Source organism: Vibrio sp. 10N.222.55.C7 (assembly GCF_041473335.1).
Classification (GTDB): Bacteria; Pseudomonadota; Gammaproteobacteria; order Enterobacterales; family Vibrionaceae; genus Vibrio; species Vibrio crassostreae_C.
On the sequence record NZ_JBFRSC010000053.1, the window covers coordinates 57,672 to 108,155 of the forward strand.

Here is a 50,484-nt window from a genome sequence, read left to right on the forward strand (position 1 = left end):
TATCACCCGAAAGGTGCGCCATGATACGCAATTCAATTTGAGAGTAATCGACCGCTAGAATCTTCCAACCATGTTGTGCAACGAATGCTTGGCGGATACGACGGCCTTCTTCATTACGAATTGGGATGTTCTGCAGGTTTGGATCTGTTGAAGACAATCGACCCGTTGCTGTCACCGCTTGGTGATAAGACGTATGAACACGACCCGTTTCAGCGTTGATCATCTTCGGTAGTTTATCTGTGTAGGTCGACTTTAGTTTCGCAAGGCCACGATACTCAATGATCAGCTTAGGTAGCGGGTAATCAAGAGCCAACTCTTGCAGCACTTCTTCGTTGGTTGAAGGTGCACCTGATGGCGTTTTCTTGATAACAGGCAGACCCATTTTCTCAAACAGGATCGCTTGCAGCTGTTTTGGCGAGTTCATGTTGAACTCTTGCTCTGCAATCTCGTAGGCTTTCTGTTCTAGCTCATCCAATCGAACCGCAATCTCTTGCGATTGAGCGCCCAGCAACATGTCATCGATGAATACGCCGGTACGTTCAATGCGAGACATTACAGGGATCAGTGGTACTTCGATTTCTTCATAGATGGCTTTTAGCTTTTCATCTTGCTCAATGTTTTCCATCAAACGGTTATGAAGACGTAGTGTCACGTCAGCATCTTCTGCTGCGTATGGAGACGCTTCTCCCAGCTCAATCTGGTTGAAAGTAAGCTGCTTCTTACCTTTACCTGCGATTTGCTCAAATGAGATGCAGCTGTGCTGAAGGAAACGCAGCGCTAGGCTATCCATATCATGCTTGCCGCCAACGCTATTAAAAACATAAGACGCTAGCATGGTGTCGTGCTTGATGCCTTTCATCTCGATACCGTAGCGCGCTAAAACGCTCATATCGTACTTCAGGTTTTGACCGACTTTAGCCTGTGCGTCATCTTCAAGAATCGGCTTAAGCTGTTCAAGTACCCAATCACGGTCGAGTTGTTGAGGTGCATCTAGGTAATCATGGGCAACCGGTACGTAAGCGGCAACGCCTTCTTCGGTTGCGAATGATAGACCAACAAGGTTAGCCACCATGTAGTCCAAGCTGTCTGTTTCAGTATCAAAGGCAAACACCTCTGACGCTTTCAGTTTCTCTAGCCACGCATTAAAAGAGGCTTCATCTAAGATGGTTTCGTAGTTGCTGCGATCAATCGTCACTGCAGAGGTGTTCATTTCTACGGTAGAAGTGGTTGATGCCGTGCTGCTACGCACAGCACCCGACTTTTCATCCGCCTCAACCACACCGCTGCCGCCTTCCAGTAGCTCGTTCAACCAAGATTTGAAGACCAGTTGACCGTATAGCTTAATCAGCTCATCCGTATTTGGTTGTGCTTTTACAAGCGACTCAGGTGTCTCTTCTAACTCGACGTCCAGTTTGATCGTTGCAAGCTCGTAAGACATCTCAGCGTTGTCTTTATTATCAATCAGCTTCTTAGCCATGGTTTTTGAACCACGGAAGCCAAGAGCGGCAATATCATCCAGGTTTTGATACAGCTTTTCGATGCTACCAATGCCTTGTAGTAGAGCAGTTGCTGTTTTGTCACCAACACCTGGAACGCCAGGAATGTTATCCACTTTATCGCCCATCAGTGCAAGGTAGTCGATAATCAGCTCAGGTGGGATGCCAAACTTCTCTATCACGCCTTCGCGATCCATAACCACGTTGGTCATGGTGTTGATCAAAGTAACGTTGTCATCAACCAGCTGCGCCATATCTTTATCGCCAGTACTGATCAAAACCGGCATGCCCGCTTTAGATGCTTGAGAAGCTAGCGTACCAATCACATCATCCGCTTCAACGCCTGGGATCGAGATAAGTGGTAGACCCATTGCGCGAATCACGTTGTGCAAAGGTTCGATCTGACAACGTAGATCATCCGGCATAGGTGGACGATTAGCCTTGTACTCTGGGTACATGTCATCACGGAACGTCTTTCCTTTTGCATCAAAAATAACCGCAATACGATCAGAAGCAAATTGACGCATCATGCTGCGCAGCATGTTAACTACACCGTAAACCGCGTTAGTCGGGATATCACCATTGCTCATGGTGCCAGGGTAAGCATGAAACGCGCGATATAGGTAAGAAGAGCCATCGATCAGAATCAATGGATTATCAGGAATACGAGCCATAATGTTTGTGTATCCAGTAAGTACAGAAATTATCTGTTAAGAATGCCACGTCTGTTGGTTGGATTCCACGTTGTCGATCTGTATCCGTTCACTCGGTTGTGTTCGTTATAATCGATTTGTTGTTATTTTTTGTTCTTAGACGCAAGCGTTCTGTGGATAACTCTGTTTATATTATTTATCCACCCTGTTGAGAACTACGGTGAACAACTCAAAAAACACCAATAAACAACTGAAAATAAAGAATAATTTTATAGATCGAACAGATGATCAACGATCTTTTCTCGATCTTGCGTTGTGGAAAAGAATGCTGATGGCGTTTTATTCATAAAAATACGTGCCACTAAATATGCATCTTGTTGAAATGGTAGGTATAAAAAAAAGCGACACCCGAAGATGTCGCCTAGCAAAAACCGGTAAAGCCATTCAAATTGAATACCACAGCTTTACCTAAAAGCTATAAATTACACTGGAAGCAATGTGAGCAATGTCGTGTCAAAAAGAACTTAGTACAAGTTCGCGAGAATTCTGTTGGGTAACCAAGTAGATACTTGAGTACTTAACATCCTTGTGAACATTTCCTCATTCCCTAAGACGAAGTTAATAATAATGATTCTCATTTAATAGTCAACAATTAAATGATAATAAATCTCATTTGATTTATAAACCGTTAACAGCAGTGCTTAAATTTGCTTCAAAAAATGGATTCTATGGTCATTAATGTCTTCTTTTTCTTCAAATCTTTCGATTAGGTAACCGTTTCTCAATAACAGGCGCAACATTGCAGGGAACTGGTTACGAGACTTAACCTTTAACTGTCTGTAGCCCTGCTCTTTCGCCCACTGTTCCTGAACGTCTAATTGCGCCTGTGCAACGCCTTTGTTCCTCGCGAGCGGTGACACGCCACCAAACCAGCTGTAAAAAGTATCTTGATCCAATTCATAGCCGATCTTAAAGCCAAGCAACACGCCAGCTTCTTCAGCCACTAAGATAAGGCTCTTTTTCCCTGCCAGCCGCTCTGACAGAGAAGCGACACTCTCTTTTTTAGCGAACTCAGAGATCTGCTCGACCACAGACACCACTTCTTCTAAAGAACCTTCACGTACGACAACTGACATCTTATTCATCCTTATAAACGAAAGGGCTGGCACAATGGCCAACCCTTTACTGATCACTTAAGTGAGATCTACACGGTTACTTTTCTTTTAAATGCTCAGCAGCTTGTGAGTTATCTTCAGCAAGCCACTCTGCGACATCTTTAGCGAAGTAAGTAAGAATGCCATCAGCGCCAGCACGCTTAAAGCACAACAGTGATTCCATGACGGTTTCGCGCTCTTTCAGCCAGCCGTTTTGAATCGCCGCTTTGTGCATCGCGTATTCACCAGATACTTGGTAAGCAAACGTAGGCGCTTGCAGTTCGTGCTTAACACGACGAACAATATCAAGGTAAGGCATGCCTGGTTTCACCATCACCATGTCCGCACCTTCATTAAGATCCATCGCGACTTCATGAATCGCTTCATCGCTGTTGGCTGGATCCATCTGGTAGTTCTTCTTGTTACCACCTTTCAGGTTCGAAGCACTGCCAACTGCATCACGGAATGGGCCGTAGTAGCACGATGCATATTTTGCAGAGTACGCCATAATCTGAGTATGAATATGGCCCGCTTCTTCTAACGCTTCACGGATCTTACCAATGCGACCATCCATCATATCCGATGGGGCAACTACGTCAGCACCCGCTTCAGCGTGTGATAATGCTTGCTTGATCAAGACTTCAGTCGTCTCGTCATTCATCACGTAACCATCTTCATCGATGATGCCGTCTTGGCCGTGAGTGGTGAACGGGTCTAGTGCTACGTCAGTAATAACGCCAATGTTTGGCACATGCTCTTTTAGTAAACGTACAGCGCGCTGCACCAAACCTTCTGAGTTATGAGCTTCAGCTGCGCATAAACTTTTAGCATCTTGGTTCACGACTGGAAATAGAGCAATCGCAGGAACACCCAGCTTTGACAGGTAATCTGCTTCCTCAAGCATGTAGTCGATCGACAAGCGTTCAACACCTGGCATTGACTCGACAGGCTCGCGGCGGTCTTTACCCATCAGGATAAACATTGGGTAGATTAGATCATCCACAGACAATTGATTTTCTGCCATTAGGCGACGGCTAAAGTCGTGCTTACGCATACGGCGCATACGGCGACCTGGGAATTGACCTTGAATTGAAACAGACACTAGATTCTCCTTGCCTAGTCTAAGCACCGAAATACTTAGATATGAAAAGTGCTAAATACAGGCAAAAGCATATCACTGATGGCTCAGGACGCTAGCAGTAAAATATGAAACCCACTCAAAAATAGGGATAAATGGCAAAAAATGACCTTCTCCTCACACTGCCGTATACTCATGACAACTCAGTAAAGACCGCTTTCAGGACAAAACAATGATCGACACCCATGCTCATATTTACGCTAGTGAATTCGATGAAGACCGCGAACAAGTTGTGCAGCGCGCACTGGCTCAAGGGATTGATACCATTCTATTGCCGAACATCGATTTAGAATCTATCGAACCAATGTTAGCAACGGAAGCGCAGTTTCCTGATGTGTGCCGTTCAATGATGGGCTTACACCCTTGTTATGTGGATGCGAATATCGAGCAAACCCTCAAAACCATTCGAGCTTGGTTTGATAAGCATGACTTTATCGCCGTGGGTGAGATTGGTATCGACTTGTACTGGGATAAAACCTTCAAGGCTGAACAAGAGATGGCGTTTGTGACTCAACTGCAGTGGGCAAAGGAGCTTGATCTACCTGTGGTGATCCACACTCGTGATTCCATTGAAGAGACACTTGCCCTACTTCGTAAAGAACAAGATGGCAGCTTACGCGGGGTATTCCACTGCTTTGGTAGCAGCTTAGAGGAAGCTCAAGCGATCAACGAGCTAGGCTTTCATTTAGGTTTAGGCGGCGTTTCGACCTTTAAGAACTCTGGGATGGACAAGGTGATCCCACATCTCGATATGGATTACGTCATTCTAGAGACAGATTGCCCATACTTGGCACCAACACCGAATCGCGGTAAACGCAATGAACCAGCCTACACAGAATTAGTAGCAAAACGCATCGCCGAATTACGCGGAATTACCCTTGAAGAAGTCGAAAACATAACCACCAAAAATGCTAAGGCATTGTTTAATTTATGACAAATCTATTAATAAGTAATTATTACGGATTTTTCCTGAATTTATTTGAGAAAGCTAAGTGACATGTATAGTATCAACCACCTGCATATAGAGGTAGTTGATTATGTGTGACCATTCACAACACTTACAACGTCAACATCGAACCCTATGGCATAAAATTTTGGGCATCAAAGAGCTCTATATATGTCAGAACTGTGGCTATCAGTTAAAGATTCGATAAACAGACATAATAAAAAAAGCGGCCCTAGGCCGCTTTTTTATTATGTGATTTTTACTGAAGCATTCCGAATCAAGATTCAGCTTCTTCCTCTTCATCCGCATCTGGCTTACGCGTATAAAAGCGTGCGAAAAACAGACCAATCTCAAACAGAATACACATTGGAATCGCCAACAGTGTTTGCGAGATCATATCTGGTGGTGTCAGCATCATACCGATGATGAAAGCACCCACCACAATGTAAGGACGCTTTTCAGACAGAGATTGAGGCGTTGTTGCCCCCGTCCAACACAACAAGATAATCGCAACAGGCACTTCAAAGGCAATACCAAAAGCAAAGAACAGCGCGAGTACAAAATCAAGATAGCTTGAGATGTCGGTTGCGAACTCTACTCCCCCTAATGATATGGCCGTAAAAAAGCCAAATACCAACGGGAATACAATAAAGTAAGCGAACGCCACACCACAGTAAAACAGCAATGAACTTGAAGCCAATAGCGGCATGATCAAGCGTTTTTCATGCTTGTATAAACCCGGAGCAACAAAAGCCCACACCTGATACAAAATAAACGGAACCGCGAGGAATATAGACGCGATCAAGGTTAATTTCAGCGGTGTGAAAAATGGCGATGCAACATCGGTTGCGATCATCGTCGCCCCTTCCGGTAGACGATCTACCAAAGGTGCTGATACGAATTCATAAATATCATTAGCAAAATAAATTAGCCCGACAAATATCACTAGCACCGCGACAATCGCACGTAGTAGGCGATTACGTAGTTCTAGAAGGTGGCTAATTAAAGGCTGTGTCTGCTCAGTCGAAGACATGTCAAACCTCTTAAACAGGAAGATCGAAAAGGAGCCGCGCGTGTATCTATCCAGTTGAATTGGTATCCACTTGAATAGTTATTTACTTGAATAGATATCTATTTAAACATCTAGCGAATCAAGTATCCGGCGACTCCTCCTTGCGAGACTATTCGGCTTTCTTATCTGACGGTGCTGAAGCTTCGCTGTTGACCTGAATGGTTTCAGATTCCACAGTTTCCATGACACTAGGTTTAGTCTCACTTGGCTTATCAGACTCAGGCTTAGCATACGGACGTTGAACCTCAGCAGCGGCCTGCTTGAGTTCATCGACTGACGCTTTAAGGTCTGGAGATAAATCTTCCATACCCATTTTTTCCGCCTTGCGTAGGTTTTCTTGCAGCTCTTGCACCTTAAGCTCATGAGAAAGTTCATCTTTCACACTGTTTGCCATGCTTTTCGCTTGTCCAACAAACTTGGAAATACTGCGAATCGCCACGGGCAAACGCTCAGGCCCTAAAACCACTAACCCAACGACAGATATTAATACCAGTTCCCAAAAACCGATATCAAACACGATTTACGCCTGCTCTTTGTCTTTCTTTGTTTCAGCAGTTGTTTCAGCGTGAGCTTCTGTCTTCTGCTGTTCAATATTCTTTGGTTCGAAGTCTGCATCTTTCTTATCTGCAGGCTTGTCTTCATCGCTCATCGCTTTTTTGAAGCCTTTAACCGCTGAACCTAAGTCACCACCCATACCGCGCAGTTTCTTTGTTCCGAATAGCAAAATTACAATTACAGCAATGATTAGAAGTTGCCAAATACTGATACCACCCATTGTCATTGTCCTCGGGTCTGTCTACACATAAAAATATTAAGAGAGTCTACTGTCTAACGACGGTAAGCTCGCCAACTAAGCAACCAAAATGTGACACCTGCGATGCCACAGCCCATAGATAGCTGCTCATAAGGGCTTGAAACTAATATTGCGGAGCATACGACTAAAGTGGCTCCAACGCCAAACAAAAACTTTCCAGTTGCTTGCTGACGCTTACTATCTCGGTAACCTTGATAAAGCTGATCCATTCTGTGGTTCATCGCTTTACCTTGGCGCAAGCTGTCATAAAGTAGCTCTGGCAGCTCTGGCAGTTTTTCTGCCCAGAATGGCGCACGCTCTTTTACTGCGTTGATCACAGCTTGCGGCCCCACCTGATTCATCATCCAGGTTTCAAGGAAAGGCTTCGCCGTTGCCCACAAATCAAGTTGCGGATACAGCTGACGGCCTAGGCCTTCGACATACAACAAGGTCTTCTGTAGAAGTACCAACTGAGGCTGAACCTCCATGTTGAAACGTCTTGCTGTATTAAATAAGTTTAGCAACACATGGCCAAATGAGATCTCGCCAAGTGGTTTTGCAAAGATTGGCTCACACACCATACGGATCGCGAACTCAAAATCATTGACGTTGGTGTCGTGTGGCACCCACCCCGAATCCACGTGCAGCTCGGCAACTTTACGGTAATCTCGATTGAAGAAAGCCAACAAGTTCTCTGCTAAATAGCGCTTATCTTCGCTGTTGAGCGTGCCGACAATGCCACAATCCAAACCAATCCACTGAGGGTTATCTGGATTCTCTGGGTTAACAAATACGTTGCCCGGGTGCATGTCTGCATGGAAAAAGCTATCTCGGAATACTTGGGTGAAGAATACCGTCACACCGCGTTCCGCGAGCAATTTCATGTTGGTGCCGTTGGCTTCTAGCGTCTCAATATCGGAGACTTGAATACCATAGATTCGCTCTGACACCATCAGGGTTTCGCTGCTTAGATCAGGGATAACCTCTGGAACATACAGCTCTTCACTGCCTTCAAAATTACGTCGCAGTTGAATGGCATTGGCCGCCTCACGGCGCAGGTCGAGTTCATCAAGTAACGTTTTCTCGTACTCGTGAACCACTTCAACCGGTTTCAAACGACGTGCTTCAGGAAGCGACTTAGCGACTATACGCGCCATTCGGTGCATCAGTTTTAGATCTGCGTCAATCACCGGGCGAATATCAGGTCGAATGACCTTCAGAACAATCTCGCGACCGCTCTCTTTAAGCTTTGCGGTATGCACCTGAGCGATAGAAGCAGAAGCCAGTGGCTCGATATCAAAGTCGGTAAACCAGTTGTCTAAACAGCCACCCAACGCCTTTTCCATATCTTGCTTCGCCAGTTGACCATCAAACGGCGCAACTTGGTCTTGCAACAACGCCAACTGATCGGCGATATGAGGAGGGAACAGATCACGACGTGTCGACATCATCTGTCCAAACTTGATCCACACTGGACCAAGTTCTTGCAGCGCAAGGCGCAAGCGATGACCCAACTCTTTATCTTGATGCTTGTTCTTAAGCCAAAACAGTGACTTTCGCGCCAACAAAGGAGCTTTAGTCAGTTGGTGTTCCGGCATCAACTCATCAAGGCCGTATTCCAACTGTACCTTGATAATATGATAAAGACGTTTCAGTTCTGCTGGGGTCATGCTTTCTCCAACAGAGCGTTCAACTTAGCTTCAAGACGAGCAGCGGAGCTTTTTACGTCATCAACTTGGTCGCAAAAATGCGCGACTTCTAACGGTGCTGGTGCGATCTTCCACTCTTCAGTCAGAACTTGAGCAACATGGTTTTGATGCTTAGTCGCCTGTTTTGCTACAAAGCCACCGACGTTTTTAACGCCTTGCACCAAGGTATGCGCAACCACATCACCCGTCACACGCGATAACCACTCTTCCAAATCAGGCTTGCAGTCTGTCATCAGTTGAGCAAATTTCTGAGCCAGTTGAATATCACCCTCTAAGATCAACTTATCTTGCTTGATCAGCTTGGTGATGTTCGATTGCTCACGCAATTCCGGTAATACCGATAGGTTCAAAGATAGGTAGCAATCAGGCTGCCCTTCATATTCCGACAACACATCAATTTGTTGGCTGAAAACGAAAGTGAGTGTTTTATTCAACTCTTTCAAATTAACTTGAATGATCTGCCCCTTTAAACGAGACAAACGACGAACCAAGGCTGGATCATCGTTCACGAAAGTATTTAAAGAGGTTTCAATAACTGCGGTGACCAATGGATCAAATGGCATGACTGTCCTTACCTTTGAAAACGGATAAGCCTTAACCTATCCGTTCTGTCTTTATTCTTATTGTTTAGCACGCCCTAAGAGCCTACTACCAAGTTCGACTAGAACTTGTAACCGCGGTGCAGCGCAACAATGCCGCCCGTTAGGTTGAAGTATTTAGTATTCTCGAAACCCGCGTCTTGCATCATGCCTTCCAAGGTTTCTTGGTTAGGGTGCATGCGGATTGATTCTGCAAGGTAACGATAGCTGTCTGCGTCGTTGGCAATCAGCTCACCCATTTTTGGCAACAGGTGGAAAGAGTAGGCATCGTAAACCTTTGATAGTGGCTCAAGCACTGGCTTAGAAAACTCAAGAACCAACAGACGGCCACCCGGCTTAAGTACGCGGTACATAGAACGCAGCGCTTGGTCTTTATCGGTTACGTTACGCAGACAGAAGCTGATCGTAATGCAATCGAAGTAGTTATCTGGGAATGGCAACTCTTCAGCGTTCGCTTGTACGTAGTGTACGTTGCCAACAATGCCGCTATCACGCAGCTTATCACGGCCAACATTCAGCATTGAGTTGTTGATATCAGCAAGAACCACGTGGCCTTTTTCACCAACGATACGCGAGAATTTCGCAGTAAGGTCGCCAGTACCACCACCAAGATCTAGGATATGCTGACCAGGGCGAACGCCACTGCAATCAATCGTGAATCGCTTCCACAAGCGGTGAACACCACCCGACATTAAGTCATTCATGATGTCGTATTTAGCGGCTACAGAGTGAAATACCTCTGCTACTTTCGCGACTTTTTCGTCTTTTGCGACTGTTTCGAAACCAAAGTGTGTGGTTTCTGACTCTACTGCTGAATTTGTCTGCACGCTTGTGTCCATAATGCTGTTATCTACCATGGTAAGTTCTCATCGACAGCGCTCTTTGTGTTTAGAGGCGCTGCGGCCGATTAGTTTACTTTATCCTCAGCAGGTTGTCTTTCTACTAAGGAGGCATTTTCTGAAAAAGCCTCATTTTGCGCCATTTCAGCCAAACCAATCGAGATCGGTTTCTTCACTTCAACACCCAATTGCTTGAAGCTTTCGGCCTGACGAATCACGTTGCCACGGCCTGTTACTAGCTTATTCATCGCACCTTGATAGCTTTGGTTGGCTCTATCTAACGAGCTACCAAGGCCTTCCATATCATCCACAAACAAGCGCAGTTTGTCGTAAAGCTTACTTGCACGCTCTGCGATAACCTGTGCGTTCTGGTTCTGTCTTTCATTACGCCACAGGTTATCAATGGTACGCAGTGCCACCAGCAAGGTCGTTGGGCTGACCAAGATGATATTTTGCTCCATCGCGTCTTTCACCAAGCTAGGGTCGGCTTGAATAGCGACTTGGAATGCTGGCTCAACCGGGATAAACATCAACACGTAATCCAAGCTTTGGATGCCTTTGAGCTGATGATAATCTTTCTGGCTCAAACCTTTGATGTGCGCTCTTAACGACACCAAGTGATCACGCAATGCAGCATCACGCTGCTGGTCGGTTTCGGCATTGAAGTAGCGTTCAAATGCCACCAACGCCATTTTGGAATCGACCACCACTTGCTTATCTTGTGGCAGATGCACAATCACATCCGGTTGATAACGCTTGCCCGCATCGTTTTGCAGGTTCACTTGCGTTTGGTATTCGTGGCCTTCGCGCAGTCCTGATTCAGCAAGCACGCGAGCCAGCACCACCTCGCCCCAGTTACCTTGTTGTTTGTTGTCACCCTTTAGCGCTTGAGTCAGGTTCACCGCTTCACGCGTCATACTCTCATTAAGACGCTGCAGGTTTTTAAGCTCATGCACCAAAGTATGACGCTCTTTGGCTTCTTGGCTGAAGCTGTCGTTCACTTGTTTCTTAAAGCCTTCCAACTGCTCTCTTAGTGGAGACAACAAACCTTCTAGGCTCTGCTTATTCTGCTGATCGACCTTGGCGGTTTTGGTTTCAAACAGTTGGTTCGCTAACAATTCAAACTGCTGCTTAAGTCGTGATTCAGCTTGCTCTAGCAACTGCAGCTTTTCGCTATTGGCGAGGTTTTCTTGGTCATGCCTTGCTTCTTGCTCGCGCAGCTCGGCTTCTAATTCAGACTTATGATCTTTAAGCACATTGATCTCATCAGCGTACTGCTGGCGCTCTTGCTTTACCGCCTCAAAGTAGCGCAGTTTTTCCATTGCAGCCATCACCTTACCGTGCGCCTGCTTGAGCTCGAATGCCGCTTTGTCTCGGTCATCATCTAACTCATCGAGCTCTTGTTGCGCCTCTGCGAGTGATGATTTGAGCTGAGCTTGCTGAGATTCATGCAACAAACGATCGGACTCTAGCTGCTGCTCGAGCAATCGCTGCTGAAAAGAGAGCTTCTGTTTAATCCACCAACCCACGACACCGCCGCTGACGAGCGCGCCAGAAATTGCAGCAATAAGCGTTGCCTGATGTTCGATAATCCATTGCATGATAATGATTTAGCCTAATTGGAAATAACTCATTAAATGGTATTTTGATACTGGATAAATGTCCAGTTTGCCGTATTAAAATTCGACAGATAGACTAGGCGCTCCGTATTCTGTCCCATCAAATTAGAATGAGTTGCCATGAACGAACGTCGTGCCTTGGGCTTTGGCCTTTCCGCAGTACTGCTGTGGTCAACGGTCGCTACTGCTTTTAAGCTGACCCTTGCTGAGTTTTCACCTATTCAAATGCTGACTATCGCTAGCATTGTGTCGTCGATTGCGCTGATCGCAGTCTGCGCCTTTCAAGGTAAGCTCTCTCAGCTGAGTACAACGTTCCTTTCAAACCCTTGGTATTACCTGCTGCTCGGCTTGGTTAACCCATTGGCTTATTACCTGATTCTATTCAAAGCCTACGACCTGCTGCCCGCTTCTCAAGCTCAAGCCATCAACTACAGCTGGGCTATCACGCTAACCTTAATGGCGGCGGTTTTTCTGGGGCAAAAGATTCGTAAGCAAGATTGGATTGCGTGTACCTTCAGCTATGCGGGTGTGGTAGTTATTGCCACCAAAGGCGATGTGTTAGGCATGCAGTTCGATAGCCCACTCGGTGTGGCACTGGCGCTGCTTTCTACTCTGCTTTGGGCTGGATATTGGATTCTCAACACCAAAAACAAGGCTGACCCAGTGGTTGGCGTACTGCTTGGTTTCTTAGTGGCATTACCTTTCGCGATCGGTTTAACCCTTTTTGAGGGCGAAAGCTTTAGCCAAATTACGGCGAAGGGTTGGATGGCGGTGACTTACGTTGGTCTGTTCGAGATGGGCATTACCTTTGTATTATGGTTATCAGCACTCAAGCTAACCAACAATACGGCGCGTATCAGCAACCTGATTTTTGCGTCACCGTTTATTTCACTGATGCTACTTTCAACCATCATAGGTGAAGAGATTCACCCTGCAACACTGTTTGGTTTGGTACTGATCATTGCTGGCTTGGTGATTCAACAGATCAAGTTTTCAAGAAGCAAAGCTGCGTAAATAAGCGCTAAAAGATCCAATTGAGCACGAAAAGCTATCGATAAAGTCGAATTTAGAACTAGAACACGATGCTAGATACAAAAATGGCGAGTCGTATGACTCGCCATTTTTATATAATTTAAAATCTAGTAAGTAAGCTAAAAGCTTAAACCCACTGACCTGCTGCAAAGCCAGAACTCCAACACCATTGGAAATTATAGCCGCCTAACCAACCGGTTACATCCATCACTTCACCAACGAAATAGAGGCCAGACACGCTCTTACATTCCATGGTTTTTGACGATAGGTGATTGGTGTCTACGCCGCCTAGAGTTACTTCGGCCGTTCGGTAGCCTTCGGTGCCGTTTGGCGCAATTTTCCAGTTTTCTAGATACTCTGCGATGTCATTCAGCTGTTTTTCATTGAACTGCTTGAGCGGCTTGTCTTCCAGTTCTTTACGATCAATCAGCACTTCCACAAAACGCTTTGGTAGTGCTTTTGCCAAGGTATTTTTCAGGCTCTGATTTGGGTGCTTCTCGCGAGAGTTAGCCAGCAACTCAGCCACATCCACTTCTGGTACTAGATTAATCGAAACCGACTGACCCGCTTTCCAGAACGAAGAAATTTGCAGAACTGAAGGACCCGATAGGCCGCGGTGAGTAAACAACAACGCTTCTTTGAACAAGGTTCCGTCTTGCGCGGTGATCTCAGCAGGAATCGCGATTCCTGAAAGCTCAGCGAAATCTTCTTTATCTTCTTTATGCAGAGTAAATGGTACTAAGCCTGCGGTAGTTGGCATCACAGACAAACCAAATTGCTCGGCAATCTTGTAGCCAAATGGCGTTGCGCCCAGCTTAGGCATCGACAAACCACCTGTCGCCACAACCAGTGAGTCACACTCAACTTCGTCGGTATTGAGGTGCATCTTGAAGCCAGCGTCTGTTTTTTCGATGGAGTGAACATCACAACGGTAGCGTTGTTCGACTTTCGCCTGCTTACACTCGTCAAGCAGCATGCTCACGATATCTTTTGCTGTGTGGTCATTCACACAGAACAACTGGCCGTGATCACGCTCTTCGAACTCAATACCGTACTTGCTCACCATCGAGATAAAATCCCAGTTGGTGTATTGAGATAAAGCTGACTTCACGAAGTGAGGGTTGTTACACAGGAAGTTGTTGGCTGAAACATCATAGTTAGTGAAGTTACAACGACCGCCACCTGAGATTAAAATTTTTCTGCCTGGTTTCTTTGCATGATCAACCACCAGCACTCGTCGGCCACGTTTACCAGCTTCCGCAGCACACATTAAGCCTGCGGCGCCCGCACCAATTACGATTACATCAAATTTTTCACTCATGTGGTTCTGCTTTTCTTCACTTTTGCAGCCCGAGTACACCCTGTTCTCGAAATGCCATCAATAAAAAAGGATGTGCATAAACAGCACATCCTTACTAATTGCTCGCTATTTTAGCGGCAATTTTAAACTTTGCAATTGATGTTCAATTGTACAATTTGCAGACAGCAGCAAAACCACTACTTGGCTTAGCGAACCAACAACCAAAGCTTCACACCAAAACCTAAGCTCTACTTCACACGTACTAAAAAACTTAGACGATGAAAGAAGAGAGCAAGGTTACACCTAACAGAGCGGACGAGAGTATGAATAACTGTCTTACACGATCGCACTTCGAAGTAAAAACTTCGTCATGATGATGGTGATACTCTTTGCTTTTGATGTAACTGAACAGGCGAACCTGTTTGGTCATATTGCCATGGGTTGTAAAAAAACCGCCTCCGTCTACTTGTTGATAAAGTAGAGGATGCGCTTCTCGCATAATATAAATGAGCGTTCTTAGCGCAGTAAAATAACGCGCCCAGTTCACGCAAGTCACAACCATTAGTGCAAATAGAATAGTGTCGCCGCTGATCATCCTTTCCTCCCTACATCTTCATAAGAAAACTCAAAAGAAAAAGATAATCAGTGTCTTTCTCGTACTACCTAAACGGCAGGAGCTTCCATAATTGAAGATGAACCATCTTTTGCCAATTGCGCTAGGTCTTTATCAATAAAGAACAGTGCTTTACCGTCTTCACCAACAAGTTCTAGCTTATCCAATACACCTTTAAACAACTTCTCTTCTTCGTGTTGCTCTGCAACGTACCATTGCAGGAAGTTAAAGGTTGAGTAGTCTTGTGTGCTGAAAGCAACGTGAGCCAGTTTGTTGATCTTTTCAGTAATCATCTGCTCATGTTCATAAGTTTCACGGAACACTGCGCCAAGGCTTTCGAATTCGTGTTTTGGTGCTTCAATTGCACCTAGAATTGGCATTGCACCTGTTTCGCTTACGTAAGTGAAAAGACGCTGCATATGCTCCATTTCTTCTACTGCATGAACACGCAGAAACTCGGCTGCACCTTCAAATCCTTTGTCTTCACACCAAGCACTCATTTGTAAGTATAGATTGGATGAGAAAAATTCTAGGTTAATTTGATCATTCAGTTGCTCAACCATAGTTTTTGACAGCATTTAAGACTCCTAATTACATCCTCAATTTTCTCTACTATATCACTATTTTATTAATATCTCGCAGAGCATTAGTTAACCAATTTTGAATCATCACTACGCAAGACAGTGGATATGAGATCACTTCAGCAAAAAAAGCCATCGCATAGTGCTAATCTTTAATCAGACAATGAATAAAGGAGGTAGCGATATGAGTTACAAACATATTTTGGTCGCAGTCGATTTATCAGAAGACAGCAAATTAATTGTGGATAAAGCGGTAGCATTGGCAAAGCCATTGGAAGCCAAAGTCTCTTTTATCCATATCGATATTAACTACGCGGAGCTCTACACTGGCCTGATTGATATCAACATGGCCGAGACCCAGCACAACGCGATGGAAGCATCTCGTATTCAGCTGCAAAATTTTGCGGAGCACGCTCAATACCCGATCACCCATACCCTAGTAGGCAGTGGTGATTTGAGTCATGAGCTGTGTGACACCATCAATGAGTTCAATGTTGATCTCGTGGTTTGTGGCCACCATCAAGACTTTTGGAGCAAGCTGCTCTCTTCAACACGCCAACTGATCAACGCCTCTCCGGTTGATATGCTGGTCGTGCCTCTAAGAGATTCAGAAGACTAATGATTTAAGGTTAGGTAACATACAGCTCATATCTTATTAACGAAGTTTTACTATGAGCTATTTAGCTGGTGTTACCCTCCTATGGGCCTTCTCCTTTAGCCTGATCGGCGTTTACCTTGCTGGTCAGGTTGATGCTTGGTTCTCTGTACTGATGCGTGTTGCCCTTGCAGGTATCGTGTTTCTTCCTTTCCTTAAGTTCCGTGGCGTCTCGCGTAAGCTGATCGCCAAATTGATGGCCATTGGTGGCATCCAGCTTGGCTTAATGTACTGCTTCTACTATCAGTCTTTCTTGCTGCTATCCGTTCCTGAAGTCCTTTTGTTTACCGTTTTTACCCCAATTTACGTCACGCTTATTTATGATTTCCTCAAAGGGCAATTCTCTCCGTGGTACTTAGTGACTGCGGCAATTGCGGTATTGGGCGCGGTATTCATTAAATTTGCGGGCATCAATGAGAACTTTTTAGTTGGCTTCCTCGTCGTGCAAGGCGCGAACCTGTGCTTTGCTATCGGTCAGGTGAGTTACAAGGTGGTGATGGAGAAGGAATCGACTGAATTACCTCAGCGAACCGTATTTGGTTACTTCTACTTAGGGGCGTTATGCGTCGCTTCCGTTGCTTTCATGCTACTGGGCAATCCAGAGAAGCTGCCAACCACTACTCTTCAATGGGGAATCCTGATCTACCTTGGCTTGATTGCTTCGGGGCTGGGTTACTTTATGTGGAATAAAGGCGCGTGCATGGTGAACGCTGGCGCACTGGCTGTGATGAACAATGTTTTAGTTCCAGCTGGCCTTGTGGTGAACATCCTGATTTGGAACAGAGATGTCGATTTGGTTCGATTGTCTATTGGTGGCGCCGTTATCTTATTCTCTTTATTCGTCAATGAGACGTGGGTGAAGAAGCGCGTAGCAAGATCCGCAAGCAACGCTTAGCTGATTTGAACGAGCTACATGAGTCAGCTCGGATAACCCCAAAAAGCAAAAGAGCGACCTAAGGTCGCTCTTTTTAAATCATCGCTGTAGCAATAAACCATTCAAATCAACTTCAGTGGATTTGATTGTGGCTCACCACCTGAGTCTTACTTTCAGTGAAGGCAACGTCATCAAGTTGTAGGTTGATGCGTTCCAGGTCACTTTCCAGTTTTTGGCTTTTCTTAAACAGCTTTTGCTGCTTCTTAATCATCTTCGCGAGCTTTTTGTTGTACTTCTCTTGTTTCTTAGCCGCTTTCTTCGCTTGTTTGAGTTCAGCTTTCTCATCACCGCTCGCCTTCGCCATCAGTTTTTTCAGCTTGGCTTTTTTCTGTGCGGCTTCTTTTTTGGCAAGCTCAGGGGCCATATCAGCGGCGGCTGGATCGAACATTTGTACGCTCGGTTCAATTGCCTCGTTGATTTCCGCAAGCGACAGTTCTGGTGCAGGTAATGTTTCCGCTAGCAGGCCGCATGCGACTTTCTCTTCAACGGGTTTGTTTTGACAACCAAGAGGTGGAATTGCGGTGGGTTTGCATAGATTCGCTTGATCCGCCGAAGAACGCGCGCAAGAACGACACACGAACTTAGGTTCAGTCACCAAGCTGTGGATCTCGCCCAAGTGTTCGGTGATATCTCGACGGTTTAACTTACAAAAGCGTTTAGCCATGCTTCAACTCCAGCTAAGAATAATAATGATTCTTAGTTAGATATACATCTGTAACGCGACTATCGCAAGTGTTAAATGGCAATTTATCGTATTTATGACGGGAAATTTTCTTAGCGTGTATCTAAGTTATTGATGCTTCAATTAAGTCATTGATGCTTTCACATAGACGTCAAAACGGTTCTTTTTGGTTTCGATCGCCATGCTCGGTTTTTGTTCGTCTAACCAAGCAGCGTAATCCGGTCTTTTAACCACAACTCGCTTCGATGCCAATTTCATCGCCGGCTCAAATAGACCATCAGCATCCAGATCGGCACCCACCAAAGATTGGAATACGCGCATCTCTTTTTTAACCAAAGCCGATTTCTTTTTGTTCTCTGGGTGTGGGTACATTGGGTCGAGGTACACCACATCAGGTTGTTCAAAGTCAGGATCGTTACTGAGCTTGTCTAAAGCATCGTGACTGGATGCGTGAATCAACTTCATGCGTTCAGTTACCCAACCACCGATATCTGGGTCTTGTTGCGCTCGCTGCAAGCCATCATCAAGCAGTGCGGCCACAACGGGGTGACGCTCGACCATTTGCACCTTACAACCTAGAGAAGCCAACACAAACGCATCGCGCCCTAAGCCTGCAGTACCATCAAGAATAGTTGGCGTTGCGCCTTTGTTTAAACCAGCTGCTTTGGCAATCGCCTGACCTTTACCACCGCCAAACTTACGTCGGTGACCAACAGCGCCTCCCACTAAATCAACAAAGATAGCGCCAAGCTTAGGCTCATCGACTTTACGTAGCTCAAGTCGCTCACTAGTCAGTACCAAAGCAAAATCACTGCTTTCATCATGAGATAAGTTCCAGCGGGTCGCTAAGTCATTCAAATGATCGATTTGGGTAGCATCTTCGCAAATCAGTTGTAGTTGCAAGGTCGTCTCCAACAGACAGTAGTATTCAAAACAAAAGAGGCAACCAGTTTACCTGATTGCCTCAACAATACATATTAGCGGTGAAAAGTATTCCCAGCTAAAGTCGGCTTACCTAAACCAATGGCTCTGTCTCTCGCTCTTGTCTTAACTCTTCAACAAGCTCTGCGAGTGGCTTAGGTCGGCCTATGATGTAGCCCTGCGCGTAGTTCACACCCAGTTCGATAAGCTTGTCGATAATCTGGGTATTTTCAACGAACTCAGCCACGGTGTGCTTGCCCATCTGCTTGGCAAGATCATTGATCGAGCGAACCATTACATGGTCCATCTCATTCACATCAATATCACGTACAAACAAGCCATCGATCTTCACAATATCGACAGGCAGCTTTTTCAGATAGCCAAATGACGATAGCCCTGAGCCAAAATCATCCAATGCAATCATGCAGCCAAGCTCTTTGATTCGAGTGAAGAACTTGATCGCCTGCTTCATGTTACTCATGGCCGCTGTTTCGGTGATCTCTAAACAAATCTTATGACACGGTATCGATGAATCGCTCAGGCTATCTATCAAAAATTCGACAAACTCACGGTTACCCATCGAGTGACCGGAAAGATTGATTGAACACATCCCCAGTTCCTCAATAACCTCAGGGCGTTGCTCCAACCAACCCAAGGTTTGACTGACGACTTGGCGGTCAATCAAATGCGCGATGTTATAACGCTCTGAGGCTGGCATGAAGATCCCCGGGGAGATGTATTCCCCTTGGATGTTCTTGATGCGGACCAAGATTTCAAAGTGCATTTTATCGCTGTCTTCATCTAGGCCAAGAATTCGCTGCGCAAACAACTCTAAGCGATCGTTAGCCAAGGCCTCATGCACTAGGTTAACGCACTCCATCTCAAGATGGCGACGACGCAGGTCTTCATCATCTTGATGGTAAAGATGATAGCGATTGCGACCTTCTTCTTTAGCGGCATGACAAGCTGCATCCGCCTGAGCGTGCACCATCTGTGGTGAAGCTGCTGTATGGTCGATCAATCGAATACCGATAGAGCACGTCAGGTTGAGTCGAATATCATCCCACAAGAATGGATTCTCACTCATCATCGAGATAATACTGCGACACACATTCACCGCATCTCGTTCAGTACAGTCTTTCATCAGCACAGCAAACTCATCACCACCCATTCGCGCTAACACCGCATTGTAAGGCAGTACCTCTTCTAGCAGTTTGGCGCTAAACAAGATCGCAGCATCACCCGCTTCATGTCCTGCGGTATCGTTCAGCACTTTCAGCTGATCCAAATCTAGGAACAACATTGCGTGAGTTCGCATGTGGCTCTCAACCTCTTTCAGCGCCTTTTGCAGCTCTTGCTCAAAGTGGTTGCGGTTAAAGGTGTCAGTCAGTAGGTCATAGCGAGCCTGATACTCTAGCTTTTCAGAAAGCTCGTGCGTTTCGGTGATGTCTTCACCCACAATCAACAGCTGATCAGACTCCACCAACGGGCGGATATTTTCACGAATCCAGCTCTTGCTGCCGTCGGCATGGCGATATTCGATATCACGACGCCACACACCACGAATCTTATGCTGAGGTTGCAGCAAGATATGACGAGGAATCATCGCGTTCTCATCAACATAGAATTCTCTAGGGCGATGGCCCAACAACTGATCGAGAGGGTATCCCAAAAGCTCTTCGGCAAACTGGTTCACTTGTTGAATGCGATTATTGCCATCGAGCGTAATCATCATCACCGGCTGTTTGTCGTAATACAGCTTCAAGTTTGCTTCACGTTGGAACAGCTTATTCTCAGCAAGCTTACGTGAGGTCACGTCGCGCGCCTCAAAGAGAAACTGAATGTCTTCGTCTTCACTGCCCGGCATCGGCTTCAATGAAATATCCAACACCATCGCACCGCGATCTCGACACCACACCTCGGCTTCAAATCGTAAGGCTGGGTGCTCACTTTTTGCGATGAAATATTCGGCTAGCACTTCTCGCGCAGAACTTTCCCAATGTTGGTGTTGTTGCAGCGGCGTTCCCAGTTTATAGCCTTGATTATAAAGCAGCTCATGTAACTTGCTGTTACTCGACAGCAGCACGCCACCCTTATCAATGATGCCCATAAATTGCAGGCTCTGATCAAATATCGACTCCAACAGTCGTTGGCTTTGGCGACTTGCACGTTCGCTCTTCTTCAGACGGTTAAGGTAATACACCAACACCGCGATAACACACGACATGCTCAAGAACATTAAACCGATGGTGCGAATTTCATCGCGATAGCGCATTAAGAATGACTTCGGCTTATTGAGGAAGGTTACTGAGGCTTCATTCTCTGCACCCAAATCCCAACGTGAGATCTGTTGGTAATCGAGTTTGATTTCTGGCGCGCCAGCAACCACCAATGGCAATGGAGCCTTAGGATTGTTCAGCACGCTCAACAGCACGCGCCCCGTGTCTCGACCTTGCGTTTCTCCACTGTGGATCACGCCACCAATCGCACCAAACCCAAGTCCTAAATCATGCACAATATACAATGGCATCTGAGTTTTTTTGTTGAGCTGACGCCAGTCTTCTTTGCTGCTGACCCGACCATTGATGTCGCGGTAGTAGGCCCAGAACAACAAGCTTTTAGTTAGATCAGCGCGTTGCGCGAACGTCATCAGTTCTTGATAAGAATCAGGCGTATATTGCTCCACCATCCCAGAAAACTCAGGGCGTTTTTGTAGAAATAAATCCACTTGAGCGCGAATAGCTTCACCCGTTACCGAGTGATCGGTAACCACGTAAACTTTTTTAACCGTCGATTGAAGTCGATTGATCAGCTCAATATTGCTCGCCATATCAATATCTTCAGTGATACCGGTTGCGTGCAAGCCTTCAATCATTTGCGGAGAAAAATTGTTGATGCCACCAAAAATAACGGGCGTGCCATTGAGTTCGGGCGCTAAGCGTTTCATCAGATTGAGGGCGTTATTATCACTGACGACTACAGCGGCAAACTCTTCATGCGACAGCTTAGTGCGGTATAGCTGATAAATTCGCTCTAAGTATTCAGCGTTTTGAGTTCGCTTGGTATCGAGATAAACAACCCGGTAAGATAACCCATCGCGATCGAGCTCATCAGATAGTCCTTTATGGAAATCATCTGTCCAGAAAAAGCCTTGATGATAAGAGTGAATAACCAACACATCTTTTGCCTGAGCTGAAGCAAAAACACTCCAACACATCACAATAAAAAATAACGAAAATCGCACTGAATTCACCCTAACCCTATAGTTACTGCTAATATTATCACCCTTGGCTATGATGTGTACTCAAGCCGGTATGTTTTTCATTCAACCTAAGGATTATGCATGTCCACAACCACAGCTCGTCTAGATGATCTAGACCGTGCCATTCTCAAAACCTTGATGGAAGATGCACGAACTCCTTACGCTGAAATGGCAAAGCAGTTCGATGTCAGCCCTGCGACGATTCACGTTCGCATCGAAAAGATGAGATCGGCAGACATTATCGAGCGAACGGAAGTTGTGGTAAACACCAAAAAACTGGGTTACGACGTGTGTTGCTTTATTGGCATCAACCTTAATGCTGCCAAAGATTACCACTCGGCGATCGCTAAGCTGAATGCCTTAGACGAAGTGGTTGAGGCGTACTACACCACTGGTGCTTACAATATCTTTGTAAAGCTGATGTGTAAGTCGATAGAAGAGCTGCAGTTTGTATTGATCGATAAGCTGCAAGCGATCGATGAAGTTCAGTCGACAGAGACACTGATTTCATTGCAGAACCCTATCAACCGCAATGTGAATCCATAACATTGATTCGCCTTGCTTGGCATAACGCACAGACAAAAAAAGAGCCTCTAACTAGAGGCTCTTTTCGCAATAAACTAGATAGTTACCGTGATTATGCGTTGATTCCCGCGTGGCGCAGCATTGCGTCGATTTGTGGCTCACGACCACGGAAGCGTTTGAACAGCTCCATTGGCTCTTCACTGCCACCCATTTCAAGGATGTTGTTCAGGAAGCGATTACCCGTTTCAGTGTTGAAGATACCCTCTTCTTCAAATGCTGAGAACGCATCTGCCGATAGCACTTCTGCCCACAGGTAGCTGTAGTAGCCCGCGCTGTAACCACCAGCAAAGATATGACCAAAGCTGTGTGAGAAACGGTTCCAATCTAGGCTTGGCAGTACCGATACCTTAGACTTAACATCCGCTAGCGTTTCTAGTACGCGAGCACCGACTTCAGGGTCGTACTCTGTGTGTAGCGTGAAATCGAACAAGCCAAGCTCTAGCTGACGCAGGATAAACATCGCAGATTGGAAGTTCTTCGCCGCTAGCATCTTCTCTAGCATCTCTTTTGGTAGCGCTTCACCCGTTTCGAAGTGACCAGAGATGAACGACAGCGCTTCTTCTTCCCAACACCAGTTTTCTAGGAACTGACTTGGTAATTCAACCGCATCCCAAGGCACGCCATTGATACCCGCAACTGCGCCCGCTTCTACTTGCGTCAGCATGTGGTGGATACCGTGACCGAATTCGTGGAACAAGGTCACCACTTCATCGTGAGTAAACAGTGCTGGCTTATCACCAACTGGCTTATTGAAGTTACACGTTAGGTAAGCAACCGGGGTCTGTAGCTCGCCAGATTCGGTAATGCGACGACCACGACAGTCATCCATCCAAGCGCCACCACGTTTGTGTTCACGTGCGTATAGATCTAGGTAGAAGCTACCACGCAGTGTTCCAGTCGCATCAAAGATATCAAAGAAACGCACTGACTCATGCCAAGTGTCTACGCCTTGACGCTCTGTTACCGACATACCAAACACGCGGTTCAGTACCTCAAACAGACCTGAAACCACATTAGATTCTGGGAAGTAAGGACGAAGCTCTTCATCAGAGATCTCGAACAGTTTCTGTTTTTGTTTCTCACTGTAGTAAGCGATGTCCCACAGGTTTAGCTCAGAGACACCAAATTCTTTCTCAGCAAACTGGCGTAGCTCTTCTACTTCGCGCTCACCTTGCGGTTTGGCTTTTACTGCTAGGTCGTTAAGGAAACCAAGTACTTGGTCTGGCGTTTCTGCCATCTTAGTCGACAAAGATTTTTCGCTGTAAGTGCTAAAGCCAAGCATGCGTGCGATCTCGTGACGCAGCTTAAGTTGCTCAGTGATGATCTCAGTATTGTCCCACTTACCCGCATTTGGACCGCGATCTGAAGCGCGAGTTACGTAAGCTTCGTAAAGCTCTTTACGCAGTTCTTGGTTATCACAGTAGGTCATCACAGGTAGGTATGATGGGATATCTAAAGTCAGTAGGTAGCCTTGTTGCTCTTTAGACTCAGCCGCCGCTTGAGCTGCCGCCAGTGCTGATTCAGGCATACCTGCCAGCTCAGCTACGTCTGTGATCTGCTTGCTCCAACCCATGGTTGCATCAAGCACGTTATTTGAGAATTGAGAGCCTAACTCAGACTGGCGCTTGCTGATCTCGCCGTAACGATGCTGTTCATCTGCAGGTAAGCCAATGCCCGACAATTCAAAGTCGCGCAGTGCGTCGGTAATAGTTTTTTGTTGAGCTCGGTTCAGTGCAGAGAATGCTTCACTCGCCTTGATCGCTTTATACGCTTCGAACAAGCCTTTGTGTTGGCCAACCCAAGTGCCGTATTCAGATAGCACAGGTAAGCAGCTCTCATACGCTTCACGCAGTTCGTCACTGTTCACGACAGAGTTCATATGGCTTACAGGTGACCAAATGCGACCTAAACGATCATCCACTTCTTCAATTGGAGCAACTAGGTTGTCCCAGCTTGGTGAAGTATTACCTTCAAGTACTTGTTCTATCTTGTTGCGACACGCTTCAATCACTTGCTCAACTGCAGGCTTTACGTGCTCTGGCTTGATCTGTGAAAACGGAGGTAAGTCCGTGAAGGTTAATAGCGGATTAGACATATAAACATTCCTTTGGCTTTAGAGACTTTCGTCTTTTTTGTAATGAGGTCGTCTTACAGTCATCAGGCTAAAGTTCGCCCTAAAAAATCACCTGCGAATAGTTATTAAATAGTGCCCATAAAGGCAAATTTCAATAGTAGAACCAATAACTAACTGCATATTGCTAGCGACTGTTCCTGAATTGTTCGAGAATTTATGGTCCATTGAGGGTTATAATAGTCTGATTAACCCCACCTACACTAACCACACTCTAATTCGAGAGTGTTACGAGAGTTTAATTTGTTAAGTTATCGCCACAGCTTCCACGCGGGCAACCATGCCGACGTAGTAAAGCATATCGTACAGAGCCTTATTCTTAATTCTTTGAAACAGAAGGATAAGCCTTTTGTTTATCATGACACTCACTCTGGTGTAGGTCGTTACGACTTAACGCATGAATGGTCTGAAAAAACCGGTGAATACAAGCAAGGTATTGCCCGCGTTTGGGAGCAAAAAGACCTTCCTGAAGACATTCAAAGCTACCTTGAGTCTATTTCCATTCTCAATAATGGCGAGAAACTGCGTTACTACCCAGGTTCTCCACGTGTTGCACGTGCACACCTGCGTGACCAAGACCGCATGGTACTGACTGAGCTTCACCCAGCCGATCACCCGCTGCTTGAGCAAGAGTTCCACCGTGATCGTCAGGTATCTATCTACAAAGAAGATGGTTTTAAGCGCTTAAAGGGCAGCCTGCCACCAAAAGAACGTCGTGGTTTAGTACTGATCGACCCACCTTACGAGCTTGCAAAAGAGTATCGTGATGTCGTGACTGCAATCGCTCAAAGCCACAAGCGCTGGGCAACTGGTATCTACGCAATTTGGTACCCGGTAGTAAACCGCTGTGATATCGAAGATATGATTGAAGGTCTCGAAGGCTTAGGCATCAACAAGATTCTACAAATCGAACTTGGCGTATCACCAGACACCAACGAGCGTGGCATGACAGCATCAGGCATGATCGTGATTAACCCGCCTTGGAAGCTAGAAAGCCAAATGAAAGAGATTCTTCCATTCTTGAAGGAAGCAATTGCGCCGGCGACCGGTCACTTCAAAGTAGAGTGGATCGTACCCGAGTAATCTCGAGTCCACATCATAGACTGAAGAATCTTCAACAGACTGTGATGTGGACGAATAAATTTTAAACAGGGAGATTGAGTTCAACCGATCTGCCCTCAATATAATAATTAGACAATTTAAGAATCTATAGGACGTAGGTATCCAGTGTTCTCACTGTGACTACAACCTTCAATAAATGGAGAAAGTAATGGCGACTCATTTTGATTACATCTGTATCGGCGGCGGTTCAGGCGGCATCGCATCAGCTAACCGCGCAGCAATGCACGGTGCAAAAGTTGCACTTATCGAAGCTCAAGACCTTGGTGGTACTTGTGTAAACGTTGGTTGTGTTCCTAAAAAGGTTATGTGGCACGGCGCTCAAGTTGCTGAAGCGATCAACCTATATTCAAAAGACTACGGCTTCGACGTTGACGTAAAAGGCTTCAACTGGGGCAAACTGGTTGAAAACCGTCAAGCGTACATTGGTCGTATCCACCAATCTTACGATCGTGTTCTTGGTAACAACAAAATAAACGTAATCAAAGGCTTTGCGCGCTTTGTTTCAGGGGAAGGTGTTGACGTAAAGACCGTTGAAGTTAACGGTGAACACTACACCGCTGATCACATCCTGATCGCGGTAGGTGGTCGTCCAACAATTCCAAACATCCCAGGTGCAGAATACGGTATCGACTCAAATGGCTTCTTCGACCTAATGGAGCAACCAAAACGCGTTGCGGTTATCGGTGCTGGCTACATCGCAGTTGAGATCGCAGGTGTACTAAGCGCACTAGGCACAGAAACACACTTGTTCTGTCGTAAAGAATCTCCACTACGTAGCTTCGATCCAATGATCATCGAAACGCTAGTAGAAGTAATGGAAGCAGAAGGTCCAACACTTCACACGCACTCAGTGCCTAAAGAAGTTGTGAAAGAAGCGGATGGCACACTGACTCTACACCTAGAGAACGGCAACACTCAAAACGTTGACCACCTAATCTGGGCTATCGGTCGCCACCCAGCAACTGACGCTATCAACCTAGCATCAACTGGCGTTGCAACTAACGACCGTGGCTACATCAAAGTAGACGAGTTCCAAGCAACTAATGTTCCTGGCATCTACTGTGTTGGCGACATCATGGAAGGCGGTATCGAGCTAACTCCTGTTGCTGTTAAAGCAGGTCGTCAGCTTTCTGAACGTCTATTCAACGGTCAAACCAACGCAAAAATGGACTACAAGCTAGTGCCTACTGTTGTATTCAGCCACCCACCTATCGGCACGATCGGTCTTACGACCCAAGAAGCTGAAGAGAAGTACGGCAAAGACAACATCAAGGTTTACACATCGGGCTTCACTGCGATGTACACAGCAGTAACCAAGCACCGTCAACCTTGTAAGATGAAGCTAGTATGTGCTGGCGAAGAAGAGACTGTCGTTGGCCTACACGGCATCGGCTTCACGGTTGATGAAATGATTCAAGGCTTCGGCGTTGCAATGAAGATGGGCGCAACCAAAGCAGACTTCGACTCTGTTGTGGCGATTCACCCAACGGGCAGCGAAGAGTTTGTTACCATGCGTTAAACCTTTGTAAGTCAAAGAAATATTATGAAAAAGCCGACATCTGTCGGCTTTTTGTGTTTTTTACCGTATGTTTGAATGCTTATTAACCAAACAGCATTTTACACACTTAACTTGGAAGAAAGATCACGCTACAATCGCGCGCTATAAAATTACACGCATAAAAATAACAAATAGCTCTATTACAGAAAGGATGTACGAGTAATGAAAAAAGTGAGTATTCTCGCAGCGGCGATTGCAGTGGCTTTAACAGGTTGTGGTAGCGACAGTTCTAATTCAGGTGTCACAACACCGACAGAACCATCAACAACAACCAACAAATTTATCGATGCCGCTGTTGAAGGTATCTACTACAGCACTAGCTCTGGTTCAAAGGGCATCACAAACAGCGAAGGCGAATTTACCGCTAAGTCTGACGATACGGTGACCTTCTTCATTGGTGGTGAAAATGGCTTGAAAGTAGGGGCAGCATCAAACCGTGATGTACTGACACCATTTGAAGCGGCGGGCAAATACGACCGAGCTCTAAATTTAGCAATTCTACTTCAGTCTTTAGATAACCAATTTGGTAGCGCTTCTGATGAAGTACTGACAATTCCAGATGCGTTGCGCGAACCTGATGCTGCGACGTTAGCGAAGATGAAAAACCTAAGTCTAGATGACCGTGATTCTGTTACAGACTTCCTAACAGCGATGGGAGTCACTTCAATTACTAATGAATCTGAAGCATTGGCTCATATGGAGAAAGCATTCGGAGAAAAATCAGGGACTGTTCGCGGCAGCGCTGATGCCAATCCATTTGTAGCGAAAAATGGGCAATTTATTCGCTCAATCATGGTGAGACAGTATGATATTAACGATCCAAACAACCGCCCTAACGACAAAACAATGTTAGTTCACGCTGACAAAATGCTCCCTAAAGCTGTGTTTGAACATACACGTGGCACGCCTTACTTCACTTATCAAGATTCAGCCAATGGTCTTATTGCTGTAAGTGACAGCGACTCTTTATTGTCATACGCAGACGCTGAAAAGTACATCAGCTGTGTATTGGCAGGGAGTTCTGCAGGCTGCAATCAAACAGCTAACCCAGACTTCACCCTAAACGCTCCGTTTTCTTACCTTCTACTTGATAAAAGCAAAGAAAATACCACACCTAAACCAAAGAGTTACGGTTGGGCACCTTTCATTGAAGGGAATCAACAAGTCCTCAACCACTACACGCCAAACAAACTGGAAGATGATCGAGATGAAGGCGATGCAACCCCTTCATACCAATATGAAACTCTTTCAGGTAGCTATGACCCAATTACAAAAATATACACACAAATTCGTTCAAAAACAGAGTTAAGCGACCCATCAAGCGAATCAAGTAAAGCAAAGCGTATCGAAGAAAGTTTGAATTTCTACTATCACGTAGAAACACCTAGTGACGAAAGGTACGTGGATTTCACTGGGTCTTGGGATACCACTCAGATTTGCGCTGATGGACAAAATGCTGTCATGAGAATGGTATTTGATTCTGAGGGCGCTACCGTATCAGGGAAAGAGTGCAATGCAAACTCACCGGCAGATCTTGAAGACTCAGGCAAGAAGTATACCTATAAAGAGCTTGCTGCAATTGACTATTGGTGGTTTAACATTTCAGGACGTGAATCAAAAGCAACACTGACAGATCTAAACTCAGTCGTGCGCTTCTGTGATGATACTGACAATGGTTATATTCCTGGTTCAGGAGATAAATGTCCTGTTGATGCAAATGGTAATAATCAAGAATACATCATTAAATGGGAGTATCAGCCAGCAGGTACTAACTGGGATGAAGGGTTGCTAACTCGCCGTAAAATGACTCCAGACGGATCAACAACAGGCCGTGTTAGCATCATGCAGAAAATCAACTAACCTTTGAGTTAGTTTGATGACTTATTAATAAACCAGAAGCTGAGCTTCTGGTTTTTTCATTTTTAACACACATGAACCTTCAAACAACCATCAACGTAGATACAGAAACAAAGAACTATCGAGAACAACATGGAGTTTGTTATGAATCTACTCATTGAATCATTTGAAGGCGGGATCTACTTGGCTTACCAAATCATTGGCGAGCAAAAGCAGTTAATCAAAGACGACCACCAGCACCCAATGAAGTTTTTGAGTGTTAACCAAGCCCGCGACCACTTCAGTGATCAAGGCGTATCGTCAGCAATGCTGATACACAACAGTGCATACGACGAGATGTGCGGTGAGCATTGTGGTAGCACACAGCCTTTCGAGATTGATTTGAAGTGGAGTTAAATCAACCTCAAATCAATCGCGATAAAAATTGAAAGGCTTGCATCAATGCAAGCCTTTCTTATGGGAGTCACTTTCACTTTTAATCACCTAGATTAGCGCGATGTCCGTTTAAGTCTTCGTTTAATGTTCTGCTCTTTCACTACAAAGTCGAATAGCGGAGCGAACAGGTTGGCGAACAAGATAGCGAGCATAATGCCCTCTGGATAAGCAGGATTGAGCACTCGGATGCCGACCGTCATCACGCCGATCAAAATCCCATAGGCCCATTTACTCTGATTGGTAAACGCGGCAGATACTGGGTCTGTCGCCATGAAGAAGGTACCAAACGCTACACCACCCAACACAAAGTGCCAGTAAAACGGCATCGAAAACATCGAGTTAGTATCCGACCCTATCCAGTTCAGTAAACTCGAGGTCGCCACAAGCCCAACAATCACACCGGCGACAATGCGCCAAGACGCTATCTTCATCACAATCAAAATCAACCCCGTCAGCATGATAAGCAGTGACGACACCTCACCCATCGAACCTGGAATATTACCGATAAAGGCATCCATCCAGGTGATCGCCTCGCCAGTCATATTATTGATGAGTGACGGGCTGCCCCCCTCATACCATTGGCTCAGTGGGGTCGCGCCTGAATAGCCGTCAGCAGCAACCCATACCAACCCACCGGACATGTTGGCGGGATAGGCAAAGTAAAGGAACGCGCGTCCTGCAAGGGCTGGGTTAAGGAAATTTCGCCCTGTGCCGCCGAATAACTCTTTGGCGACAACAATACCAAAGGTGATACCTAACGCGGCTTGCCAAAGCGGGATGGTTGGCGGGAGGATGAGTGCAAACAGCACAGAGCTAACAAAAAAACCTTCATTAACTTCGTGCTTACGAACGACAGCAAACAGTACCTCCCAGACGCCACCTACTACAAACACCGTGGCATAAACGGGTAGGAAATAGAGTGCACCAAGCAACATCTGACTTGCCCAGCCACTTGCCATCAATGACTGCGCATCACCAAATGCCCACGACAGACGCCAGCTACTCTCGATAACCGAGGCAAGTTCATTTAATTGATAACTGGATGTGAGTGCGAGAACGCTTTGGTGTCCGACGCTATACATTCCCCAGAACATTGCCGGGAAGGTCGCCAACCACACCAAAATCATAATGCGCTTTAGGTCAATGCTGTCACGAACATGGGTTATGCCGCGGTTTACGTTTCCGGGTGTATAGAATATTGTCGCGAAAGCTTCATACACTGGGTAGAGCTTTTCGTACTTACCACCGGCTTCAAAGCGTGGAGCCACGTCTTCTAATCGTTTTTTTAAACTCATAATCTCAATCACCTTATTGCTTGAGTTATGGTTTTCTACGCATCAACCGTACTATTTGAACAATTTTTAACGATTTTTAATCAAATTCGTCTTGAAGAACGAGTGTCTAAAAGTCGAACCGATGTTGAAAAAGAGAGGCGTATAAACAACAAAGCCCCAGCAATGGCTGAGGCTTATTTGGTTTGGTAACGGTCGTCGTTACTTAACGCACATCACATTAAGCAATGAAGAACCTTTCAACTGGTTGACGTTACCGTTGGTAAACAGACCTTTCTTATCTGCGCCCCAATAAGGGAGATGCATTGGCCAGTTCTGTTTTTCCATAACCTTTGAGCTCAAGATGCTTTGCCATTGCTTCTCACTCATCAGCTTCATGTTGACCTGATTACACACCAATTCAGCGCTATCGTAATCTAGGCGGCTCCAAGGCTTACCTTGCTCCATGTAGAACTGTTGTTGATGATCTAGAAGGTAAGGAATAGCATATTGGCTACCCGCAATGTCTGCTTTCACGCGAATCTCGATCTCTAGATCATTGTCTGAACTCGCGTTACCGCTTGGTAGCGTCTGAATTGCTGCAGCGCTCGCTACCGCCGCCACTTGCTTAGTAGCCACAGGTTTCGGTGCAGGCTTAGCTTCTACTTTTGCAGGAGCCTTGTGCGTCACCGCTTTTGGCTCTGCTGGTTTTGCCACAATAGGCTGTGATGAGGTTTTCGACTTATCGACCATACGAATAAAGGCTTCACCGTAACCAGAAACCTTACGCACCTGAGCTAGGTCTTTTCTCGCATCAGAGAAGGTAGAATAAGGTCCGATTAAGCAACGGTAGTCTCCGCCTTCCGGCTTCATCCAAACGTTGGTCGAGATCTTCTCATACAGAGGCTTTGCTCGGCTCAGTGACAAAGGCTTGTTCAGCAGGCCACATTGAACCCAAAACAGCTCGTTATCTGAATGACGTTTAGGTGCTTTACTGCCCCACACGCCCTTACCGATCGGACATGATTGCTCTAGCTGTGGTAATTGGTTGGTGCTTGCCTGAGTTGCATCACATAGAACCGACTCTGCATTCACTTGGCTCGATACCAAAAGAGATGCAGCGATAAGTCCCATACGATAATTTCTCGTCACAGCACGACATACAGCATTCATTGTCAATTTCATAACCACCACTTAAACCCTTGCGGGCTAATTATTACCGAATCTATGTCGATAAAACATGAATTCCATTTTAACTATTATTGACACTGTCAATAATACTAAGTTCCAGATCCATTAAGCAAAAAAAGAGCCGTAATTGCTTACGGCTCTTAATTTAGTGACTTTTTTTACTAAAAATCAAACCGGGCTATCACCCTTTATAAATTTTCGGGTTAAACACGTCACGTAACCAGTCGCCTAATAGGTTAATAACGAGAACCAATGTTACCAAAAGCACACCTGGGAATGCTGTGATCCACCATGCTCCTGAGAAAATGTAGTTAAAACCAGTACTGATCAGGGCACCGAGTGATGGTTGGTCTACCGGAAGACCTAAACCTAGGAAAGAAAGTGCCGCTTCTGACATGATGGCATTTGCCACCTGTACCGTAGAGATAACCAAAATCGGTGATAAACAGTTAGGCAGAATATGGCGGAACATGATGCGAGGCGCTCTAAAGCCCATCACACGTGCCGCTTCTACGTACTCTTTCTTCTTCTCTGCCAATACCGATGCACGAATCGTACGAGCATACTGCGGCCATTCAGCAATACCGATGATCACCACCAGCATAACAACCGCATATTGCGCGTAGAAGTCACTACCGAAACTCGCCTTAAAGATGGCCGAGACAATGATCGCAACCATCATGGTTGAGAACGAAAGCTGAACATCGGCAAAACGCATCAGGAAGCTATCAATACGACCACCGAAGTAACCTGCAGACAAGCCAATGATGATACCGAGAGTCAGCTGAAGACCTACCGCTAGGAAACCGATCGTCAATGACAGACGCGAGCCGTAAAGCATCGTAGATAAGATGTCACGACCCTGCTCATCAGTACCCAGTAGGAAGCGTTCTTCGCCGTCTTCCATCCAAGATGGTGGCAACTCAGAATCCATGATGTCGATAGACGTCACGTCATACGGGTCTGTTGGCGCTAGAATAGGTGCCGCTAATGCCATAACAAGGAAAGCTGCAAAGATAGCGAAGCTCACCATTGCCACTTTGTCACGTAAGAAGTAGTACAGAATGTCTGACTGCTTGAATCGCTCCCAACGAGATGGAGCTGTTGTTGTTTGTTCCATGATTATGCTCCTTTCCCTGTGATGTTCACTGTTGGGTTAATGATGCCGTATAGCAGGTCAACAATGGTGTTAGTTACTACGAAGATCAGGCCAACGAAGATAACGTATGCGGTAATCAGTGGTGTATCCACTCGGTTAATCGCTTCAAGGAATAGGAAGCCGGTACCCGGCCACTGGAATACAGTTTCAGTAAGAATGGTGTAAGCCACCATAGTACCGATTTGAACACCGCCTACCGTTAGTACTGGCAGCATTGTGTTTTTCAAAGCGTGTTGGTAGTAAATCTTGTTCAGCGCTAGGCCTTTTGCTTTACCAAACTTGATATATTCAGAGCTAAGAACCTCTAGCATTTCAGAGCGTACTAGACGAATGAACAGAGGCAGCATGATAGATGCTAGAGCAATACTCGGCAGCACTAAGTGTGCAAGGCCATCGAGCGTTAAGAAACCAGACTCCCAGCCAAACCAGTTTGCGGTCTCACCACGTCCAAACGACGGCAGCCAACCTAACTCAATAGAGAATACATACATCAACATGATTGCGGTTAAGAAAACAGGCACAGAAATGCCGATACTACTGCCCGCCATCACCAGTTTAGTGAAGAAGCTTTTTGGGTGTATTGCAGAATAAACGCCAAGTGGAATCGACAGACAAACAATGATCAGAGAAGCGCCGAACACAAGCTCAAGCGTTGCGACTAGTTTATCTAAGATTACGTCCACAGCTGGGCGTTTAAAGAAATATGAAGTACCAAGATCACCTTGTAGAGCTGCGCCCACAAAGCGAGTGTATTTTGTAATGAAGGGATCATTTAAGCCGAGTTCATCACGCAGCGCTTGACGCTCCGATTCTGAAACAGATTGACCGACTAACTCACGCAACGGGTCGCCCAGGTTATCCTGAATGGCAAACGCCACCAAACTGATCACAAACATCACTATCAGTGCCTGAAACAGGCGCTTGACCAGAAACGTAACCATTCCTTGCCCCTTATCTATCCATGACTATCTAGTCGAAATCCGCGACTAGATAACAAAATTCAGTCTTAAAAAAGGTATTTAGCCAGACTGAAGGAAGACCAAATACCGAAACTTAAATCTATATCTTAATAATTTGAGAGCCTGAAAAGCTTCAGGCTCTCGATTCTAGCAAGCTAGATTATTTTACAACTAGGTCGCCGAAGTAAGGCATAACCATTGGGTTTACTACGTCTGCTGCACCTACGTTAGACTTCGCGCCCCACGCTTCACTTTGCCAGTGTAGCGGTACGAATGCTGCGTCGTTGTAAAGTGTTGCTTCAACGCCTTTCAGCATTTCAGCACGCTTAACTGGGTCAGTTTCAGTGTTAGAAGCTTCTACGATCGCATCCATTTCTGGGTTTGAGTAGCCAGAACAGTTGTATTGACCACGGCCAGTCTCTTCGTTACGAGTCATAGTTAGGAACTCGTTGAAGTTAGCTGAATCTTCTGTATCTGAGTGCCAGCCGATCATCATCATGTCTGCTGAACATAGATCAAACTCAGGCCAGTACTGTGCTTTAGGCATAGTTTTAAGATCAACTTTGATACCAATCTTAGACAGCATTGCCGCAGACGCTTGCGCTACTTTCGCATCGTTCACGTAACGGTTGTTTGGAGCCATCATAGTTAGCGTAAAGCCATCTTCGTAGCCCGCTTCTTTCATCAGCTCTTTCGCTTTTTTCAGATCGTAACGAGGAACTAGGTCTTCGTTGTGACCCGCGTAGCCTGTTGGGCTTTGCTGACCAGCTGCTGTTGCGAAGCCTTTCATGATCTTCTTAACGATACCTTCGTTGTTGATTGCGTGAACAATCGCCTGACGAACGCGAACATCTTTAAGTGCTTCGTTGCTGTTTTGGTTCATTTGGAACGTGATGATACGAGTACCAGGTAGCGTCACTAGATCGATGTTCTTAGCGTTTTTAACACGCTTGTGATCGTTTGGTGCTACTGGGTGAATCATATCAACGTCGCCAGAAAGAAGTGCTGCAACACGTGTCGCGTCTTCTTTGATTGGCACAAGTGTTAGCTTGTCTACGTTGCCTTCAGTTTCTGTGTCCCAGTAATCGTTGAAACGCTCGAACGTTACTTTAACGCCTTGCTCACGCTGCGTTACGATAAATGGACCAGTACCTGAAACGTTAGTCGAAGCAAACGAGTTACCGTGCTTAACTAGCTCAGACTTGTCTTTACCTTCCGCTGTTTGGCCAGAGTAGAACTTGCTGTCCATTGGGAAGATGTAAGTTGCTGTTTGTAGTACTAGTGGGTAAGCCGCTTTTGATACTAGCTCAACTGTGTAGTCATCCACTTTTACCATTTTTTCGTATGGCGTGAAGATAGACTTAAAGTCTGGAGAAGCTTGTAGACGTTCAAAAGTCCACACAACATCATCAGCAGTCAGTTCGTTACCAGAGTGGAATTTCACACCTTTACGTAGGTTGAAGCGGAAAGTCGTTTCATCAACACGCTCCCAGCTAGATGCTAGGCGGCCTTCAAAATCCATCTCTTGAGTGAAACGTACTAGAGGGTCAAACACCATGTGAGACATTTGCAGTGTGCCACCAGACAGCTGCTCGTGCGGGTCAAGTGATACTGGGTCAGCTGCGTAGCCAACGGTAATATCTGCTGCTGCTGCACTAAAGCTTAGGCCAGCTGCCATTAAAGCTACTGCTAATTTGCTTTTCATGGTTTTCATTGCATAACTCCTTCATGCGGGAATCCAGATCCCTAGTTGTTGTATTTGCGTCTGTTTATTGTTGTTAGCAAGCTAAACTCCAGCCTGCTGATTTTTATACCGCGGCTTGTGCCACTGCTTTTTCTTCTCTTAAGCCTGTAAATTCAGGCATTAAAGAAATCAGTTGTTTGCTGTATTCATGCTGAGGTGATTGGAACAGCTGCTCCGTTGGCGCAACCTCCAATAATGTCCCCATCTGCATCACACCAACACGGTCACACATTTGGCGAATAACCGGTAGATCGTGACTGATGAACAGCATGGTTAGGTTTAGCTCGTCTTGTAAGTCTTTTAGTAGGTTAAGAATCTGAGCCTGTACCGACACGTCCAGTGCCGATGTTGGTTCATCACAAATCAAAAGACGTGGGCGAGTCGCCAAAGCGCGAGCGATAGAAATACGCTGACGTTGACCACCTGAGAATTCGTGTGGGTACTTCACCCCAGCCATTTTGCCTAAACCCACGTGCTCTAGCAGGTCGTTCACGATCTGACGAGTTTCATTTTCGTTGCGAGTAAGCTTATGGAATCGGATAGGTTCAGCAATGATGTCGAATATCTTCATTCGAGGGTTCATTGATGTGTAAGGGTTTTGGAAAACCATCTGCATTTGACGACGCATAGGGCGACGTTCTTTTTCAGATTTCAGACCAGTAAGATCAACGCCTTCAAACGTTACCTTGCCTGAGTTTGGTGCGTACAAGCCAGCAATCACACGAGCAATCGTTGATTTACCTGAACCTGATTCACCTACTAAACCAAACGTCTCACCTTCATGCACTTCAAAGCTCACGTTGTTTGATGCTTGAACGTACTCACGACGGCTCTCAAAGAAAGAATCTTTGGTAGTAAAGCGTAAGTTTACGTTCTCAACGTTCAACAGAGGGCCAGTGTAATCACGGTGATCTTGGCTTTGACCTAACCAGTGGTTCTTCACATCCAATGGTTCCATCTCTTGTGCTTCTTCGATGTAGCTAACAAGAGGGAAACGATCGAGTTTGCGATCCGAACGAGGAACCGCAGAGATAAGACTGTGTGTATATGGGTGCTCAGGAGTACCCAGAACTTTCGCTGTTGGGCCAAACTCAACTAAGTCACCACGATACATAACGGCTACGCGGTCGGTAACGTTAGATACCACGCCCATGTCGTGCGTGACCAACATGCAACCTACGTTCTTCTTAATACATAGGTCGCGAATCAAACCCAAGATCTGGTCTTGGATAGAAACATCCAGTGCTGTTGTTGGTTCATCTGCGATGATTAGGTCAGGTTCACCTGCCAATGCGATCGCGATAACCACACGCTGACGCATACCGCCAGAGAATTGGTGAGGGTACTGCTTTAAACGGTTTTCTGGTTGTGGGATACCCACTTGGTTCATCAAGTCTAATGAGCGCTGGTAGGCTTCTTGATCCGAAACCTTCATGTTGGCATGAATCGTCTCTTTTAACTGCTGTTCTACTGTGAATAGAGGGTTAAGAGAAGTCATTGGGTCTTGGAAGATAAAACCAATCTTTGAGCCGCGAACAGAACGCATCTGTTCAGGAGATAAACCAGAGACTTTTTCGCCATCCAGAAATACCTCGCCGCTAGCAATGCGGCCAGGAGGGCTCAGCAAATCGATCACAGCATTACCTACTGTTGATTTACCTGCACCAGACTCGCCTACAACACCAACAATCTCACCACGTTCAATGTTGAACGAAAGTGATTTAACTGCGGCGTGAACTCCATGACGAGATGGGTATTCGATACGAAGATTTTTTACTTCTAAAAGTGACATTACCAGACCTCTACTGCTTTGGCAGCTTTCTGCCCTGTCTGCAAAATTGAATCCATTCTTACCAGAATATTGTTCTGATATTTTATACGGTTGACAATTTGGCAAATAATTCACAGAAAAGCAACAAAAATAGGATAAAAAGTCGACATTAAACGCTTAGCAAGCAAAAGTGCCACATAACTATTCACCAAAAGAGCATATAGTAAGAAAAATCAACATTATATTATCGGCAAGAAATACTCACAAACTCCTTACCACTACTTACTTGTAGAGTTAAAGCCGTGCTTCAAAGCAGATCTCACTACCAGTCACTAAAAACAAATAATTATTCCAAAAAACAATTAACACTATAGAAACAAACGCTAATTTTGTTAATTTAAACAAATAAAACAACCAGATAAACGTTAATTAGCCATACATTTAACCATCTGTATTATTTTGGTAAATACAAAACAGACAAACGAAAGGCCTAATAAATCAGAGGAGTTTTTGAACGACCAAATGCGTACAAAGCTGTCAAATTCAGGCCTTAGTGAGCAAATTTAGGGTCAGGTTTCACTTTTCATTAAAGTCTTTAGACCAAACCCATTAATATGTCGAATTATTGAGCACTCCATTTATATAAAATTAGATATAGAACTGTACATTTGATAAAGAAAGCAACTCTGTAGCAGCACCATTATCAAGCAGATCGTTAGGAATCTGTCTTATATAAGAAGGGGAGATAGATGTAAGAAGCCCCGTCATTTCTGACGCGGACGGCTAGTTGAGGCTTCTTAAGTGATCAGTGAAGAGACATTCTTTGAACATCAGGCGAACCCCACTCTGTTCAAGTTATCTAAGTTTCAGATGTAAAAAAGCCCTAGTCTTTTGACTAGGGCTTCTTAAGGTGGTCGGTGAAGAGGGATTCGAACCCCCGACCCTCTGGTCCCAAACCAGATGCGCTACCAAGCTGCGCTATTCACCGAGACGTTTCGTTTGATTTCTCAAACTGGGAACTTCAAAGAAGCTACCAAAATTAATGGGGTGGCTAACGAGATTCGAACTCGCGACCACCGGAATCACAATCCAGGGCTCTACCAACTGAGCTATAGCCACCACTAATTTTTTATATAACCGCTTAAAAGCGATTATTGAAATAGTGGTCGGTGAAGAGGGATTCGAACCCCCGACCCTCTGGTCCCAAACCAGATGCGCTACCAAGCTGCGCTATTCACCGACTAGTTTTTTATCGACTCTTGGGAATAATGAATCAACACTGGAAGCCGAAGCTACCGATATTTTGTAAAGAAAGAATGGGGTGGCTAACGAGATTCGAACTCGCGACCACCGGAATCACAATCCAGGGCTCTACCAACTGAGCTATAGCCACCATTATTTCTTTTTGCCAATTTCTCACTTACCGAAGTAAGAGACCGGATGGCGCGCCTGAAAGGATTCGAACCTTCGGCCTTTGGCTCCGGAGGCCAACGCTCTATCCAGCTGAGCTACAGGCGCATGCCCTGTCGGCGGAGTGGAATAATACGTATATCACCCAATGCCGTCTAGTACTTTTTTAACTTTTTTTTCTGTTTGGTCTCTTTTTCGACAGTTAATATGTGATAAACCCCTTATTTGAGTACTACAACCCGCCACAGCTTATAAGTTGTTGTTTATTGCAACAACTTATCGGGATATAATCACCCATTATTTACATTGGTTTAACAGTTGCTCTTTGCTGGTTAAAGCCAAAACACCCTTCCAACACTATAAATTGGTAAGCATGTACTTACCTTGGGAATGTAAAGTGAGTTTAATGGATATGTCTCGTCGAATTTTAAGCGTTGTCATCGCAGTTTTAACCTTTTCAACTGGCGCAATGGCTGCAGGCCTAAGCGAAGCGGAGCACGATGCAATTGCTGAACGCATCAAACCAGTTGGCCAAGTTTACCTAGTCGGCAGCGAGCCAGTAGCCGCAGAACCAACAGGCCCTCGTGATGGCGCAGCAGTTTACGGTACCTTTTGTATCGCTTGTCACGCATCTGGCGTAAGTGGCGCACCTAAAACAGGTGATGCTGGTGACTGGGGTCCTCGCATTGCTCAAGGTCGCGACATTCTAGCTGACCACGCAATCAACGGCTTCAATGCGATGCCAGCGAAAGGTTCATGTATGGATTGTTCAGACGACGAAATCAAAGATGCTATCGAGCACATGATTGCCGGTCTGTAATTAAAAATGCCAGATTCAGAAAAGGTGACCTCATGGTCACCTTTTTTATTGGCTTCTATATAGTGCGATTAAAGTAGGGCATTACTTCTTGTTGAACATCGCTCGAATATTCGCAATGTGCGCCTGCCCTTTTTCCATTCTTTCTTCAGCGGATTGAGGCTTCTTAACGCTTTCCCACTCCACATCATCGTGCGGCAGCTCATCGAGGAAGCGGCTTTGTGTTGGCTTTATTAATTCACCATATTGACGACGTTCACGACACTTAGTAAAAGTCAGCTCTTTCTGCGCTCGAGTAATCCCCACATACATAAGACGACGTTCTTCTTCTACGTTGCCTTCATCGACACTGGTTTGGTGCGGCAAGATGCCCTCTTCTGCACCCATCAGGAATACATATGGGAACTCTAGACCTTTCGATGCATGCAATGTCATTAATTGGACTTGATCTGCATCGTCATCATCCTCACCACGCTCCATCATATCGCGCAGCGTTAAACGTTGAACCACCTCGCGCAGGGTTTTCTCTTCTTTATCGTAGTTGTCACCCTCAAGATCGGCCACAATCCAGCTATACAGATCAGAGACGTTCTTCATTCGCATTTCAGCGGCTTTAGGGCTCGCTGAGGTTTCGTACAACCAATCTTCGTAGTTGATGTCACGAACCAAAGAACGAACGGCTTCAACCGTATTACCACGCTCGGCATTGTCTGAGATACGAACAATCCAGTCACCGAAGCGGCGCAAATTTTCTAAACCACGCCCCGTCAGTGTCTGCTCTAAGCCCATCTCGAAGCTGGCCTCAAACAAGCTCTTACCACGCATATTGGCATAGCTACCTAGCTTTTCTAGCGTAACCGGGCCTATCTCACGGCGAGGCGTGTTTACAATACGCAGGAAGGCGTTGTCATCATCAGGGTTCACCAACACTCGTAGGTAAGCCATGATGTCTTTAATTTCGGCTCTAGCGAAGAAAGAGGTTCCGCCAGAGATCTTGTAGGGCACGCGGTTCTGCATCAGCGCTTTTTCAATTAAGCGCGATTGGTGGTTACCACGGTAAAGCACCGCGTAATCTTTGTACTCAGTACGGTTCAAAAACTTGTGGGCGATGATCTCGCCGGTAATACGCTCTGCTTCATGCTCTTCATTCTTAGCATTCAGTACCTTGAGCTTTTCACCGTCTGGGATCTCTGAGAACAGTGACTTTTCATAAACGTGTGGGTTGTTGGCGATCAAGATGTTCGCCGCACGTAAGATTCGACTGGTTGAACGATAGTTTTGCTCGAGTTTGATCAAACGAAGATTCGGATAGTCCTCACCCAGCAACACCAAGTTTTGCGGTTTTGCACCACGCCATGAATAGATAGATTGGTCATCGTCACCAACTACTGTCAAGCGACCACGCTCTCCCACCAGTAAACGAACCAACTCATATTGGCTGGTGTTGGTATCTTGGTATTCATCGACCAGTAAATAGCGGATACGCGACTGCCAGCGCTCACGCACCTCTTGATTGGTTTTCAGTAGTAATACAGGCATCGCGATCAGATCATCAAAATCGAGTGCGTTGTATGCCTTCATCTGTTTCTGGTACATCTCAAAACAGAATGCAAACAACTGCTCTTGTTCGCCTTGAGCACGTGCTTTCGCCTGATCTGGCGTCAGCATGTCATTTTTCCAATTCGAAATGGTGCTCATTAAAGCGCGTAGCAAATCCTTATCACCATCGATCTGTCTCTCTGTTAACTCTTTTAACAAAGCTAACTGGTCTTGGTCATCAAACAGAGAGAAACCCGCTTTCAAACCCAGCGCTTTGTATTCACGGCGAATGATGGTTAAGCCCATGGTATGAAAAGTCGAAACAATCAGCCCTTTCGATTCGCCCTTACCTAGAGTTTGCCCAACACGCTCTTTCATCTCGCGTGCCGCTTTATTAGTAAAGGTCACCGCCGCAATATTACGCGCCTTATAGCCACATTCCTGAACCAGATAAGCAATTTTATTGGTGATAACACGTGTTTTACCGGATCCAGCGCCCGCTAATACTAAGCAGGGGCCCGAAACATATTTCACGGCTTCATCTTGTCTTGGGTTCAGTTTCATTTGATTCTCAGTTTGGTCTAGAGGGGCGAATTCAATTGCGCGCCTATAATAATGCTGCAACAGCACGAATGCTACGTTCTCTTATACAAGATTTTTACGCTGATTATGTAAAACTTTGTTGCACATGTGTGTGGTTATTAGGCTATAATGAATGAACGTTCATTCATTGGTGGTTGAAATATGACAACTCATGCACCTCGGGATAAACGCCAGCAAATACTTTCTGCAGCTGAAAAGCTAATTGCAGAGGTCGGTTTCCAAGGCCTTTCAATGCAAAAATTAGCCAAAGAAGCGGGAGTGGCTGCAGGCACTATCTATCGCTACTTCGATGATAAAGAGCATTTGATAGAAGATGTTCGAATGCTCGTGACTCAAAGAGTAGCTGATGCTGTTCAACAAGGGGTTAATGATTCGGATCCAATTAAACAACGCTACCGTACTATGTGGTTGAACATATGGAACTTAGCAGGAACGAATTTAGCCGCAATAAAAAATCGGGTTCAGTATGACTCTCTACCCATCACAAATAGCCTAAACTTCAGGGAACTAGAACGTAAAATGTTTGCCCAAGTTGAGCTGCTATTTAATGAGGGGAAAGAACAAGGATTGTTTAAACCACTTAACAATGAAGTATTAGGTGGATTGAGCTTGGCGGCTAGTGTTTCTCTAGCACGCAAGCATTCTTTAGGATTTTACCAACTTGATGAGGCAGAACTAGAATCTGCAATCGAAGCCAGTTGGGACGCAATAATTAAACACTAGATCGGAGTTTTGACCATAATGAAAAAGTGGACTTTCTTCATGTTACTCATCGCTGTACTACTTTTCGGCAGCGTTATTGGGTTTAACATGTTCAAACAACAAAAAATTGCTGAGTATATGGCCAACCGCCCTGAACCAGAGTTTCCAGTAACGGTAACTGAAGTTCAGCCGATCGACTGGGTTCCAGTGATTGAAGCTATCGGCTTCATCGAACCTAACCAAGGTGTGACACTAGCGAACGAAACCAGCGGTGTTATCGATCAAATTTCTTTCGAATCAGGTACTGAGGTTAAAAATGACCAACAACTGATCCGCCTTGATTCTGATGTAGAGAAAGCCAATCTAAAAAGCTCTGAGGCACGCTTACCGGCTGCTGAAGCTAAATACAAGCGCTACCAAGGGCTATTCAAGAAAGGCTCTATTTCTAAAGAAGCGTACGATGAAGCAGAAGCTAACTACTTCTCTCTTTCAGCTGATATTGAAAGCCTTAAAGCATCGATTGCCCGTCGCGAGATCCGCGCTCCGTTTGACGGCACTGTCGGTATTCGTAATGTGTATCTAGGCCAATACCTACAATCTGGCACTGACATCGTTCGCCTAGAAGACACCAGTGTTATGCGCCTACGCTTCACTATTTCTCAAAATGACATCTCTCGTATTGAGGTTGGTCAGGCGATCGACATCTTCGTTGATGCATACCCAGAAAAACCGTTTAAAGGTTCTATTAGTGCCATTGAGCCTGCGGTTAGCATCCAAAGTGGTCTTATCCAAGTACAAGCCGATATCCCAAACAACGATGGTAAGTTACGTAGCGGTATGTTTGCGCGCGCTAACATCATTCTACCTAAACTAGCAAACCAAGTGACACTGCCTCAGACGGCCATCACTTTCACACTTTACGGTGACAATGTTTATATTTTACGTGAAGAAGATGGTGTGCAGCGTGTGAAACAACAAGTGGTGAAAGTAGGTGAACGTACAGAAAGTATTGCTCACATACTGGAAGGCGTAGAGCCTGGCGATGTTGTCGTGACAACGGGTCAAGTTCGTTTAAGTAACAATGCTAAAGTTCGAGTTGTAGAAAGTGATGCAACGACGCCGCCAGCTGAAACACCAATGCTGTAATTGGAGGAATCATGCGCTTTACTGATGTTTTTATTAAACGTCCAGTTCTGGCTATTTCAATCAGCTTTTTGATCGCATTGCTTGGCTTCCAAGCAATCTTCAAAATGCAGGTTCGTGAATACCCAGACATGACAAATACGATCGTGACGGTCACGACGAGCTATTACGGTGCCAGTGCCGATCTGATCCAAGGCTTTATAACTCAGCCATTAGAACAAGCGATCGCTCAAGCCGATAATATTGATTATATGACGTCGCAGTCCGTACTCGGTAGCTCGACTATTACGGTCAATATGAAGCTCAATACCGACCCGAATGCCGCGCTGTCTGACATACTGGCCAAGACTAACTCGGTACGTTCTCAGCTTCCTAAAGAAGCCGAAGATCCAACCGTAACTATGTCTACCGGTTCAACAACGGCGGTACTCTACATTGGTTTTACGAGTGATGAACTCTCTGCAAGCCAAATTACCGACTACCTTGAGCGAGTGGTTAACCCACAACTGTTTACCGTTAATGGCGTATCAAAGGTCGACTTGTACGGCGGGATCAAATACGCATTACGTGTATGGCTTGATCCTTCCAAAATGGCAGCATTAAACCTGACAGCCACTGACGTGATGACGGTGCTTAATGCAAACAACTACCAATCAGCAACTGGCCAAGCAATTGGTGAGTTTATGCTGTACAACGGCAGTGCCAATACCCAAGTAACCAATACCGATGAATTAGAAAGGTTGGTGGTCAAAACCAGTCAAAATGGCGGTTCTATTGTTCGCTTAGGTGATATTGCTAAGGTTTCACTAGAAAAAAGCCACGATGTGGTTCGCGCAAGTGCTAATGGCAAACAAACGGTTGTAACCGCCATCAATGCAGCGCCAAGTGCTAACCCGATCAACATTGCTGCTGATGTTATGCAGCTGTATCCTGAGTTGGAGCGAAACCTACCAAGCAATATCAGCATGAATATCATGTATGACTCAACCATTGCGATTAATGAATCCATTCAAGAGGTTATACACACGATTGTTGAAGCCGCGCTGATTGTATTAGTGGTTATCACGCTATTCTTAGGCTCATTGCGTGCGGTTATCATTCCTATCGTAACCATCCCTTTATCGCTGGTTGGTGTTGCGATGGTGATGCAAGTCATGGGTTTCTCATGGAACTTAATGACGCTACTGGCGATGGTATTAGCAATCGGTCTAGTGGTTGATGATGCAATCGTAGTACTGGAAAACGTCGATCGACACGTCAAATTGGGGGAATCTCCTTTCAGGGCTGCCATCATTGGTACCCGTGAAATTGCAGTACCGGTTATTGCAATGACACTGACATTGGGCGCGGTTTATGCCCCTATCGCAATGATGGGTGGTATCACAGGCTCGCTGTTTAAAGAGTTCGCATTAACCCTCGCTGGCGCGGTATTTGTTTCTGGAATCATCGCTTTAACACTGTCTCCAATGATGTGTTCAAAGCTGCTAAAAGAAAATGCACAGCCGAGTAAGTTTGAACTGAAGGTACACAGCGTACTTGATCGTATGACAGGCCGTTACTCTAAGATGCTGCATGCGATCATGGATCATCGTCCGGTTATCATTGGCTTTGCGGTCATTGTATTTTTAAGCTTGCCGATGCTGTTTAAATTCATCCCAAGTGAACTTGCCCCTGCAGAAGATAAAGGGGTGGTGATGATGATTGGTACTGGTCAATCAACGGCTAACCTAGACTACCTAAGTAACACGATGGATGACGTGAGCGGTATCTTGGTGACCCAGCCTGAAATCCAATACGCTCAATCCTTCACTGGTGTACCAAACTCAAACCAAGCATTTGGTATTGCCTCAATGGTGCCATGGAGTGAGCGCACGGCTAGCCAATCTGAGGTAACGAACCGTATCAGTGGATTGCTACAAGATATCCCAGGCATGGCAGTAACCGCGTTCCAAATGCCAGAGTTGCCGGGTGCCGGTTCTGGTCTACCACTCCAGTTTGTGATTACCACACCAAGCAGCTTTGAGAGCTTATTCGCTATCGCAACCGATATTTTAACGGATGTGAAAGATAGCCCTCTCTTTGTCTACTCTGACCTTGATTTGAACTACGATTCAGCAACGATGAAGATTCAAATTGATAAAGATATGGCGGGCGCTTATGGGGTAACGATGCAAGATATCGGTGTCACCCTAAGCACCATGATGTCGGATGGTTACGTTAACCGTATTGACCTCAACGGTCGTTCTTATGAAGTGATCCCTCAGGTTGAGCGTAAGTTCCGCTTAAACCCAGAGTCAATGAATCATTACTACGTTCGAGCCAGCAATGGTGATGCTGTTCCTCTCGGTAGCTTGGTAACAATTGATGTGGTGGCAGAGCCTCGCTCTCTTCCTCACTTCAACCAGTTGAACTCAGCGACGGTCGGTGCGGTTCCTATGCCGGGCGCGGCGATGGGTGATGCGGTAAACTGGTTTGAAAACATTGCCCAAACCAAATTACCTGCAGGCTATAACCATGACTACATGGGTGAGTCGCGTCAGTTTGTAACAGAAGGCAGCGCACTGTATGTGACGTTCGGTTTAGCACTGGCGATCATCTTCTTGGTTCTGGCGATTCAATTTGAGTCGTTAAAAGATCCATTGGTTATCATGGTGTCGGTGCCACTCGCAATATGTGGTGCATTGATTGCGCTCGCTTGGGGCGCAGCGACGATGAACATCTACTCGCAAGTGGGGCTGATTACCTTGGTTGGTCTGATTACCAAGCACGGTATCTTGATCTGTGAGGTAGCAAAAGAAGAGCAGCTGCATAATAAATTATCACGCAAAGAGGCGGTTATGGAGGCGGCAAGGGTACGTCTACGTCCAATCCTAATGACAACAGCGGCGATGATTGCAGGCCTGATCCCATTGATGTACGCCACGGGTGCAGGTGCAGCTCAGCGCTTTAGTATCGGTATTGTTATCGTTGCTGGTCTGGCGATTGGTACGCTGTTTACGCTGTTTGTTCTGCCGGTTATTTATAGCTACTTAGCCGAAAAACATAAACCAATTCCAGTTTTCCTCGAAGATAAAGATCTCGAGAAGCTGGCCCGTGTTGATGAAGCAAAAGCGGCGCACAGAGAATTAGCTAACAATAAGTAATTTCCCTGTCGTATTAACAATAAAAAGGCTACTTCGGTGGCCTTTTTTTGTACGCCATAGGCGACATCTTTGATGTGATTAAATAGAATAGTGATAAATATTCAGGAGTTTTAATTGATATGTTTGATCCAAAAAAACTAGAGCAAATTGCTAAGCAGATCCACGATTCTATGCCTCAACCAGTAAAAGAGCTTGGTTCAGACGTAGACCAAAAAGTTCGCCAAGTTATCCAAGGCCAACTCAACAAGCTAGACGTTGTGAGCCGTGAAGAGTTTGATGTTCAAACACAAGTACTGCTTCGCACTCGCCAGAAGCTCACTGAAATGGAACAAAAACTGGCTGAACTAGAAGCAAAGCTTTCAGACAAATAGTCATTTTTTTCAATCAGTTCAAGTTCGAATAAAGGCTTACCTTCGGGTAAGCCTTTATTTTTTCCTCAATCTATCAAGCCTTCACCGGTAAAATAGTTGCAAGCATAAAAAAGCCCCGAACAAATGTTCAGGGCTATTTTTATTCAGTGATGAACTGGAAGATTAACCGCCAACAGCGATACGCTTCATGTCGCTCATGTAGCTACGTAGCTCTTCACCAATGTATTCTACAGGGTGGTTACGGATAGCTTCGTTTACTTCAATTAGCTTAGCGTTATCAACTTGGTTAGATGTCTCACCTAGACCACGGCCGATGACGTCCGTTGCTACTGAAGGCATGAACTTCTCACGTAGTAGCGGTGTTGCTACGTTAGCGAATAGGTAGTTACCGTACTCAGCAGTATCAGAGATTACAACGTTCATTTCGTAAAGACGCTTACGAGCAACTGTGTTTGCGATTAGTGGAAGCTCATGTAGAGATTCGTAGTAAGCAGACTCATCAATGATGCCTGATGCCGTCATAGCTTCGAATGCTAGCTCAACACCGGCACGAACCATAGCAACCATTAGGATACCGTTGTCGAAGTACTCTTGCTCTGAGATTTCTACGTCAGAAGCTGGGTAGTTTTCGAATGCAGTTTCGCCTGTCTCTTCACGCCAGCCTAGTAGGTTCACGTCATCGTTCGCCCAGTCAGCCATCATTGTGCTAGAGAAGTGACCAGAGATGATGTCATCCATGTGCTTGTTGTAAAGCGGACGCATTAGGTCTTTAAGCTCTTCAGAAAGCTCAAACGCTTTAACTTTAGCCGGGTTAGATAGGCGATCCATCATGTGAGTTACGCCACCAAACTTAAGTGCTTCAGTAATCGTTTCCCAACCGTATTGTAGAAGCTTGCCTGCGTAGCCAGGTTCGATGCCATCAGCAATCATCTTCTCGTAAGATACGATAGAACCCGCTTGTAGCATGCCACAAAGGATAGTTTGCTCACCCATCAGGTCAGATTTAACTTCTGCTACGAAAGAAGACTCTAGGCAACCTGCACGGTGACCACCAGTACCTGCAGCCCAAGCTTTAGCGATATCCCAACCTTCGCCTTTAGGGTCGTTTTCTGGGTGAACAGCGATAAGTGTTGGTACACCGAAGCCACGTTTGTACTCTTCGCGAACTTCAGAGCCAGGACACTTAGGTGCAACCATTACTACAGTAAGGTCAGCACGTAATTGCATGCCTTCTTCCACAACGTTGAAGCCGTGAGAGTAACCAAGAGCAGCGCCTTGCTTCATTAGAGGCATTACTGTTTCAACAACGTTTGTGTGTTGCTTATCAGGAGTAAGGTTGATTACTAGGTCTGCTTGAGGGATTAGCGTTTCGTAGCTACCCACAACAAAGCCGTTTTCATCAGCATTTTTGAATGATTGACGCTTTTCATCAATTGCCGCTTGGCGTAGAGCGTAAGATACGTCTAGACCAGAATCACGCATATTTAGACCTTGGTTTAGGCCTTGAGCACCACAACCAACAATTACGATTTTCTTACCTTCAAGGTATTCAGCTTCTGTCGCGAATTCTTCACGATCCATAAAGCGGCAACGACCTAATTGGTCTAGTTGTTCACGAAGGTTTAATGTATTGAAATAGTTAGCCATTCTAGGGCACTCCTTTAAAAATAAGTCCGTAAGGTCGATATCTCTCTATCGAATGACTTCATACTAAAACAGACACTCCGTTGCTGAAAGTGATATATTCACAATTAGTTATTGCAATAAATGCAACATGGAAACGATCGCAGAACATGAACATAAAATCTCTACAATTATTTATACATTTATGCGACAGCAAGAGTTTCAGCAAAACCGCTGCTGCTATGCACGTCAGTCCTTCAGCGCTGAGCCGTCAGATACAAAAGCTTGAAGAGGAAACAGGACAAGAACTGCTAATCAGAGACAACCGCAGTGTTGATCTTACCCCAGCAGGAAAACACCTATTGCCTGTAGCATTGAGCATCGTGGGAGAGTGGCAGCAATATAACCTTCACCTGAAGGGCGGAGAGCAAGAACTTAAAGGTGAGATCCGTATATTTTGTTCAGTAACGGCTAGCTACAGTCACCTACCTGAACTCATAACCGAATTTAGGGCTATTCATCCGTATATTGAATTTAAGCTCTCTACTGGTGATCCAGCTCAATCCATCGACAAGATCTTAAACGATGAAGCGGATATCGCGATTTCAGCAAAGCCAGACATCCTTCCTTCAAGGTTAGAATTCGAAACCATCAGCGATATTCCACTGTCAGTCATCATTCCATCTGGTGTGAGTAGCTTTAGCCAACAACTGCAATCCGATAAGCCAAACTGGAATGAAGTGCCCTTTATCATCCCAGAAGCAGGAACAGCGCGTGAACGAGCCAATGCATGGTTTAAAAAGATGAAGATAAAACCCAACATATACGCGCAAGTTTCTGGCCATGAGGCGATTGTAAGTATGGTGGCACTAGGATGTGGAGTTGGCATCGCACCTGATGTGGTCATAAACAACAGTCCAGTAAGAGATAAAGTTAGCCGCTTAAAGATAGAACCTATCAAGCCATTTGAGTTAGGCGTATGTTGTAAGCGAGCACAGCTAGATAACCCTCTAATTCGAGCGTTCTGGCAAGTTGCAGAAGGGAAATATTTAGCGGACTAGTCGTCATTGTTTTAAATACAAAAAAGGGAAGAGCACGTCAGTGCCCTTCCCCTTTTATTTATGTATATCGCAGATAAGAAAAAAGCCCGCTGATTTCTCAGCGGGCTTTCTAATGGTGGTGGAGGGATAGGGATTTGAACCCTAGAACCGCTATTAACGGTTGCCGGTTTTCAAGACCGGTGCTTTCGACCACTCAGCCATCCCTCCAAAAAATTGTCATCAACAGATTAGTACACTGTAGATGTTGTTACATGTATACACAGGTAACGATATTTAAAGCCTGGCGATGTC

The 50,484-nt window shown here is 45.5% G+C and carries 40 protein-coding genes and 6 tRNA genes (1 of these 46 cut by a window edge); 15 read left to right on the forward strand and 31 right to left on the reverse strand.

Features of this window, described 5'->3' with window-relative positions; genetic code table 11:
* The 3 genes from polA to hemB form a co-directional block, all read right to left on the reverse strand.
* A protein-coding gene (polA, locus tag AB4482_RS18535) for a DNA polymerase I (protein WP_017063055.1) crosses the window boundary here: on the reverse strand, positions 1-2,170 show its 5' portion. The gene continues 629 nt to the left of window position 1, outside the view; 2,170 of the gene's 2,799 nt are visible here — the first part of the coding sequence; it begins with the start codon at positions 2,168-2,170; the stop codon falls past the left edge of the window.
* A gap of 680 nt (positions 2,171-2,850) precedes the next feature.
* A complete protein-coding gene (locus AB4482_RS18540; RefSeq protein WP_017063054.1) occupies positions 2,851-3,285 on the reverse strand; it encodes a GNAT family N-acetyltransferase in 435 nt (144 codons plus the stop codon).
* Between the two features lie 76 nt (positions 3,286-3,361).
* Positions 3,362-4,405, reverse strand: a complete 1,044-nt coding sequence (hemB, locus tag AB4482_RS18545) for a porphobilinogen synthase (protein ID WP_372181405.1) — start codon at positions 4,403-4,405, stop codon at positions 3,362-3,364.
* A gap of 208 nt (positions 4,406-4,613) precedes the next feature.
* Here hemB and AB4482_RS18550 point away from each other — a divergent pair, with 208 nt between their 5' ends.
* The gene (locus AB4482_RS18550) at positions 4,614-5,375 is read left to right on the forward strand and encodes a TatD family hydrolase (protein WP_017063053.1); all 762 of its coding nucleotides are present in this window, start codon (positions 4,614-4,616) and stop codon (positions 5,373-5,375) included.
* Positions 5,376-5,664: 289 nt separating this feature from the next.
* Here the strand turns inward: AB4482_RS18550 and tatC are convergent, their stop codons facing one another.
* The 7 genes from tatC to rmuC all read right to left on the reverse strand — a co-directional run bounded on the left by tatC (position 5,665) and on the right by rmuC (position 12,000).
* The gene (gene tatC, locus AB4482_RS18555) at positions 5,665-6,420 is read right to left on the reverse strand and encodes a twin-arginine translocase subunit TatC (protein WP_017060156.1); all 756 of its coding nucleotides are present in this window, start codon (positions 6,418-6,420) and stop codon (positions 5,665-5,667) included.
* A 148-nt stretch (positions 6,421-6,568) separates the two neighbouring features.
* Positions 6,569-6,976, reverse strand: a complete 408-nt coding sequence (tatB, locus tag AB4482_RS18560) for a Sec-independent protein translocase protein TatB (protein ID WP_017060155.1) — start codon at positions 6,974-6,976, stop codon at positions 6,569-6,571.
* A 3-nt stretch (positions 6,977-6,979) separates the two neighbouring features.
* Entirely contained in the window at positions 6,980-7,234 is a 255-nt protein-coding gene (gene tatA / locus AB4482_RS18565; protein WP_017060154.1) for a Sec-independent protein translocase subunit TatA, read from the reverse strand.
* Between the two features lie 53 nt (positions 7,235-7,287).
* Entirely contained in the window at positions 7,288-8,922 is a 1,635-nt protein-coding gene (gene ubiB, locus AB4482_RS18570) for a ubiquinone biosynthesis regulatory protein kinase UbiB (RefSeq protein ID WP_136977225.1), read from the reverse strand.
* Complete coding sequence (locus AB4482_RS18575; RefSeq protein WP_017063051.1) at positions 8,919-9,524, reverse strand: SCP2 domain-containing protein; 606 nt, start codon at positions 9,522-9,524, stop codon at positions 8,919-8,921. Before AB4482_RS18575 ends, ubiB begins: the two co-directional genes overlap by 4 nt.
* Before the next feature lie 98 nt (positions 9,525-9,622).
* Positions 9,623-10,402: a bifunctional demethylmenaquinone methyltransferase/2-methoxy-6-polyprenyl-1,4-benzoquinol methylase UbiE gene (ubiE, locus tag AB4482_RS18580; RefSeq protein WP_372181415.1), complete on the reverse strand. Its 780-nt coding sequence runs from the start codon at positions 10,400-10,402 to the stop codon at positions 9,623-9,625.
* 65 nt (positions 10,403-10,467) lie between these two features.
* The gene (gene rmuC, locus AB4482_RS18585) at positions 10,468-12,000 is read right to left on the reverse strand and encodes a DNA recombination protein RmuC (RefSeq protein ID WP_371721998.1); all 1,533 of its coding nucleotides are present in this window, start codon (positions 11,998-12,000) and stop codon (positions 10,468-10,470) included.
* 138 nt (positions 12,001-12,138) lie between these two features.
* On the opposite strand from rmuC, the gene AB4482_RS18590 reads away from it, so the two are divergent.
* A complete protein-coding gene (locus tag AB4482_RS18590) occupies positions 12,139-13,032 on the forward strand; it encodes a DMT family transporter (RefSeq protein WP_372181407.1) in 894 nt (297 codons plus the stop codon).
* A 145-nt stretch (positions 13,033-13,177) separates the two neighbouring features.
* Here the strand turns inward: AB4482_RS18590 and AB4482_RS18595 are convergent, their stop codons facing one another.
* From AB4482_RS18595 to ftnA, 3 genes are all read right to left on the reverse strand, one after another.
* The gene (locus AB4482_RS18595) at positions 13,178-14,371 is read right to left on the reverse strand and encodes an NAD(P)/FAD-dependent oxidoreductase (protein WP_372181409.1); all 1,194 of its coding nucleotides are present in this window, start codon (positions 14,369-14,371) and stop codon (positions 13,178-13,180) included.
* A gap of 250 nt (positions 14,372-14,621) precedes the next feature.
* Entirely contained in the window at positions 14,622-14,945 is a 324-nt protein-coding gene (uspB, locus tag AB4482_RS18600; protein WP_009848060.1) for a universal stress protein UspB, read from the reverse strand.
* 68 nt (positions 14,946-15,013) lie between these two features.
* Positions 15,014-15,541 (reverse strand): non-heme ferritin, encoded by a 528-nt coding sequence (gene ftnA / locus AB4482_RS18605; RefSeq protein ID WP_017066029.1) that lies wholly within the window; start codon positions 15,539-15,541, stop codon positions 15,014-15,016.
* A 187-nt stretch (positions 15,542-15,728) separates the two neighbouring features.
* Here ftnA and uspA point away from each other — a divergent pair, with 187 nt between their 5' ends.
* Positions 15,729-16,163: a universal stress protein UspA gene (gene uspA / locus AB4482_RS18610; RefSeq protein WP_017060149.1), complete on the forward strand. Its 435-nt coding sequence runs from the start codon at positions 15,729-15,731 to the stop codon at positions 16,161-16,163.
* 52 nt (positions 16,164-16,215) lie between these two features.
* The gene (locus tag AB4482_RS18615) at positions 16,216-17,094 is read left to right on the forward strand and encodes a carboxylate/amino acid/amine transporter (protein WP_372181410.1); all 879 of its coding nucleotides are present in this window, start codon (positions 16,216-16,218) and stop codon (positions 17,092-17,094) included.
* A 112-nt stretch (positions 17,095-17,206) separates the two neighbouring features.
* Here the strand turns inward: AB4482_RS18615 and AB4482_RS18620 are convergent, their stop codons facing one another.
* The 3 genes from AB4482_RS18620 to AB4482_RS18630 all read right to left on the reverse strand — a co-directional run bounded on the left by AB4482_RS18620 (position 17,207) and on the right by AB4482_RS18630 (position 21,953).
* Positions 17,207-17,797, reverse strand: coding sequence for a hypothetical protein (locus AB4482_RS18620; protein WP_372181412.1), 591 nt, complete (start codon positions 17,795-17,797; stop codon positions 17,207-17,209).
* A gap of 141 nt (positions 17,798-17,938) precedes the next feature.
* Positions 17,939-18,718, reverse strand: a complete 780-nt coding sequence (locus AB4482_RS18625; protein ID WP_017063046.1) for a class I SAM-dependent methyltransferase — start codon at positions 18,716-18,718, stop codon at positions 17,939-17,941.
* A gap of 112 nt (positions 18,719-18,830) precedes the next feature.
* Positions 18,831-21,953 carry an EAL domain-containing protein gene (locus tag AB4482_RS18630; protein WP_372181417.1) on the reverse strand — a complete coding sequence of 1,041 codons (3,123 nt, stop codon included), beginning with the start codon at positions 21,951-21,953 and terminating at the stop codon, positions 18,831-18,833.
* Between the two features lie 126 nt (positions 21,954-22,079).
* Here AB4482_RS18630 and asnC point away from each other — a divergent pair, with 126 nt between their 5' ends.
* Entirely contained in the window at positions 22,080-22,544 is a 465-nt protein-coding gene (gene asnC, locus AB4482_RS18635; protein WP_008218581.1) for a transcriptional regulator AsnC, read from the forward strand.
* A gap of 91 nt (positions 22,545-22,635) precedes the next feature.
* Here the strand turns inward: asnC and prlC are convergent, their stop codons facing one another.
* Entirely contained in the window at positions 22,636-24,678 is a 2,043-nt protein-coding gene (prlC, locus tag AB4482_RS18640) for an oligopeptidase A (RefSeq protein ID WP_372128497.1), read from the reverse strand.
* 279 nt (positions 24,679-24,957) lie between these two features.
* Here prlC and AB4482_RS18645 point away from each other — a divergent pair, with 279 nt between their 5' ends.
* From AB4482_RS18645 to AB4482_RS18660, 4 genes are all read left to right on the forward strand, one after another.
* Complete coding sequence (locus AB4482_RS18645) at positions 24,958-25,797, forward strand: 23S rRNA (adenine(2030)-N(6))-methyltransferase RlmJ (RefSeq protein WP_048612424.1); 840 nt, start codon at positions 24,958-24,960, stop codon at positions 25,795-25,797.
* 187 nt (positions 25,798-25,984) lie between these two features.
* Complete coding sequence (gene gorA / locus AB4482_RS18650) at positions 25,985-27,355, forward strand: glutathione-disulfide reductase (protein WP_372128496.1); 1,371 nt, start codon at positions 25,985-25,987, stop codon at positions 27,353-27,355.
* A 201-nt stretch (positions 27,356-27,556) separates the two neighbouring features.
* On the forward strand, positions 27,557-29,254 hold the full coding sequence (locus AB4482_RS18655; protein WP_372128495.1) for a hypothetical protein: 1,698 nt from the start codon (positions 27,557-27,559) through the stop codon (positions 29,252-29,254).
* A gap of 141 nt (positions 29,255-29,395) precedes the next feature.
* Positions 29,396-29,647 carry a DUF6482 family protein gene (locus AB4482_RS18660; protein WP_372074895.1) on the forward strand — a complete coding sequence of 84 codons (252 nt, stop codon included), beginning with the start codon at positions 29,396-29,398 and terminating at the stop codon, positions 29,645-29,647.
* A 92-nt stretch (positions 29,648-29,739) separates the two neighbouring features.
* Here the strand turns inward: AB4482_RS18660 and AB4482_RS18665 are convergent, their stop codons facing one another.
* From AB4482_RS18665 to AB4482_RS18715, 11 genes are all read right to left on the reverse strand, one after another.
* Positions 29,740-30,981 (reverse strand): NADH:ubiquinone reductase (Na(+)-transporting) subunit B, encoded by a 1,242-nt coding sequence (locus tag AB4482_RS18665; RefSeq protein ID WP_372074896.1) that lies wholly within the window; start codon positions 30,979-30,981, stop codon positions 29,740-29,742.
* Positions 30,982-31,179: 198 nt separating this feature from the next.
* Positions 31,180-32,142, reverse strand: a complete 963-nt coding sequence (locus AB4482_RS18670) for an SPOR domain-containing protein (RefSeq protein WP_029235875.1) — start codon at positions 32,140-32,142, stop codon at positions 31,180-31,182.
* A gap of 187 nt (positions 32,143-32,329) precedes the next feature.
* Positions 32,330-33,268 (reverse strand): ABC transporter permease, encoded by a 939-nt coding sequence (locus AB4482_RS18675; protein ID WP_017060135.1) that lies wholly within the window; start codon positions 33,266-33,268, stop codon positions 32,330-32,332.
* A gap of 2 nt (positions 33,269-33,270) precedes the next feature.
* Positions 33,271-34,248, reverse strand: coding sequence for an ABC transporter permease (locus tag AB4482_RS18680; RefSeq protein ID WP_017060134.1), 978 nt, complete (start codon positions 34,246-34,248; stop codon positions 33,271-33,273).
* Positions 34,249-34,426: 178 nt separating this feature from the next.
* Positions 34,427-35,980, reverse strand: a complete 1,554-nt coding sequence (locus tag AB4482_RS18685) for an ABC transporter substrate-binding protein (RefSeq protein WP_017060133.1) — start codon at positions 35,978-35,980, stop codon at positions 34,427-34,429.
* A 94-nt stretch (positions 35,981-36,074) separates the two neighbouring features.
* On the reverse strand, positions 36,075-37,802 hold the full coding sequence (locus AB4482_RS18690; RefSeq protein WP_017060132.1) for an ABC transporter ATP-binding protein: 1,728 nt from the start codon (positions 37,800-37,802) through the stop codon (positions 36,075-36,077).
* Positions 37,803-38,692: 890 nt separating this feature from the next.
* Positions 38,693-38,769, reverse strand: a tRNA-Pro gene (locus tag AB4482_RS18695).
* 55 nt (positions 38,770-38,824) lie between these two features.
* Positions 38,825-38,900: transfer RNA gene (locus AB4482_RS18700), tRNA-His, on the reverse strand.
* A gap of 44 nt (positions 38,901-38,944) precedes the next feature.
* Positions 38,945-39,021: transfer RNA gene (locus AB4482_RS18705), tRNA-Pro, on the reverse strand.
* A 77-nt stretch (positions 39,022-39,098) separates the two neighbouring features.
* Positions 39,099-39,174: transfer RNA gene (locus tag AB4482_RS18710), tRNA-His, on the reverse strand.
* Positions 39,175-39,222: 48 nt separating this feature from the next.
* Positions 39,223-39,299, reverse strand: a tRNA-Arg gene (locus AB4482_RS18715).
* A gap of 298 nt (positions 39,300-39,597) precedes the next feature.
* Between AB4482_RS18715 and AB4482_RS18720 the strand changes: the two genes are divergently transcribed.
* Complete coding sequence (locus AB4482_RS18720) at positions 39,598-40,011, forward strand: cytochrome c5 family protein (protein WP_017063036.1); 414 nt, start codon at positions 39,598-39,600, stop codon at positions 40,009-40,011.
* Between the two features lie 81 nt (positions 40,012-40,092).
* On the opposite strand, the gene rep is transcribed toward AB4482_RS18720, so the two are convergent.
* Entirely contained in the window at positions 40,093-42,111 is a 2,019-nt protein-coding gene (gene rep, locus AB4482_RS18725; RefSeq protein WP_017061960.1) for a DNA helicase Rep, read from the reverse strand.
* A 180-nt stretch (positions 42,112-42,291) separates the two neighbouring features.
* Here rep and AB4482_RS18730 point away from each other — a divergent pair, with 180 nt between their 5' ends.
* The 4 genes from AB4482_RS18730 (at position 42,292) to ubiK (ending at position 47,509) form a co-directional block, all read left to right on the forward strand.
* Positions 42,292-42,873, forward strand: a complete 582-nt coding sequence (locus tag AB4482_RS18730) for a TetR/AcrR family transcriptional regulator (protein WP_017061961.1) — start codon at positions 42,292-42,294, stop codon at positions 42,871-42,873.
* Positions 42,874-42,891: 18 nt separating this feature from the next.
* Positions 42,892-43,998: an efflux RND transporter periplasmic adaptor subunit gene (locus AB4482_RS18735; protein ID WP_017061962.1), complete on the forward strand. Its 1,107-nt coding sequence runs from the start codon at positions 42,892-42,894 to the stop codon at positions 43,996-43,998.
* 11 nt (positions 43,999-44,009) lie between these two features.
* Positions 44,010-47,138, forward strand: coding sequence for a multidrug efflux RND transporter permease subunit (locus tag AB4482_RS18740; protein ID WP_017061963.1), 3,129 nt, complete (start codon positions 44,010-44,012; stop codon positions 47,136-47,138).
* Positions 47,139-47,257: 119 nt separating this feature from the next.
* A complete protein-coding gene (gene ubiK / locus AB4482_RS18745) occupies positions 47,258-47,509 on the forward strand; it encodes a ubiquinone biosynthesis accessory factor UbiK (protein ID WP_017061964.1) in 252 nt (83 codons plus the stop codon).
* A gap of 162 nt (positions 47,510-47,671) precedes the next feature.
* On the opposite strand, the gene ilvC is transcribed toward ubiK, so the two are convergent.
* Positions 47,672-49,156, reverse strand: a complete 1,485-nt coding sequence (ilvC, locus tag AB4482_RS18750; protein WP_017061965.1) for a ketol-acid reductoisomerase — start codon at positions 49,154-49,156, stop codon at positions 47,672-47,674.
* A 146-nt stretch (positions 49,157-49,302) separates the two neighbouring features.
* On the opposite strand from ilvC, the gene ilvY reads away from it, so the two are divergent.
* Positions 49,303-50,193 (forward strand): HTH-type transcriptional activator IlvY, encoded by an 891-nt coding sequence (ilvY, locus tag AB4482_RS18755; protein WP_017061966.1) that lies wholly within the window; start codon positions 49,303-49,305, stop codon positions 50,191-50,193.
* 116 nt (positions 50,194-50,309) lie between these two features.
* Here the strand turns inward: ilvY and AB4482_RS18760 are convergent.
* A tRNA-Ser gene (locus AB4482_RS18760) sits at positions 50,310-50,400 on the reverse strand.
* Positions 50,401-50,484: the final 84 nt, after the last annotated feature.

Coding starts and splice junctions, on each gene's coding strand:
- AB4482_RS18740 (WP_017061963.1), top strand. CDS start 44,010: ATGCGCTTTACTGATGTTTTTATTAAACGTCCAGTTCTGGCTATTTCA.
- asnC (WP_008218581.1), top strand. CDS start 22,080: ATGTCCACAACCACAGCTCGTCTAGATGATCTAGACCGTGCCATTCTC.
- AB4482_RS18680 (WP_017060134.1), bottom strand. CDS start 34,248: ATGGTTACGTTTCTGGTCAAGCGCCTGTTTCAGGCACTGATAGTGATG.
- tatA (WP_017060154.1), bottom strand. CDS start 7,234: ATGGGTGGTATCAGTATTTGGCAACTTCTAATCATTGCTGTAATTGTA.
- ubiK (WP_017061964.1), top strand. CDS start 47,258: ATGTTTGATCCAAAAAAACTAGAGCAAATTGCTAAGCAGATCCACGAT.
- AB4482_RS18630 (WP_372181417.1), bottom strand. CDS start 21,953: ATGTGTTGGAGTGTTTTTGCTTCAGCTCAGGCAAAAGATGTGTTGGTT.
- AB4482_RS18540 (WP_017063054.1), bottom strand. CDS start 3,285: ATGTCAGTTGTCGTACGTGAAGGTTCTTTAGAAGAAGTGGTGTCTGTG.
- AB4482_RS18730 (WP_017061961.1), top strand. CDS start 42,292: ATGACAACTCATGCACCTCGGGATAAACGCCAGCAAATACTTTCTGCA.
- AB4482_RS18735 (WP_017061962.1), top strand. CDS start 42,892: ATGAAAAAGTGGACTTTCTTCATGTTACTCATCGCTGTACTACTTTTC.
- AB4482_RS18690 (WP_017060132.1), bottom strand. CDS start 37,802: ATGTCACTTTTAGAAGTAAAAAATCTTCGTATCGAATACCCATCTCGT.
- ftnA (WP_017066029.1), bottom strand. CDS start 15,541: ATGCTGTCAAAAACTATGGTTGAGCAACTGAATGATCAAATTAACCTA.
- gorA (WP_372128496.1), top strand. CDS start 25,985: ATGGCGACTCATTTTGATTACATCTGTATCGGCGGCGGTTCAGGCGGC.
- AB4482_RS18685 (WP_017060133.1), bottom strand. CDS start 35,980: ATGAAAACCATGAAAAGCAAATTAGCAGTAGCTTTAATGGCAGCTGGC.
- AB4482_RS18595 (WP_372181409.1), bottom strand. CDS start 14,371: ATGAGTGAAAAATTTGATGTAATCGTAATTGGTGCGGGCGCCGCAGGC.
- uspA (WP_017060149.1), top strand. CDS start 15,729: ATGAGTTACAAACATATTTTGGTCGCAGTCGATTTATCAGAAGACAGC.
- rmuC (WP_371721998.1), bottom strand. CDS start 12,000: ATGCAATGGATTATCGAACATCAGGCAACGCTTATTGCTGCAATTTCT.
- AB4482_RS18665 (WP_372074896.1), bottom strand. CDS start 30,981: ATGAGTTTAAAAAAACGATTAGAAGACGTGGCTCCACGCTTTGAAGCC.
- AB4482_RS18620 (WP_372181412.1), bottom strand. CDS start 17,797: ATGGCTAAACGCTTTTGTAAGTTAAACCGTCGAGATATCACCGAACAC.
- AB4482_RS18720 (WP_017063036.1), top strand. CDS start 39,598: ATGGATATGTCTCGTCGAATTTTAAGCGTTGTCATCGCAGTTTTAACC.
- AB4482_RS18675 (WP_017060135.1), bottom strand. CDS start 33,268: ATGGAACAAACAACAACAGCTCCATCTCGTTGGGAGCGATTCAAGCAG.
- AB4482_RS18660 (WP_372074895.1), top strand. CDS start 29,396: ATGAATCTACTCATTGAATCATTTGAAGGCGGGATCTACTTGGCTTAC.
- ilvC (WP_017061965.1), bottom strand. CDS start 49,156: ATGGCTAACTATTTCAATACATTAAACCTTCGTGAACAACTAGACCAA.
- AB4482_RS18550 (WP_017063053.1), top strand. CDS start 4,614: ATGATCGACACCCATGCTCATATTTACGCTAGTGAATTCGATGAAGAC.
- tatC (WP_017060156.1), bottom strand. CDS start 6,420: ATGTCTTCGACTGAGCAGACACAGCCTTTAATTAGCCACCTTCTAGAA.
- AB4482_RS18670 (WP_029235875.1), bottom strand. CDS start 32,142: ATGAAATTGACAATGAATGCTGTATGTCGTGCTGTGACGAGAAATTAT.
- prlC (WP_372128497.1), bottom strand. CDS start 24,678: ATGTCTAATCCGCTATTAACCTTCACGGACTTACCTCCGTTTTCACAG.
- AB4482_RS18590 (WP_372181407.1), top strand. CDS start 12,139: ATGAACGAACGTCGTGCCTTGGGCTTTGGCCTTTCCGCAGTACTGCTG.
- AB4482_RS18615 (WP_372181410.1), top strand. CDS start 16,216: ATGAGCTATTTAGCTGGTGTTACCCTCCTATGGGCCTTCTCCTTTAGC.
- rep (WP_017061960.1), bottom strand. CDS start 42,111: ATGAAACTGAACCCAAGACAAGATGAAGCCGTGAAATATGTTTCGGGC.
- ubiB (WP_136977225.1), bottom strand. CDS start 8,922: ATGACCCCAGCAGAACTGAAACGTCTTTATCATATTATCAAGGTACAG.
- uspB (WP_009848060.1), bottom strand. CDS start 14,945: ATGATCAGCGGCGACACTATTCTATTTGCACTAATGGTTGTGACTTGC.
- AB4482_RS18655 (WP_372128495.1), top strand. CDS start 27,557: ATGAAAAAAGTGAGTATTCTCGCAGCGGCGATTGCAGTGGCTTTAACA.
- ilvY (WP_017061966.1), top strand. CDS start 49,303: ATGAACATAAAATCTCTACAATTATTTATACATTTATGCGACAGCAAG.
- AB4482_RS18575 (WP_017063051.1), bottom strand. CDS start 9,524: ATGCCATTTGATCCATTGGTCACCGCAGTTATTGAAACCTCTTTAAAT.